Below are 57,671 nucleotides of genomic sequence, written 5' to 3' on the forward strand. Positions count from 1 at the left end.
TGTTCCGCATTCGCCATAGCCATCCATATAATGCCGCCTACTTCTTTTGGTAAATTGTCTTTTAATTGCAAAATATGGCATTCCATAGAGGAAGATACACCGATTGCGCGGACATCTTTGTTTTTAGGAAGATTTGCATTTTTTTCCGTATCTTCATAGCGGTAGCGTTGTAATTCCATAACATCTTTTACGCTGATTTTTTTATCAGGTTTTTGCCATAAGCTGAATACCTTTGTTTTATACGCAATTTTTTTGGATGGGGAGAATTTATATTGACCGCCTCAAATGCGAGCGCGATTATAGTCATCCATAGGTTCCGCATAAGTTTCCGCTATATGGAAAGAGCGGTTTACTTCCTTATAAAAACCTTTTTCTTTTGGCAGATTGATTAAATTTTTTGAGGCGATAACATTTTCTGTATCGGATACATTGATTTCACCAAGAAGAAAACAGTTTGGAATAACTGCATAGCAATTGCTTGGCGCTTTTACCGCCACATATTGATGTCCGGAAAGAATTTCCATATACCAAATATCTTTATCATCGCTGAAGAAGATTATGTTTCCTTCTGCGGCGCCGTGTTCATCTACGATTTTTGCAACACGTTCTACGGTTTCGCGGGCGGTTTTTACATAGGGTAATACAACTGTTGTCAGAGAAGCTTCCGTAAGTCCGGTTTCTACAAGCGGGTCGTGTTTCAGTACGGTTTCGTTAGGAGAGGCAGAGACGGTAGCAGAGATTGCCACTCCATATTCGTTAAAGCCCACTTCATCATAAATCCCTTCTGATTGTTCTGCATCACAAATAGCGGTGTATTTATAACTGATTTTTGGAAGCTTAATTTTAAAACCTGTAGTGTCCTTAAACATTACAGGCGCCGGATTTTCTTTGCGAGGATACACGATAAAGGTTTTGTTATGTGCGCCGCCTAAATCTTCCGTTCTTGCTACGATACGACTTCCATCAACAGTTATGTCTTTACCGGCGATAAAACCGGTACAGGCATAGGAAGGAAGCGCTGCTAAAAAAGTCAACAAAGGTGCTGCCAAAATTGCGGCAAGTCGATTTTTAATATTTTTATTCTCCTTGAATATGTATTTGAAATTATTTTCAATGGTTTTATTATGCTATAGTTTTATCCGTTATTCAAGACAAAACTTAGATAAAGTCCATATGGTTATGTCTAAAAGTAAACCGGAAGATAAGCGAATTAATATAATATTTTGTAATTAACTTCCTGTTATAAAAATCGAGGTATTAACAATAAGGGGCTGCGGATTTAAGCATTCCTATGGTAAACTACCTACCGTTGCGGCTGTGTCGGACTCTTTTTATAATAAATAGAACATTCTGAAATTTTCCGGCAAGAGATAATTACCGAATACGAATTCCCAAAAATTACCACTGCGTGCATCTGTTTTTAACAAGTTTTCCGAATTTTTATCAACACAAGCAACATAAACAATGGTATACTATCAATAAACAGCGACGCACGCGCTCGGTAAATTTTGTTCTGGGAATGTTTATTCACGAAAAAACGAAAGGAGACAGTTATGAAAAAATTGATAAACGCACCTGAAAATATTTTACAAGAAATGGTTGGCGGGCTTGTAAAAGCTCACGGTGATCTTGTTAAAAACATAGCGGATTTACCGGTTATTGTCAGAAAAAACAAAGCCGATAAAGTCTGTCTTGTAAGCGGCGGCGGAAGCGGGCATGAGCCTTCTCATGCAGGTTTTGTCGGAGAAGGTATGCTTGATGCCGCTGTTGCCGGCGAAATCTTTACCTCTCCCAGTGCCGATAAGGTGTATGAAGCGATAAAAGCCGTAGATTCCGGAAAAGGCGTTTTGCTGATAATAAAAAACTACAGCGGAGACGTGATGAACTTTGAAATGGCGGCGGAAATGGCAGAGATGGAAGGCATAAAAGTTGCCAAAGTAATAGTCAATGATGATATCGCGGTGGAAAACAGCACCTACACTGTCGGAAGAAGAGGCATCGCCGGCACCGTGCTCGTGCATAAAATTTTAGGAGCCGCCGCCGAAAAAGGGTATAGCTTGGAAGAATTAGTTGCGCTTGGGAATAAGCTCATACCGAATATAAAAACAATGGGCATGGCGTTAAAACCGGCAACATTACTTTCGACAGGAAAATTAAGCTTTGATATCTCCGATGATGAAGTTGAAATCGGACTCGGCATACACGGAGAGCCCGGAACTCATAAAGAAAAAATAAACACTGCCGATTATTTTGCCGAACTCTTGCTTACAAAAATTTTAGATGAGCATACATTGTCGGCAAATTCCGAAGTTGCCGTTTTGGTAAACGGACTCGGTGATACCACGCTCATCGAGCTCTACATTCTCAATAACAAAATACAGCAAATGCTTGCAGCAAAAAACATTCAGGTTGTTGACACCTTGGTTGGAAACTACATGACCTCTCTTGATATGGGCGGCTTTTCCATAACTCTTTTAAAACTTGATCAAGAAACAAAAGACTTCCTGAAAGCAAAAGCAAACACAATCGCATTCAAAAGATTTTAACAGTAGGAGAATATAACACGGTGAAACCATATGAGATTTTATCTAAGGTCATAGATGTCATTGCTGAAAACAAAGAGTATTTGACGGAGCTTGACAGAGCAATAGGAGATTCCGACCACGGCGTGAATTTAGACAGAGGCTTTCAAAAAATAAAATCCGAATTGACTGCTTACGAAAATATGAATCTTGCCGAAATGGCTAACAAAATAGCGATGACGCTTATCTCGAATGTTGGAGGAGCATCCGGAGCGCTTTACGGAACCGCTTTTATGAAAGCCGGAATGTTTTTAAAAACTCAAACGGAAATAAATGATGTGGTTATAGCCGAAGCGCTCAACCAAATGATAGCCGGTATCAAAAGCAGGGGCAAGGCGGAGCGCGGAGAAAAAACCATGCTCGACACGCTCATACCCGTATACGAGTTTGTAAAAGCCGCTGCGGACAAAGGAGATTCGTTACTAGATACAGCAGATGAAATAGCGGAGATTGCGAAAAAATCTATGGAGGCAACCAAGGATATCAAAGCAACAAAGGGTAGAGCAAGTTATCTTGGAGAAAGAAGCATCGGACATATAGATCCGGGCGCCTATTCTTCGTATCTGATAATTAAAACGATATGTGAAAACATACGATAAAAGGAAACCATGGTAGGAATTGTAGTAGTATCCCACAGTAAAAATTTAGCTGACGAAATAATTACGCTTGCAAGAGAAATGAAACAAAATGATTTTCCTTTATTAAACGGGAGCGGAATTGACGGGGAACATTTTGGCTCCGACCCTATGATAATTAAAGAAACCATCGAAAAAGCGTATTTAGACGGCGGCGTTATTATCTTCGTCGATTTGGGAAGCTCAATTTTAAACACCGAAATGGCTATAGACTTTATAGACGAGGCGGCATTTGATACATCAAAAATTAAAATAGCGGACGCACCTATCGTTGAAGGACTTATCGCCGCCGTTCCCATAAATGACGAAAAAGCTACAGCCGAAGACATTCTAACCGAGATGGAAGATTTCAAAAACTTTTCTAAGGTGAAGTGAGCTGGGCATTAGAATCTGATAATTTTTAGCAGCGAAAGAGCGGCTAAAATTCTGATCACAATTTATAGTATCCACAGGGCATTGCGGACTGCAGTTTATTCCTTGAGTTCAGCTTTGTATTTGTCGCCCTAAACGTACCGCTTCACAAGCCGATGTTTCTTTGTGCTGAATTCCTGTATAGCATTTTTTTAATAACTTAATACGGTTTACTGTATTTTATACAAATCATCAAAAATTTTATTAAAGAAGAGTCTGACCCGACGGTTTGGTTTTGACGTCCGTGTCAAAACCAAACCACGAGTTTTAAAGCTTTGCAAGCGTTTTGCTTTAAAACATCGTTTCTGTTTGGAACCACTGCCATCCGTGGCAGTTCTGTTTTTGCCGTCCTTGGCAAAATTATACCTGTGAGTTTGAAAACTCCGAGTATGCTGTGGTAGTTTTCAAACTCAATTCTGTTTGGAACCACGGGCGTCCGCGCCCGTTCTGAGTTTTGACGTCCGTGCCAAAACCAAACCACGAGTTTTAAAGCTTTGCAATCTGTCTTGCTTTAAAACATCGTTTCTGTTTGGAACTACGGGCATACATGGCAGTTCTGACTGCTATTTTACTTGATAAACTTTTTGCAGCTGTCCTGCGAGTTTAAAAGCTTCAATTTTACAGTTTTGTGTTGATGCTTTTAAACATCGTTGTTGCTTGAAAGTGCAACGGCACGGTATACGCAAAACCCTCTGTTAATCACACGTGTATAAAGTGTGCTTCAAGTTTTGGAAGGAAGATTTTTGCCGCTTTTACCGAAATTTCCGCGTTTAGTTCAAGCGGTTCTTTCACAGTGATGTCAGCCTCGTATGCAAGTGCGGGGATAATGATATGAGCCTTATTGCCAACAGTTTCCAGAACGATAGCGCGAAAAATTTTATCTGGGTTATCTAAAAGGTAGACAAGCGTCCAATGTTTTTTTGAACAGCGTTCGGCAAGAATTGCGTTACGCGTTGCCGCATCGGCAGCTCCTATACGAAGAACAAGATCGTCGGCGGGCATAAGCGGTTTGCCGTCTATAAACCGCAAAAGTTGTTGATGACAGACAAGGTCACCGTACCGGCGCAGGGGGCTGGTAACCTGACTGTATAAAGCAATCCCGAGCGCTGCATGAATGGACGGAATGGTGCCGACATTACGTGGCTTCATTGCACGCCGTTTTTTATATTCGCCGGCAAGTCCCTCGGGAAGTTTTTTCGGTAGCTCGGGAAACGGCTGGCTGATATACTGAAAGGGAATAGCATTTTTAAAAGCAAAACGGGCAGCCGCTTCTCCGGCGAGGAGCATCATTTCCCGCACCATATCCATTGATTCGAATTTTTGCGCCTCTTGTATATGCACGGTTTTATCTTTGTCTACCGAGATATACACTTCGGGCATTTCTATACTGACAGCTCCGGCGGCATGCCTTCGTTCGGTGTTTCGCCGAGCTATTTCAAAAAGCGGTTTTAAGGCGGCATCATCTTTTTTCTCCTCCGCTTGCCGGTAAGTCATACGCGTTACTGCAATTTTAGTGCGCTCGATGCCGACGGAAATTATTTCTCCTTCGTTATTAATTCCGATTTTAAACGAGAGGGCACAGGAAAAAGGCGTTAAACCGAGCGCAAAGTATTCGATAGCTTTTTCGCCGAGCATTCGCGAAGCCCCTTCGGGCGCATAGAGTGTGGCACCTCTGCCGCGTGCATCGATATCGCTTTTAGTGTCCGGCTCAATGGTATCCGCAGGATTTGCAACATGAATCCAAAGATATTTGCCGTCAAAGCTGATTGCATCATCAGGATCGGTGCTGCCTTCATTATCAATGGCAAAGGCGGGGATGCCGCTTAAATCGGTGATATTTTCCGCTCTTTTTAAAGGAGGAATGTCAATTTTTGAAGAATACAGCGAATGATCAAAGCGGGCGGGATAAGGATTTTTTTGTGCAGTCCAAAAACCTGTTTTCAGCAAAACCGTATGAGCGGATTCCGGAGTTTCAGCTATTTTTGCCTCTTTCAAATATTTTGATTGTTCTGTTTTTCCGAGTGCAAGAGCTTCAATCTCTTGTAAAAAAGGCGCATAGGTTTCGCAATCAAAGACTGCAATCTCTTTCCCCTGCAAAGCTTTTTTTAATGCAAGTACAAACTGCCTTTTCAATTCTTCCGCCGCATTTTTTTCGTTTTGTTTTTTGGTAAGTGCCTCAAGCTCTTCTTTACTGCGTATTTTCACGGGCTCGTTCGGCGCGGTGCAAACAAACAACGGATTGGAAAGCGTTGCATCCCATACTGCCCATGCGGCGGATGCCGGATACTCACCCCAAACAAGCTCCGCAAACTCAAAAAATGATTCAGACTCGACCTCAAAAAACTCAAGGGCATCTTCAATATTTCCGGAAGGGAGCGGTGCGGAAAGAAGCTCTTTCAAAGAATTTACCGTTCCCGCATGCAAAAGATTCATATCTTTTTCTCGCACTCTTTTAGTTCCGTTTTCGGTTTCGATTTCAAACTTATCAGCCTGCTCATCGATAATCAATGCAGGCCTGTTTTTGTATAAGACAGGATTTCCTTTTTTCATATTTGACTCAACTATTTGTTACTCGAGCGTAACTGTTTGTATAATGTTTTCGCAATAAAGTACCGCAAGGGTGTTCCCGTTAAAAAAGTATACATCCTTATCCGCACAATGATATACAGGCTTTCCGTAAAAAGCTTCAAAACTTGCCCTTGTGTCGCCGGTGCGAACATCTCCCGGCAAACTCACCGGAGATTCCCGCTCCACCGCAATCCCGAATATTTGCTCAACACTATCATAGGTTGAAAGATACACTTGTACATTCAGATTTGCATACACCCATCGCTCTACCGCAAAATTATATATAATAGAAGAAGGTTTTCCCCAATGCTCAAGGAGTTTATCGGTGTTATCTTTCAGCTTAATGTTTCGTAAAACAAACGGCTGTCCTTGTGTTTTCGGATACAGCATCGCCTTCATCTCTTCCCGTATTTTTTCCGCTTTTACCGTCTCTCCAAGCCCGAGCAACATTTGTGCATAATTATAACTGATAAGACGCATATCCGTTTCTTTCGGCATGGAAACTTCCATCTGCTCACGAGAATTTGTACTGCCGCTTTGTGCATTCAGTTTTTGCATAATCGCTAAAGCTTCAGTGTATGAGGTACCGCTATAATATAACATAGTTGCAAAATTTGCCCGTGCGGTAAGGCTGTCGGAATCTTTTTCAAAACCGGCGGCATTCTTCGCTAACCGCAAAGCGAGGGCAGCTTTTTCGGAAGATTCAAACAAAAGTCGTGCATAAGCGCTTTGCATTCCGTATTCGGGCATATCGGCAAGATATGTTTGATACGCATTAACCGCAGCATCATAATACCCTCTACTTCCGGCAACGGCTTTTCGTGTCGTTGTCTTAAATTTCATCTGTGCATTTTTACCGGCTGCTGCCAAATTCTCATACAGAGAACGCAGTGTTTTTGCGTCGTTGCAGGCAAGCGGCAAAAAATGAGCGAGCTCCAAATCTTTTACTGAAAGAGAATTAAGCCAAGCTTTATGGAGGGCAAGAGCTTGCAACCGTTCAAAATAAATATTGTGAGGGAAACGCTTTACCAAACCTTGTATTGTCTGTACCGCATCGGCAGTTCCGATATTTGTTTGCAAAGCAAAAAGAATATCGGAAAGATCTTCGGCTAAGAAAAAAACAGAACTTGTATGTAAAGCGGTCAATCGATCAGGTATATTTTGCTGCTCATAAAAGGAAGAAAAAAACTCTGCATTATATGAATCTGTTTGAATATCTTGCAAACGCTCTAACCACGTAACAAAAAGCGAAGGTGAATATCCCGCAAGTTGCAATAAAGCTTGTGTAAGCCTGTCCGAATATTCCTGCACGGCGGGCGCATGCACGGCATATACCGACGGACGTTCAAAGTGAAATGCAAAACGCGCAAGCGCATCAGCTAAAATAGGTGCAATAAAACGCTCTCTTTCACTATTAAAATTACGTGCAAGGCGAGGTGTGGACATTACCGCCTGAAATAACACTGTGTCCGCATAATCCAACAACCCGGTAGTAAACACAATTGTTCCGTCAGGATACACCGCGCACCGAGCTTGCGGCGCATTAGAAATAATACAACGCATATCGCCTCGATACAACTCGGTTCGTCTAATTAACATGCACATTGTTGTCTGAAGCGCCTCATACCAATCACCGATTGAATCCGCCGGCACCTCATTTTGCAAGGCTTCATCAATCTCCTTTTGATACAACCGCTTATGCGCCTCATCCTTCGGGCTTGCCCCATAAAGCAAAATCATCGCAAAAACCGCAACAAAAAAACATACAAGCTTTTTCTTCATTGTACAAAAATACCACAAAAAAAGAATAAACTCAATCTCGCTTTATTCGTAAACACTTGCACACGCACGCTATTACCGTTTATCTTCTTTATTCATAAAAAGAGTCCGACACAACGGTTTAGTTTTTGACGTCCTTGTCAAAAACTAAACCACGAGTTTTGAAGCTTTGCAAATAGTTTTGCTCTAAAACATCGTTGCTGTTTGGAACCACGGGCGTCCGTGCCCGTTCTGAGTTTTGCCGTCCGTGGCAAAACCAAACCTTGCGAGTTTTAAAGCTTTGCAAATAGTTTTGCTCTAAAACATCGTTGCTGTTTGGAACCACGGGCGTCCGTGCCCGTTCTGAGTTTTGCCGTCCTTGGCAAAACCAAACCTTGCGAGTTTTAAAGCTTTGCAAATAGTTTTGCTTTAAAACATCGTTGCTGCTTGGAATCACGGGCGTCCGTTGCGGTTCTGAGCTTGACAACGGTGGGCAAACTTACCATAGGGCGAAGTTTTGAAAATTTACTGTAACTTCGCCTACGAGTTTTAAAGCTTTAATTTTACAGTTTTATATTGATGCTTTAAAACATCGTTTAGAATTTTGCAACGGTGAGCAATTTACCATCCGTAAAGATTTCGGTTAAAGTGCCGGCACCGTCCGTTTTAAAGCTGTAAAGCGGGGTAAGTGCCGCGGTGATACTTGCATTCTCGTTAAAGATATGTTCGCCGTTTAAAGCTTCGCTTGCAGACTCCAATTTCCAAGAATTAAGTTTGTAACCACTTTTTTTACGTTCAGCTTTATTTCGGCAATTTCTTTTACATTTCTGTTTGTTTTTACGGTAAGAATAACCGTGTCAGGCTCGCGTGAGGAATTACAACTTGTACAAATGGCAAGCAGCAAAAACACCGTCATGGCGATAACCGCCGCTTTTTTCATCATTGTTTTCATTAGTATTCCCCCGCCTTCGGTTTTGAGTTTCGCTCGATTAGTACGGTGTTACCTTGCCGCCAAAGTTACACGGCTCCTCCGTTACCAAGCTTACTTTTGCTTTAGGAACCCTTACTTCCTTACAGGTATAATTGTAAACTTTACCTTCAGAATTCGATTCGCTGTCTTCGGCATTATTGGATGAGTCCATATACATTTCATTGCCAAAAGCATCTTCTCCAATCGCTTCAATGCTTTTAGGCAAAGTAATAATCGCATTTGTGCAGCCGAAAAATGCTCTGATTGCGATTGTCTTTAGCTCGGTGCACTTTGAAAGGTTTATATCCGGTATGCTTTCACAGTAAGCAAAAACCTCTTCTCCCATTTCAGCAAGGTTTGCCGGCAATGCAAGCATACCTATCCCGTTGCAATCGGAAAAAGCTCCGTCCCCGATTTTTTCGAGCTTACCGCAGCGTGAAAGGTCAAGGCTTTTTATATTCCGGCAGAGGATAAAAGCGTAATTGTCAATAAGAACGAGCGTCTTTGGCAGTTTAAGCTCCTGTATGCTTTCAGCACCTCTAAAAGCATTTTTCCCGATACCGATAATTTTTTCCTTGCCTATTTTATCCGGAATTACAAGTTTTACCGGAGGTGTGCCCTTATACCCGGTAATAAGCCCCTTCCCGTCTGTCTCAAAATTACCATCGGTCGAACTTTTTTGAGCAAACCCAAAACTTCCTCCAAGCAGCAAAAACACCGTCATGGCAATAACCGCCGCTTTTTTTATCATTGTTTTAATTGTTTTCACCTCTTATTTTACAATTTTTGTTTTAAAAATTTTAGCTTACACACCGTACATGATAACGCAGTATTATGCAGAAAACAAGGACTCTGATGAGGAAATTTTAAAAAATTCTAAGCGGTGCGGTTTTACGCTTTTAAATACTCAAACGTTTTTTCGGCTTCAGACTCGGTAAAGGGGTTTTGCGAAATTATTTTACCGTCTTCCATAAGGAGGAGTTCGTCGGCAACGAGGCTTAAAAACTCAAAGTCATGGCTGATAATAAGGATGAGTTTTTCAGGGCTGCGGATTGAGTTAATAAGCTCAGCGGTTTCTTTCATGTGAAAATAATCCATGCCGGATGTCGGCTCATCAAAGATGAGGATGCGCGCTCCCGAGCTTACGGCGGCTCCAATTGAAACACGCTGTTTTTGTCCTCCCGATAAGCTTAAAGGATGGCGGTCTTTTAATTCCGTAAGGCAGAGCGCAGAAAGAATTTGTTCAATATCAATTGAGCTATCGGTTTTGTTTTTGCCGAGTTCCAGCTCATCGGCGACGCTTTCTGTAAAAAGCTGATAGCCGACATCCTGCATTACAATATACGAAAAGGTGAGCCGCTTTTTGGCTGAAAGTTTTTTAGAGCTGAGCTTTTTAGATTCGGACGTTTTTGAAGTGCAAGTTTTATCGCTAAAAAACACCGCATCTTTATTTCCCTTTGTTAAGCCTGCAAGGCAATGCGCAAAGGTGGTTTTCCCCTGCCCGCTTTTTCCCGCAAGGGCGATAACCTTTCCGAATTCAAGCTTGAGGTTTTCAATTTCAATAGTGTTAATTTTTTCTTTTGGAAATCGGTATCTAAGGTTCTTGATGTAAAGCTCAGTACAAAGCTCTGTGTTTTTGTCATTCAGGTTTTTTTCGCTGCCTTCGTCGCTGCCGTTTTCGAAAGTTTCGGTTTTATGGTTTTTCGGTTTGCAAAAAACATTGGATTCAAAGTTAATAGGACGCAGCAATAATTGTTTTCGCTCATCTTCCGTAAGTGAGGAAAATTCATTTGCGGAAAAAGTTTGCGCAATTTTTCCGTCTTTAATAATGAGAGCTCTATCGATTACGTCTTTTAAAAAGTACAACCGATGCTCGCTGATAATCAATGTTTTTCCCGCCTCTTTTAGCCGCTTTAAAACGGCAGCTATTTTTTCAATATAAGAGACGTCCAAATTGGAAGTTGGCTCATCAAAGAGTAAAATATCGGTATCGGAGGCGAGGGCTGATGCAATTGCTATCATTTGTTTTTCGCCGCCTGAAAGCTGAAAAATACTGCGGTCAAGTAAATGTTTTATACCCAAAAAATTTGAAACCTCTGTGAGCCGCTCGTGCATTTTTTCAAAAGGGGTTCCCATATTCTCAAGAAAAAAAACTATTTCCGAAGTGGTGTCCAAATTAAAAAACTGCGATTTAGGGTTTTGTAAAACTGTTGAAGCTTTTTTTGAAATTTCGTAAATGGGCTTATCCGAAACATTTTCTCCGCATATTTTTATTTCACCTGAAAAACTGCCGGCATGATAATGAGGGATGAGCCCGTTCATAAGCCGCAAGATTGTTGTTTTGCCGCAGCCGCTTATGCCGGTTAAAAGAATGCACTCCCCCCTTTCAACTTGAAGCGAAACATTGTTTATTACCGCAGCGTCTTGCACTCCGTTTTCATACTGAAACGAAACATTTCTAATTTCCACAATTTTTTCTGCCTTATCTTTTTCTACCATAGCCCTACCCTTGTTCCGATTACTAAAACAAAACCCGCAACAATATACATGGAAATAAATACATCCGCACTTGAAAACTTGGCAGACTTGTATCGTACTTTTTCGCAACCCGCATCTACGCCTTTTATATGCGCCGATGCGGCAAGCTCGTCCCCAATTCGGGATGCGGATGCTAAAAGCGGCACCATCACATATTCAAGCATTAAAAGCGGTTTTTGAATAACATGAGAGGCATTCAAGCCGATGCCGCGCATTTTCATTGCATTTTTAATATGGGTGTATTCTTCGCTTAAAGTCGGGAAAAACCGCAGCATCACCGAAATTGTAATAACCAATGATTGCGGCAATTTCAGTTTTTCCAATGCGCTCATCAAAAGCCCTACCGGCGTTGAATCTATTAAATACTTTCCCGCAACAATCGGAAGCATGAATCGGCGAATCATAAAAGTAATCTGAAAAATAACATTCGAAACAAAACCATTGGTTACCGGCAAAAATGAAAGACAAACCAGTATTAAAAAAAACAGCATAAGCTTTATTGCCGATTTTACCTGTCCGTTTGTAAAAAATAAAAACGCCAATAAAAGCATGTTTAATACTTCAACATAAAGCGGAACCATAACGGTTATGGACAGCCCCATGCAAAAAGTTAAAAATAATTTTGTTCGCGGATCAAGTACAATTTTTTTCATTTATGTTCTTCCATTGGGTTGCCTGTATTGCCGGCATTTTTATTACCAAAACCCTTATTGCCGCCGTGTAAAAGGCCCCTAACTGACGGAATGCAGCGGTTAACGCGTTTGCAATAATCTTGATACTCTTCGCCGTACTGCTGTAAAAGCCATTTTTCTTCCGTGTATTTCATTAGAAGAGTAAGATACAAGAAAAAAATCGGCGGCAAGAGCAAAAGATACCAATTGCAAAACAAAAGCAGCACACCCGTGCACACAAATAAAAATGCCGAATAAATAGGATTACGCACAATGCGATACACGCCGTCCGTTACCAATTTGTTCGCAATAATATTTGCATCAATCTTTGAAAAAAATACCGCCGCAATCCAAAGTGCGATTCCAATCCCGATAAAACAAATCCCGGCAATTACGCACGGCACTATAAGCGGTATTTTTCCTCCGGCAATAATCCCTAAACAAGTGAAAAGGCCGCCTGCCGCTGTAATAAGTATAATACTTATTACATAAAGCGGCCCGACACCAAGTAATGGTAAGTGATTTTTTTGCATCTGTTTTATACAAGACCTGCTTTTTGAAAATGCTTTTTTAAAACCTTTGCACCTAAAAGTCCGCCGAGTATCCCGCCAATACATGAGGTAACGTAAAGCATGGGAATAACCCATATCGGAAGACTTGTAAGCTGGATTGCATATTCGGTGCCCATCATTTTTTCGGTTAAGGCATAGTATTGATCTTTTAAAATAAAAATTTGCCAAAAAGGTCCTACGAACCACAACGACATAATGGCGTAACCTGCAATGCTACCCTTAATTGTTTTATACCCTAAAAACTTGCGCACCAACTCCGCAATCGCCGCAACAATGAGTGAGTGTATTGCTACAACAGGCGTATGACCCAACACTGTTGTTAAAACACCGGGCAATGCGGCAAAAATAAAAAGACCAAATGGCTTTTGTATTTTTGCAAGCAAAAACATGCCGAGAATTCCTAAAACTAAACTCGCCGTAAAAGGATAAGCCAAATATGTTACAACTAAAATTCCCAGCGGAGTGCCAACAATAAATAATGCAACAAAATAAATTACTGTAAATATTCCGATATTTACAAAATCCTTTAACACAAGACCTGTTTTTTCAACAGGTTTATTGTTCTGTAAATTTGTTTCTTCCATAAAATAAAGTTCCTCCGATGCTTATGTTAACTATAGTTTACATGAGTGTCAAGAAGAGAGTGTGTGCTTGTATTAAAAAATTCACCTTTTATTTTCTTTAATTGTTTAACGCTCTCTACTTATATCCGACAAGAGCATCAATAATATCGGTGGAGCTGAGGTTCTAAACAAAAATCGATGCATTAAAAGCATAATTTTTTTCAAGTGCGTGTAAAACTCGTAGGTTGATTTTTGACATGGATAGCAAAATCAGCCGGTACGGACGACTGCGATTGTTTACGCAGCTGTAACGGTTTGCCTGCCTTTATCAAAGAATGCAGGGGAAATGAGATGACTTAAAAATCTATTTGAGATTTCAAAAGAATATTACGCTGTCAAACTGCTGCGCTCATTTTGAGCATGTTTTTTTTACTGTGCCGGACTAAAGACAAAACAGACATTTTAGGGTAGAATAATTTTGACTGTATGCGATACGCGGAATAAAGCTAGTATAGCGTTTTGTAATTAACTTCCTGTTATAAAAATTGGAGTATCAACAATAAGAGGCTGCGGATTTAAGCATTACTATGGTAAATTGCTCACCGTTGCGCCGTGTCGGACTCTTTTTTATAAAATTTTTGACGATTCAAATAAGATGTACTAAGAACAGATTAAATTATTAAAAAACGTTATAGTAGTTTGCTCTAACCACAGCATACATGGAGGAAAAATAAGTATGAAAAACAGAACGGTTCCTTTTTTTAAGCCCTCATTTACAACCGAAGAAGAAGAGGCGGTTTGCCGCGTGTTGCGCTCGGGCTGGCTTACAACGGCAAAAGAAGCGCTTGATTTTGAAAAAGAATTCGCGGATTTTGTCGGGGCAAAGCATGCGCTTGCGGTGAATTCAGCGACAAGCGGGCTGCTTCTTTCCATGCATGCGGCGGGTATTACCGCAGGCACAAAAATATTGACCAGCCCTTATACTTTTATATCCACCGCGACAACTGCCTTGCATCTTGGCGGCGGTATTGTGTATGCGGATATTGAACCGGATTCGTATAATATCAGCCCCGAACAAATAGAAGAAAAGCTCAAACGTGACCCGCAGATAAAAGCGATTGTGCCTATTCATATTGCGGGGAATGTGTGTAATATGCGGGAAATAAATCGGCTTGCCAAGCAGTACGGGGTTGCCGTAATAGAAGATGCCGCTCATTCATTTCCTTCAAAGACAGCGCAGGGTTATGCCGGTACCTTAGGCACTCTGGGCGTTTTTTCCTTTTATGCAACCAAGACTATAACTACCGGAGAGGGGGGCATGGTGTGTACAAATGATGATGCACTTGCAAAAAGAATCTCGGTGCTTCGCTCTCACGGTATTAACCGGACAATTTGGGATCGCTATACGGATAGCAAAGCTTCTTGGGTGTATGATGTGAGCGACCTTGGTTGGAAGTGTAATCTTCCCGATATTCTTGCCGCAATTGGCAGAGTGCAGTTGCGGAAAGCGGAAAGTTTTTTCCAAAAGCGAAAAGCTATTGCCGAACAATTCAACAAAGCTTTTTCTCAATATGATTTTTTGCAAACGCCGCCCGACGGGGACGGAAACGCATGGCATTTATATCTTTTGCGCCTTGTGCCTGAAAAAATTTCCGTAACGCGGGAAGCTTTTGCGCAAGCTTTGCAGGAAAAAGGCTTGGGGATTTCGGTTCATTTTATACCTCATTTTGAATTTACCTATATAAAAGAACAGCTCGGCGTGCAGGCAAAAGACTTCCCGCAGGCGGCGGCAAAATACGCAAATACCATAACCTTGCCGTTTTGGCCTGATATGAGCGATGAAGATATTGCCTATGTGATTGATACGGTTATTCAAACAGGAAAGGAATTTGCGCGATAATGTTCCGTTCGATTCTTATACGATTTTTTACTATTGTTTACTCTTTTAGTATTGCTCACTCTTAAGGAAGAAAAATGAAAAAGTTTGTTTCCGATATTCATTTTGAAAACGAGTATTTTTCTCTGCTTATCAGATCTCCTATAGCGGAAGGAGTGTTGCTCGGCATTGATGTGCCGGAATTGCCTGAAAACTGTTTTTTTTATTCGGCGAAAGATGTTCCCGGAATCAATAAAATTGAAGTTTTCGGTTCTTCTATTCCCATATTCGCGGGGCCGGAGCTTAATTATAAAGGAGAGTCGATAGGAATTCTTGTCGGGAATAATCTTAAAACTTTGTACGATGTTTCAAAACAATTTGTTATTCGTGCACAAAGTACGCCAACCGAAGAATTTGAAAAACCGATAGACTTTTTTGATTATCCGAAATTTGCCCATGAAAGCCGTTCATACAATAATGCTGACGGAATCCTGGATTCTGCGGATACAATAATATACTCTTCTACCGTATTTGAACCGCAATATCATTATTTTGCAGAACTGCCGATTGTCAAAGCTTGTCCCGGCAATAAAACACTCTCAGTATATGCAAGTTCTCAGTGGGCTGCTCATGTAAAAAAGTCTGTGAGCGAAGCTCTTAAAATGCCCGAAAAAAATATAGACTTTTTTTCACAAGCCGAAGGAGAAGCTCTGGATGGAAAAATCTGGTTTCCAAGCTTAATGGCGGCTCAAGTTGCAGTTGCCGCGTGGCTATCGGGGAAGCCTGTTAGCTTAGGTCTTTCTTTAAAAGAGTATTATGCATTTGCCCCCAAAACTCCAAAAATAATTATCCAACATAAAACCGCTCTTTCAAAAAACAATGAGATCGAGGCCATGCGCACCTTTATACTGATAGAGGCGGGTGCGTATAGTCCGTTGATAAAAATAATGATTTCACAGATGCTTGCTGCTGCAAATGCCGACTATTTTATTCCCGCCTATACTATAGAAGCCATTGCGGTAAAATCAAACGACGGGATGACTGATATTTTTAACGGCTGGGGCGGTGCGTATGTAAACAATGCGCTGGAAAAACATATCAACGAAATCTGTTCTCAGCTCAATGTGATGCCTGATGAATGGCGACTAAAAAACATGCAACATGCAGCTGTCAAACAATATCAAAATGCCAAAGCGAGTGCCGCTTCTGTTTTTTCCGACCTTCTAAAAACAGTATGTCAAAACTCCGATTTTTATCGAAAATACAATGTGTATAATTTTTTAAATTCTAAACGAGAAAAAAGGGATCCTCATGCTTGGAGAGGAACGGGTATTGCAATAGGGTTTCAATATAACGGAGTACAAGCGATTATCGATGAAGGCTTTACCTATGCAGTAGAAATAACCTTAGATACAAATAGTAAAATATACGTAAAAACCGATACTATTTCCGAAACAATGCAAAAAATTCTTAAAAAAGATATTGCAAAAAAATTGAGTGTTGAAGAAAATACTATTGTTTTTGAAGAAAAAGAAGCCTCTGCCGCTTCATTGATGACCGCTTCTGCGGAAATAATTATTATTCCCGACCTTATCGACAAATGTGTAAAAACAATTCAAGGACAGCGTTTTAGAAAACCTTTACCGATAACCGTACAAAAAAGATACAGAAAACCGCGTCGCGCAAAAACAAAAGACCAGGCGAAAGATGAGTCCTTTCTTTCAAAAACACCTGCAGCCTGTGCAATAGAACTCGAAATGGATCCTGTGTGCCAAGACATACAAGTAAAGGGAGTTTGGCTTGCTTGTATGCCCGGCGCGCTATATTCAAAACGGGCTGCTTTAACGGAAATTCATAAAAATATAATCACAGCGCTTTCAAAAGTGAATTCCGAAATTATTAGAAAAAAGACAGGAGTTATGCAAAACAATTCTATTATAAATGCAAAGGATATTCCGCCAATACATATTTACTTGCTTGAAAGTCAAAGCAAACCGCTTGGGACAAATATGATTGCCGAAGGAATTATTCATGCAGCCTATCTTTCCGCTCTAAGCCAAGTTTTAATAAATACGGAAAATCACTTAATAATCGCTCCGTCGCTTACGTCAAATGCTGACAACAACGAGCCGCTGGAGGAAACGGAAAATGAGAATTAACTTTAAACTAAACGGAACAGAAATTCAAATGGATGCGAATCCGCATGAGCGGCTTTCAGATGTCTTGCGGCGAGAGTTTAATATTCTATCGGTGAAAGAATCATATCCGTACGGAGAAAACGGTTCTTCCACAATTATACTTGACGGAAAAGCCGTTCCCGCTTGCATGGTTCCCATTTTTTTAGCGGCGAACACGGAAATTATTACCCTGGAATACTTTCAAACACAAAATGAATATAAAGAGATTATAAATGCTTTTAAACAAGCCGGTGTTTCTCTTTGCGGATATTGCAACACCGGAAAAATTCTTACCATTTATACCTTACTACAACAAAATGCGTATCCAAGCGAAGAGGAAATAAAAGATGCGCTTTCAGGCATTGTCTGCAGATGCACATGCATGGATGATATTATCTCTGCAGTTAAAAGAATAAAACCGCAACGCAAAAAGAGATGAAAAATATGGACAAAACTTCAACAATCTACCTGCCGCGAACAATGGCGGAACTTCAAAGCATTATTAAAAATATTTCTAACATACACGCAATTGGCGGCGGAACTGAATTTTTACGTAAACAATATCGAAAAAACCTCTATTTCCCTGAAAGAATTGCGGTATTAAAAAACATCCCCGAGTTGAAATCAATTTCTAAAACGGAAAGAACAATTGACTTTGGGGCAGCCGCTTCTCTGCAATCAATTGTTGATTTGGGAGAGAAAAACATTCCGCAAGCGCTTTACGAGGCGCTTATATACTGTGCAAACCCTGCTATCAGAAACTTAGCCACAATTGGCGGCAATATTGCAAAACTGCGGCCACAATCCTCTACGCTCGCAGTTCTTGCATCTTTAGATGCAAAAATTGAAATACGCACGGCTGCCGAAACTCTCTGGCTACCGATTATTCGTTTTGCAGACCCAAAGTTCACCGATTTGCGATCAAAAAATCACATTATTACCAAAATTCGTATTTCATCCGAGCCTTGGGACTATGTATTTTATAAAAGGATTGGTGGAACTGTCATTTCAAAGAACTCCGCATCTTTTATCTTCCTTGTTCGCCTCCAAAAAAATATTATATACGAAATGCGGCTTATTTTTTCAAATAATAAATTTATTAAAAACAAAGAGTTCAACAATCTTTTTATCGGAAGAACGGTTCCTATTTCCGAAAGAGACATCACCGTACTTATTGAAAAATGCACAGAGTTTTTTCCGGAAAATACTTTTCAAAACAATTATTTAAAAAACTGCTTTTTCAACCTCATTGAAGATTGTTTGTATAAATTAATCTAGACTTGCGATACAATATAATAAAAAGAGTCCAACGGTTTGGTTTTGACGTCCATGTCAAAACCAAACTTGCGAGTTTTAAAGCTTTGTAAATTACTTTGCTTTAAAACGTCGCTGCTGCGTGGAACCACCGCCGTCCGTGGCGGTTCTGAGTTTTTGACGTCCATGTCAAAAACTAAACCTGCGAGTTTTAAAGCTTTACAAATAGTCTTGCTTTAAAACGTCGTTTCTGTTTGGAACCACGGGCGTCCGTGCCCGTTCTGATTTTTGCCATCCGTGGCAAAATGAAACCTATGAGTTTGAAAACTCCTATTTATATAGCTGTGGTAGTTTTCAAACTCAATTCTGCTTGGAACCACGGGCATCCGTGCCCGTTCTGAATGTAATGTTTGCTATTCCTGTTTACAGTGGCTGCGAGTTTAAAAGCTTCAATTTTATAATTTTGTATTGATGCTTTTGAACATCGTTTGAATTTGTTCTGATTTTGACAACGGTGAGCAATTTACCACAGTAATAGGCATAGACACGGCTTTTACCTGAAATACTTTTTTACCCTAAGCGAGTTACACACGGTAAGAAGCGCCAAACCAATATCGGCGAAAACTATAAGCCCAAAGCCCCACAATGCCGATTGCTCCCTGCTCTCCTTTGAATGCCTTTTTTACCTGCTGTGCGCACCTGCGAGTTTTAAAAGCACTTTAAAACGGAATAATATAATTGTTACCTACGGCTTAATCTTCATACGCTATCGGAATAACCATTCTATCTTTTGAAAGAATCGTTGCGGGAAAAACTTCTTGTGCATCCTTTAATATCTTTTTTAACTCATAGTCGGTGTAGCGCGGACTATAATGAATAAGCGCCATTTTTTTGACTTCCGCATCTTTGGCAATTTTTGCAGCCTGCGTGCAGGTCATATGCTTTTTTTCGGCAGCATCTTTTTCCATGCCTTTTTCAAACATTCCCTCACAGACAAAAAAATCCGAATGCTTTACCTCTTCTGCAATTGACGGCAAATACTTTGTATCCGTAACAAAACTGAACTTTCTGCCTTTGCGCGCCGCTCCCATTACCTGAGCTGGCGATACTTCTTTGCCATCCGCGGAAAGCACCGTTTCGCCGGATTGCAACTTTGACCATAACGGCCCGCAGGGGACATTCAGTTGCTGTGCCGCCTCGGGATTAAAAATTCCCGGACGCGGGAATTCCTCAAGCGTATATCCTAAACAAGGTTTCGTATGGTCAAGCCAAAATGCGCGCACATGAAAATCTTCCTGCTCGTACACAACACCCGGCTCGGTAATCTCTTTTATAATAATTTCATAATTGATATACATATCCAACACACGGCGGCTTGTTTCAACATACTCCGCAATTTTCGGCGGACCGATAATATACAACGGATCATCCCGGTCTACTTGCGACGACAGCATAAGCAAGCCGGGCAAACCGGTTACATGATCTGCATGAGTGTGGCTGATAAAAATAACATTGATTTTTTTCCACCGAAGATTAAGCCGCCGCAAAGAAACTTGTGTTCCCTCTCCCGCGTCAAACAAAAAAAGGTCGCCCTCGCGACGTAACAACACCGATGTAAGATGCCTATATGGCAAAGGCATCATACCACCGCAACCTAAAATAAAAGCTTCAAGATTCATTCGGCTTTACTATACCTAAAACAAGCATTTTTTTCAAGCCGGAAATCTCTTGGCTTAAAACAAAAGCATGCGAAGAAAAAATTGTACATTCAAAAAACAGTTTCCGATTTTGATTTTACACTTGCCACTTAGCTTTATATAGATACAAATTATTCGGGCGTTCCCCTTCGCACGGTGTTTTTAGTTTTTGGTTAACACCGCGCGGAGGGGCGGCGTACTACGGGCTCCGGCTATCGCCTGCGGCTCTTTTTGCGCTATTTTAGGCGCGCAAAAAGGATCCGGCTTCGCACTTTTGACAAAGTGCTCGCCGCCCTCCGTCCGCCTAACGCAGTTCTCTATCACGCAAACTCTACGGTAATCCGTATATTCGGTTATAGTTAAAACTAAAAAATCTTTCTTTCAAATTTTAACTTTATATTTATCAATCCGATTTTAACGGATACCGTCAACTAAACAGGGATTCAAAGTAGCGCTGTCGGCTTGTGGTTTTATCAGCTATAAAGCGACCGCTTCAAGGTCAAAACCGCGTGGGGCAATAATTTTTGCTTTTATAATGCTGCCGGGTGCAAACGGATTCCCGCTGCGGTCTCGCTGCTCGTCAGTGTAATTGACTACTATCGCGCCGTCAACTTCAGGAGCCTGAAACCATGCGCGTCCAATGGCAACCTTTGAATCGCCATCAATTTCAGCATTTTCTATTATTTCTTCTATTAAGATATCCGTTTCGTAGCCGCAAAAAAACTGTAGAGATTCTTGGGTAATTTCGGTTTGCAAGTCCTGTAATATACGTAAGCGTTTTTCCGCAAGCTTTTTCGGTACTTGTGCGGGTAAATGTTCGGCTTTTGTGCCTTCTTCTTTGGAAAAAACAAAAGCGCCCGACCAAAGACTTTTCAAATTTGTGAGAAAGTCTTCTGTCTGCTCAAAATCAAAGTCGGTTTCGCCGGGGAAGCCGGTTAAAAATGTTGTTCTGAAAACAGTTGTTTTATACGGGCTTTTTGCTTTACGAAAAGCATTTCTGATAGTGTCCGCCAGTTCTAAATACTTTTCTGCGCTTCCTCGTCTATTCATAAGATGCAGAATATTTGCCGAACCCGATTGAAAAGGAAGATCAAAATAAGGCAAAAAGCGACTGTCCTGTGTCATAATTGGCAGGATGTCAAGCGGAAAATTATCCGGGTGAATATATAAAAGTCGCACGCGAAAATCGCCTTCCAGTGCGGAAATTGCCTGCAAAAGCTCTGCTAAGCCCGACTGCTTTTTCGGGAATGTTTGTTCAATGCTTTTTATAGAACCTTGCGGCTTTGTGCCGAAATTATACGCGGTTTTTTTGCTGCCCTGAAAAGCAGCTAAGTCTTGTCCAATCAGATTAAACTCATAACAGCCGGATTTAATAAATTGTTGTATTTCCTGTACACAATCCTCAATCGGTCTGCTGCGCAGGTTTCCGCGAATAAGCGGAATTGCACAAAAACTGCAACGATGATTACAGCCTTCGGTTATTTTAATAAAAACCGAACGAGGGAAATTCAGTATTTCCGGTCGAATTCCGCAAGAAATTCCCTTTTGCTCCGGCACCAGCGCCGGACGATAATCTTTTTTCGTATTAGTAATCATTTGATGCACAATTTTCGGTAGTTGAGATAAATCTCCGTTCCCGAAAAAGGCATCAGCTTCAGGCAACTCTTGTTGAAATTCCTCCGCATAGCGTTCTGCAAGGCAACCGGCAAGGAGGATTTTCGCATTCGGATAGCGGCTGCGCGCGGAAATTACCGCTTCAATTGATTCAAGCTTTGCAGCTTCAATAAAGCCGCATGAATTGACAATGATAATATCAGCTGTTTCAGCGGATTTTGCACGAACCCAGCCTTCTTGTTGTAAAATTCCAATCAGGAGCTCTCCGTCAACCTGATTTTTCGCGCAGCCGTGCTGGTCAAGGAAAAATTGTTTAGTCAATATCCATTACCACAAACTTAAATCTGCCATCATCATCTTTAATCCATTTAAGATCTTTTACGATGACTTCTCCCTGCTTGCTTACTTCTATATCAACCGTTTTTCCGCCTGCAACAATTTGCAGTTTAACTGCATTTCCGTTTGATGCCCAAATTCTGATTCCGTTATTCGCCTGCACTGTGAGCTGTTCATTTTTCTGGTAATATCGTTCTTCACGCCTTGATTTATCCACTTCAAACCTGAAAAGGCAGTATCCGCGGAAAGTTGCATTCATCGTTACAGGATAAGCGTATCCCGCTTCAAATAAAACCTTATATTTTACGCCGGCAGCACTTCCGGTTTGATCGGAAACAGTTAAATCGGTTTGTGCGGTAATGGCAGACTGATCGGTATGGGTTTCAATTGACTTTCCGGTACGTACCTGAATCAGAGCTCCGTTTTTCTCGTTATGAATATCAATATCTTCAACCGAAAATTGCACGTCAGGGTGCACATCCATATTAAAGTCCATCAAGCTGCTTTCTCCCAATTTGATAATTTGTGTTCCGATCGGAGTATCTAAATAAAGATCAGGAGAAGTTTTTTCAACAACAACTTTATATTCCGTCTCGCCTGCGGTAATTAATAAGGTATCTCCGACAAAAACCTGCTTTTCAAATTTTTCCTCTTTTATGGTGTAAACAGCCGGTTCTCTTTTAGTTGCAATAACTTCTGATGTTTTTTCTCTTTCACCTTTTGATTTTGGATGTCCGGAAATTTTTAAAAAGATAAAATAGCCGCATCCGCCGATAATTGCCAGAATAATACATACGATTAAAGCTTTTATAAACGGCTTCGGTATTGAAATTTTTTTCTGAGGTAGTAAAGCTTCCGGCGGTAAAGAAGTTTCCTGTATCTTTACCTGTTTATATCGTGTTACAAACTGGTCTGCATTAAGTCCCAAATATTCGCAGTAATTTCTTAAAAACCCGAGAATATAAGGCTCTCCGGGAAAAACGCTGTACTCATCGGTTTCAAGAGCTTCCAAATAGCGTTTCGCAATATTGGTTTCTCTTGCAGCCTGCTCTAATTCAATTTGTTTTTCTTCTCGAGCTATTTTTAATAACTCACCTATATCTTGCATATAAAACCTCTATTAAAAAAACCTTCATAAAAACCGTATAAATAATCTTCACGTCTAAAAACAACCTACTCAAGAAATAAAAAATCATTTAAAATATTCGCCGTCTGAGGTGCATCGTATAAAAACCGTGTATCGGGGATCCCCGTATTAAGGCGATAATTGCTAAAATCAAACGTGATTTTATTTCCGGAAATCGGCCACGCTTCAACTCTCCGAATAAGTTTTGTGTCGGGGCTTATCATTAATCGTATCGTTCTGAACGTCTCAACAGTTGTTTTTCGATTAAGAGAAAGAATTACTACCATTTCCGAAGAACCTTCCTGCAAAGGAACCGGAGAAGAACCTGTTTCATAAGCGATGGTATATGCGGAACGCATAAGTGAAAGCCCCTGCGGTGTTGCAAGAGACGCACCGCCGCTTGAACTTTTATCCACTGTTTGCGATAAAATAACCCGATATGCGGGCAAATAAATGGTAAGAGTGTCTCCGGTGAAAACAATCGTTTGCTCTGCCGGATTAGAGAATTCTATCTTAAGCCTATTCGGTCTTTTAAAACTTACAAGTCCGCTCATAACCTGTGCTCGGGAAGTTGTTCCAATAGTCATCGTTAAATTTGCGGTATAATCACTGATTGATTTATACCTATCAGAGACAGAAGAAAAGAAAACTCCTGCCGTAGTGATTTCCTGCGAAAACACTCCCAAAAGAGCAAAGATAAAATATAAAGAAAAAATTAAGAAGAATTGCGGCTTTTTCATTCTTTATAGTAAATCAAAAAAAAAGGGAAAAGTCAATGTACTGTTTCTTTCTTTATACTACTTGATAATACAGCCTGGAAAAGAGCAAAATAAAACATACCAGGGTGTTGCGGTTTGAGCGTTACAGTACCATGCTGGAGTTTAACACTTGCGGATCGCTGGCGTACGACAATGTGAAGCGATGGTTTAAACTCGTTGACTTAGTTTTGTCATAAATACAAAAACTTACGTTATGGTGCTGCACAGGCTGCGGCTCTTTTTGCGTTATTTTAAGCGTAAAAAAAGGATCCGGCTTCTCGCTTTTTGAAAAAGCACTCGCTGCCCCCGTATGCCTAAGGCTGTTTGGTTTTTTCGCCGGACGGCAAAATCAGAACTGCCGCTGACGTTAAAACCGGATTTAAGCATCACTATGGTAAGTTTACTCACCGTTGCGTTGTGTCGGACTCTTTTTATAACAGGGAGTTTTTAAATTCAGAGGCTTAGTTTTTTCGCCGGACGTCAAAAACTCAGAACGGGCACGGACGCCCGTGGTTCCAAACAGAAATGAGTTTAAAAACTATCATAGTTATATAAACAGGAGTTTTCAAACTCATAGGTTTCATTTTGCCATGGACGGCAAACAAAACCGTTGTGTCGAACTCTTTTTATAAAATTATGATACACTTCGTATTATTAAAAAGTTTTGCTCTTGCCGTTGCAATGGCTTGTTACAAGCGGTGTTTTTTGGTACAGTGCTTCGGTTCGGTTGTATATCATATTTCACATTGAGCAAAAATTATGAGTACTGTTATAGAAGATTTTAATACGATTGTATCCGCTTTTCAAATTGAGGGGGAGCTGCTTACCGCAAAGCCCTTCGGCAACGGGCATATTAACGATACCATTCTTTCGGAGTTTAAAACCGGCACGGGGATTGTGCACTATATTCATCAAAAAATAAACACGTCTGTTTTCCCGCAGCCGGAGCAGGTAATAGAAAATATTGCGCTTGTTACTGCGTGGATACGGGAAAAGCTGGTGCAGGCAAACGCCGATGATATTGACAGAAAAACATTGACCCTTATTCCGGCAAGGGACGGAAGCCTTTTTTACAAAAGCTCCCGGCAAGGATTTTGGCGCACGTATTCTTTTATCGAAGAAAGTCGCTGCATAGAAAAGATTGAAACTGCGAACCAAGCCTTTGTGCTCGGTGCCGCCGTTGGAAATTTTCAGAATATGCTTGCCGATTATAATAAAAAACCGCTTCATACCACCATCAAAGATTTTCACAATATGCGGTTCAGATATCATCAGCTGGAAACCGCAATACGGCGCGATCCTGCGGGAAGAGCTTCTTCCGTGCAGAAAGAAATCGCATTTTTACTTGCACGTAAAAATGCGATGATGGTTCTTACCAATGCTTTGGAAAAAGGATTGGTGCCCGAACGTATTATCCATAACGATACAAAATTGAATAACCTTCTTTTTGATGCAAAAACCGGAGCGGTGCTTTGCCTTATCGACCTTGATACGGTTATGCCCGGAACTGTGCTTTTTGACACCGGCGATATGATCCGCACCGCCTGCACCACCGCCGAAGAAGATGCGCCCGAAGATACAGTTGCATTTAATACTGAATTTTATGCCGCACTGATCGAAGGCTATGTATCTTCGGCATGCTCTTTTTTAACCGAATACGAAAAAAGCCTTATACCGGTTTCGGGAAAAGTTTTAACTACCATAATGGCGGTGCGTTTTTTAACCGATTATTTGAACGGCGATGTGTATTACAGGATAACCCGCCCGCAGCACAACCTTGACAGAAGCCGCAACCAGATCGCCTTGCTGAAATGTATGGAAAAAATTATTCCCGATTTTTAAACACGCAAACCATACACAAGCCTGCAAAACCGCCGCTCTTTTGATTTATATTGGCAGACACTCTTCCCACTGTGCGAAAAACCCCTCCGCTACTGCAGCGTTCTTTTAATACAAATTATAAACAATTTAAAAAAGAGCTTGGGCGAACCCTTAAATTTTCTACCTTCGGTTCGCCTACGATGTTTTGCCTGTTTACCTAAAGCCACTCAGGCAAAACATCGTGTGCCGCAACGGTGAGCAATTTACCATAGGGCGAAGTTTTGAAAATTTACTGTACCTTCGCCTACGATGTTTTAAAGCTTCAATTTTACAAAATAGTGTTGATGCTTTAAAACATCGTTTGGAATTTCGCAAGGGTGGGCAATTTACCATAGGCAGAGTTACTCGCCAACCGCAGCGGGGCAGGTTTAAATCAAATTGCCGCGTTTGCCGGTTTTGCCCCAGCAAAGCCGGAGCAGTTGTTGTTTACAAAGCCTCTTTTCGGGGGCTTCACTCCAGTCATTCCTCCTCGCCTCAAAGAGGCGGGACAAGTTTTTTCCTGAGTTTTCCCGTACCGAAGTTAAGGGGTATACACCTCAATATACGGTGGGTTATTCTTGTCAGTATTCTTCGTATACTGTGAATCTTCTACCATCTGTTTGATGGTGCTGTTCGGCACTCGCACTGCTTTACAAAGTGACGTTGTATTATCCCTATCTCCGAAAGCTTTCACGTCTATCTTTGTTATGCTTTGAGGCAGCGTAATAACCGCCTGCGTGCAGCCGTAAAAAGCCCCTCTCCCGATGGTTTGCAAGCCCTCAGGCAGCGTAAGTGCCGTTATACCGCTGCAGCCGTAAAAAGCCCCTCTCCCGATGGAGGTAAGTTCAGTACATTTGGAAAAGTCAAGTTCGGTAAGGTTGGTACAATCCGAAAAGGCTCCTTCGAATTTTTCGGAATTGGAGTTCCATGTTCCGGTTTCAATTGTTTTAAGGCTTTTGGGGAAGATAACTTTTTGTATGTTTGTTTTTTCTGTAAATGCGTCCTTGCCAATACCTACAACCGGTTTTCCGTCTATTTTTTTGGGTATTTCCAGTATTGCAGGCAGCTCTCCGTCGTAGCCGGTAATGGTAAGTGCTCCGTTCGTTTCAGTCGTTATAAAATTTTTGAGCGGTGTCGGTGCAGGCGTTGTTCCTTTCGCCTTTGAAACGGCTACGATAATAGTGTTGTCCTTAAATTCATAAGCATCCGGAATTGCCTCTGTTTTGCCTTCAAGCGTCCATTTGTCAAACTCGTAGTTTGGTGTAAAGGAAGTTGGAACTGTAATCTTTGCTTGTACCGTTTCCCAACGCTCTCCCTTGGTAACCATAAGGCTTGTCATCGGTATGGCGGTGATATTTGAATCGCCTTTGACGGTTATGGTAACCGTAGGTGTTGATGGCGTTCCCGCTTCTTTTGATACGACAAAAATAGTTGTGTCCTTTGTAAAGACATATCCATCGGTTATGTACTCCCCGTCTTTTGTGCTTACTCGGTAAGAATCAAGTTCATAACCTTCTGTAAACGTTATTTTAGCCTCGGCCTCCGCTTTTATGTCAGCCCACTTTTTACCCGTTGCCGTCAGTGTAAACGGAACGCCTTTAACATTCGCATCGCCTTGTACCGTTACGGTAATTTTAGACGGCGTAGATGGCGTCAAACCACTGCTTCCGCCGGAGGGAGTAATCGGCTGTTCGTGACAAGCGGTAAGCCCTCCGAGAATACCCAATGCCGCAACTGCCAATACGGCAACCAATAAGGACTTGTGTATCTGCATAAGTCCTTTTTTTACGATTGATGAGTTTTTCATCATGCGCTCCTTCTTGCAATTTCCTTATATTGCAAATAATGTGGTTACAAAAAGCGGTTGCTTTTTGTATGGTAAAAACTCTTTGCCGATGCGTACACCACGACAAAGATATCCAAAGTGTTTTAGCAGACCGGTATAGCGCATCTGCGGTAAAACAAAAAAACCTTGCAAATGCAAAACGAAAAAGCGCATGCATAGGCAAGGTGTTGGATTCAAAAATAAAAAGTATATTGTATAGACTGTAATTCGGTTTTTTAAAATTATATCTAAACTTGTCAGTACAATTTTATTGGGGGGGGGTATAATAGAAGAAACTTGCGCAATTCATAAAGAGCACACTCATGCCGATAGAGAAATCTTGATATACGATTTTTTTTAGAGTTTCTTCGCATATAGTCCAATCTAGTACGGAATCTTTTTAGGTGCAAGGGGCAACTTTATGCTTCGCATTAAGGGCTTGGGCAGCCCTTAGACCTGCCGTTTTATGCTTCGCATTAAGGGGCGCTGCGTCCCCTTAACCCCTGCACCAGAGAGATGTAAATTTCAGAACGGGCACGGACGCCCGTGGTTCCAGGCAGCAGCGATGTTTTAAAGCAGGACAGATTGCAAAGCTTTAAAACTCGCGGGTTAGTTTTTGCCACGGACGGCAAAAACTAACCCATTGTTCAGAGCAAGTTTTCCCTCTTCCTCCTAAGACCTCCATCTCCCTTTCAACACTGCTTAGGGCTCTGCCCTAAGAACCCGTGCGGTGAAACCAATGGTTTGCAGTGATTCTTTAGTGTAGATTGCACGAGTGGTTGGCACGCAATAGTGAATGTGTATTTAGAAGTTTTCAGTTGCTGCTGCGCAGGGCGGTTTAGGCTTATGCTTCGCATGCACCACCGCCGTTCTTTTGATTTATACTCACGGTTCTGTTAATCAATTTTTATAAATTGACTTTTTTTCTGTTTTTTCATATAGTTTAATACATACAATATTAGGAGGTCACCTATGTTAAGTGATAAGTTGTTAAAAGCCTTAAATAATCAGATAAATAAAGAGATTTACTCTTCTTATTTGTATCTTGCAATTGCAGGGCATTTTGAAACCGAAGGGTTAAAAGGGTTCGCGTCGTGGATGAAGATTCAGGCGCAGGAAGAACTCAGTCATGCAATGAAGTTTTATGAGTATATTTATGATCGAGATTCCCAGATGGAATTTTTGCCGATTGAAGCTCCTGCTCCGAAACTTGGAACGCCGCTTGAGGTTTTACAGATTGTTTTGAAACATGAAGAGTCTATTACAAAGTCAATTCATAATGTGTATTCGCTTGCAAGAGAAGAGGGCGATTATGCTTCTGAAAGTTTTTTGATTTGGTTCATTAATGAACAAACCGAAGAAGAGGCTACGCTCCGTGATTATATCGATTCGTTTAAATTTGTTGACGGCAAAACAGGTGTTATGCTGATAGACAGAAAACTCGGAGAACGCACAAAATAAAGAGCAGCCACTAGTGTAGTGTTTTGTAATTAACATCCTGTTATAAAAATCGTAGTGTCAACAATAAGGGGACTGCGGATTCAACTTGCCTATGGTAAATTGCTCACCGTTGCTCAATTCCAAGCGATGTTTTAAAGCATCAACATAAAACTGTAAAATTGAAGCTTTAAAACTCGCAGCATTGATTTAATCAAGAATACTAAAAATCAGTTTTCATAAACTACTAGGTATGGAGGAAAAATGAAAAAGAAATTATTGTTTATGTTAGCACTATTTTGCATTGCTTCTTTTGCTTTTGCAAAGCAGTATGGCATTAATGTGGAGGCGGCTGCCGCATATACCTATCATGAAATTTATTCACAACCAGGGAAAGACGGTTATAATTATGGAGGTAGAATAAAAGGATCAAGAGCATATAATGTTGGCGCCTTGGAGCTTGGTTTAGGATATGATCTGCCTAAAAAATGGGGAATTTACTGGCTCGGTATTTTCGGATTTCCATCAACAGTAGACGGTCCAAAAGGATATATTATAGATTCTCATTTTGGATTCGGATACAATTTTCCTGTTGCAAAGAAATTTACGGTATTTTGCGGTGGAGGATTGGCTGTCGGAGGCTCCAGAATATATTATTCTAACGTATCTATGGCATATACAAACATCGGTATCGGTTTAAAAGCAACCGGACAATATATGTTTACCGATCTGGTTGGATTCTATTTCGGACTTTCGGAAAATCTTCTATTTCCTGTAGTAGCCTCTTCGAGTTTTTCCGGTGATCTGTCGCGCTTTGTACAATCGCTCAATGCGAAGCTCGGGTTACGCTTTCATTTTTAAAACATCATCTTTTGAATAAGACTCTTTTCAAAAGACTCTTATTCATATCGAATCACTTCAAAGCGTTCCAGTATATACGGAGTATCGGAAGGTATTCCCGCTTTTTGTAAAGCAATGCGCACTTGCATAGCGGGAGTATCTACTCCTTCAAGATTAGGCAATAAAAGTCCGCGCTTATATCCTGAGCTGACGATGATGCCGTATTTTTTTACATCAAGCTCTGTAATTGAATTTATTGGTTCCGGTTCTTTTAGAATATCAACCGAGCATTGAATATCAGAAAGCTCTTCCATGCGTACGGGAGAAAATCTCGGATCGCGCAAGGCTGCGGAAACCGCATTATGAATAATTTCTTCAACAATGCTTTTTTGAACAGGCGCAATAGTTCCTATACAACCGCGCAAATCGCCTTCTTTTTTTAAACTTACAAAAGTCCCCGCCCGCCCCGTTTCTATCTTGTGTATGATATCCTCTGGAAGCATATCAGGCTGTAAATAACTTCCTGTTTGCAAATAATGTTTGATACTTTTTAAAGCAAGCGCAATATGAGGTTCCGATTCTGTATGAAACGCATAATCGGAAATAGTTGCGGAGGGAGAATATTCTTGTATCTTAATTTTATCGACTGCATAACCGACTCCGAATGTTCCTTGATACGAAAGTAAATCCGATGTAAACAGATACTGCGTAAGCATGCCGGAAAGAATCAAAAAAGAATTCAGCCCGCACTCTCCTGCTCCATCGGCAAGAGCAGAATCTATTTTTTCAAATTGCGTAAAATTTCCCGATTGAATAATATCGCAAATTTTTTTATCAAACGTGGGCCCTTCTTTTGCAAAGCCGTAAGGACCTTCGGGCAAAAGTCGATGCGAAAGATCGCCACTTGCAATACACACCGCAGACTCGGATTGTGTTTCAATAAGATTCGCCAAAACTGTGCCGAATTCTTTTAAAACCGCTTTTGAAAGAATCCCATAATTGATGTGTACCAGCGAAAAGTCCGTGTACTCTTTTGCAATAAAATAAAGCGGTACAAACGCTCCATGATCAAGCGGCATTTCGGGAGTTTCGATTACAATGTTTTTTTCTTTACATGCGCCGACTAAGGCTTGTACAAATTGCACCGCATTGTTTGCCGAAAATTTAACATCGTCTCTGCCAAAGGATGCAAAGCTGCCGCTGATTATTTGTGCGGTATTTACGCACATCGCACCTCGATATAGTTTTGCATGCGGAGTAATCATAATAATTATTTTAGGCTGTAACGTCCGCACTTCCTGTGCACAGTGCCGCAAAGCTTCCGAGGTTTCTTTTATTTTTTCTTCTTCGCCTCGCCCAATTTCAGGAATAATAATCGGCGGGTGCGGAGTAATATACGCAGCGCGTAATTTTGCTTTTTTTTTCATAACTCCCTCCATGTCGTTATTATACCATAAAAAATTTTTAAACGCAAAACCATTGAATCTTTTTTGCTTAATTCAGATTCAGTACTATGTCAGAAAAATGTATTTGCCGGTGGTTCTACGCAGACAGGTTAGTTTTTGCCATGGACGGCAAAACTCAGCACGGGCACGGACGCTCGTGCTTCCACGCAGAAACGATGTTTTAAAGCAAAAGTATTTGCAAAGCTTTAAAACTCGCGGTTTAGTTTTTGACATGGACGTCAAAAACTAAACCGTTGTGCTTCCATAAAATATTTATTGCTGCAATATGCGAAAGTTTTTTTAAATTATATTTTGCAGCGTATAAGCGGAAAATTTAATTTTCAGGCGTTTTCTCGTTCGATTTTTTTCTAAAATTATAGAGATACCGTTTTATTTTTTGGCTTGCGGTTTTTTCAAATTTTTCTACAGGCTCTACCTTATCAATTCTTGAAATCTTGTTTACATGAGAGTTCACAAAGAATTTTATCTCATTTAAGATTTCAGCCCGCTTGTATGTCATTGCGTTTGAAAAGTCCGCCATTGCATCGCCCATTGCTTCTTGCAAATTCTGTAAGCGTGTATTCTCATCGTCTTTTTTGTCGGCTTCTGCAACTGTTACTTCTTCCATTTTTTTAAGTTCCGCCGCAAGTTTTTCTTCATCAAGCTGCACAAGGGCAACTAAAGAGGAATGCTCCCCTTCAACAACGAGTGCTTCAGAAACAAAGGGATGTTGGTTGAGCACAAATTCAATGTCTTCAGGATAAATATTCTCGCCATTAGCTCCGACAATCATGTTTTTTGATCTGCCTTTTATTGACACATGCCCCTTGCTGTCAATAAAAAAAAGATCTCCGGTTTTAAAATATCCGTCTTCCGTAAACGATTCATCAGTAAGCTCGGGGTCTTTGTAATAGCCTTTCATAACATTCGGGCCTTTTACAACAAGCTCTCCAATTCCCGTTTCGGGATTTACATTGATGAGTTTTACGTCTACCTCAGGTATTACATAGCCTATCCATTCAGGCACGGTTTGTTTTGGTGAAGAGTCGGCGATAAGAGGTGAAGTTTCGGTAAGACCGTATCCGATTGCATAAGGAAATTTAGCGTCTTTCATAAATTGCTCCACTGCGGGATCTGTTTTTGCTCCGCCAATTCCAAAGAATTTAATTCTGCCGCCAAATGTTTTTAAGAGTTTTTTTCCTGCAATGCGGGAGAAAAGTTTTCTTCCAAGCCGCGTTGAAGTTATTTTCTTTTTCAAAGGACTTGCCGTAAATGCCGGCACAACCTGTGTTTTATAAATTTTTTCTATTACCATAGGTACGCTTAGCATCATAGTGGGACGAACCTTTTGTAATGCGGGGATAAGTAAGCGCGGCGTTGGCGGCCCGATTAAATAGAAAATACAGGCACCGTTTAAAAAGAACATCAAAAAACCTATTGTGAATTCATATACATGAGACATCGGAAGGATAGAAAGAGCTACATCATATTCATTAATGCGCTGACAGCTTTGTCCGGCTATCGCGTTAGAAATCAAGTTTTTATGAGTTAGCTCCACAGCCTTTGATCTTCCTGTCGTACCCGACGTATAAATAATGGATGCGGTATCTTCTTCATTACATTCATGAGCAGGAGGAACTTCATCAGAAACTTTTTCTCCTTTTATAAGAGAAAAGTCCCCAATATTAATTATTGTTTGTAAATACGCTTCAGGAATTTTTGATTTTAGTCGCTCATCTACCAACATATGGGTTGTTTCGGAATGAGTAAGGCATGCTTCTGTTTCTCGTGCTGAAAAATCCGGCAATAATGGCACCACAATTGCGCCCATTGTTACAATTGCAAAATACGCGATTCCCCAGTGCGGGCAACTTGTCGCATAAATTGCAACTTGAGTGCCCGCCCGTATTCCTACACTATAAAGAAGCTGTCGCACTTCTTTGACCTTTTCATAAAAATCATTATATGTTAACGGTTCTGCTGATACATAGGAAACGGCTGGTCGATCGCCAAACCGGTTTACACTATTTTCAAGCATTGCGCTGAAGGTATGTTTTCCGAGTTCATTGATTGTTTGCATTCACAGCTCCTTAAATTTATTATTGTTCAACTTTATTGTATGGGACAACAACTTTCTATCCCATAATATACGATATACCGAGAATGTTACAATTAAGTCCGATAGATTGGACACTAAAACATTCGAGAGGTTGCAGAAACTTGTGATTTATTGCACTTCTATTCGCAAAGATGCCTTATTACAGCGTTTTTTTAATAAGTCGATTAATTTTTTCATCTTACTAAAACGTAAAAAGTTTTATAAAAATGAGCTCCGGTTTAGTTTTTAACGTCCATGTCAAAAACTAAAACCTGCGAGTTTTAAAGCTTCCTGTTACAAAAATGAGCTCGACACAACGGTTTCATTTTGCCGTCCGTGGCAAAATGAAACCTATGAGTTTGAAAACTCCTGTTTATAAAAAGAGCCCGACACGGCGCAACGGTGAGCAAACTTACCATAGGGCGAAGTTTTGAAAATTTACTGTAACTTCGCCAACGAATTTTAAAGCTTCAATTTTACAATTTACTGTTGATGCTTTAAAACATCGTTTGGAATTTCGCAAAGGCGGGCAGTTTACAATAGGAATGCCTAAATCCGGTAAGCAATTAGTGTTGACTCATTCTTTAATGTCACGGTAATTACGGAATGGTATACTAAACGTATTATTTCATTTTGCTTACCGCTTTTATAAATTCCTCGAAGATATTCCGTGCATTAGCGTTTGTTGCAGACAACATTTCGGGATGCCATTGTACCGCAACAACAAAAACATCGGCTGTTATTTTTTGGATTGCCTCCACAACCCCATCGAGACTTTTTGCCGCAACGGTAAATCCCTCTGCAATCTTTTTTATACATTGATGATGAAAACTATTTACTCGATAAGGCGTTCCTGCCGTTTTGATAAAAGAATCATCCTCGATCGTAATCGTATGCGTCAATCTACACGGCCCATCATCTTGGTCATGTTTAATTTTTATAAAATTCGCATATGATAAATCCTGATATAAGCTGCCTCCGTTCATTACATTGATAAGCTGTAAACCTCTGCAAACTCCCAGCACCGGCTTCCTGAGAGCAATAGCTTTTTTATACAGAGCTTCGTCAAACACATCCCGTTGCGGAAATGTCTCTCCAAGTTTTAAAAGCGGCTCTTCTCCGTACAGGCTCGGATCAACATCATGCCCGCCGGATAGGATAAGCCCGTCAATAAGCCTAACCATTTCCGCCGCTGCGGCAACGTCCTCGGTAAAGGGTAATATGAGCGGAATACCTCCCGCCCGCAAAACTGAGTTAACATAATCCTGATTTGCATACACCCGCTTATAACCGACAAAGCTATCTCCCTTATTCACCAAAATACTACCCGAAATTCCTATTACCGGCTTTATCAGTTTCATTTTTTCTCCGTTTGTTTTAGTTTCAATAATAATGTTTAGCAAAGTAAGCTTAATCATAAGAGAGGCGGTGCTGTCAAGTACTCCGGCCAGTGTGCACACAAGTAAAGTCAGCACTTCTTAAACTCCGGCTTTTCAGCGGCGACTACGCAGCCTTTTTAGTTTATAAGCTGCATACAGAGCGTTACAATAACACTGCGTCCTGACGTTAGAGGAAAGTAGAACGCTGGAAAAAACTGCCGGTAAAAAATCAATGTTCTGCAAGGTTTAAATACATGCAGAACACCGAAAGAGGTCTTTTCTGAAGGTTTTTAAAAAAAATTGTCGTTTACAGTTTGCTTCCCGATGTTGCTATGCCCGCAACAAATTGCCGTTGGAATAAAATATAAAGGATAATCATACGCAAGCGGTATTTTTTTTACGTAAGGCGAAATGCCCCGTTTTGGGTGTGTCCCTACGTGCGACGTTTTTTTTACAACCATACCTTAAAACGCCGCACTTCGGGTCGGCGTACTACGGGCTCCGCTTACGCTGCGGCTCTTTTTGCGCTATTTTAAGCGCGCAAAAAGGATCCGGCTTCGCATTTTTGAAAAAATGCTCGCCGCCCTCCGTATGCCTCACACGGGTGACTTTTTGACGTCCATGTCAAAAAGTCACCTACGAGTTTTTGTTTAGAACCACGGGCATCCGTGCCCGCGCTGATTGCTGTTTTGCATTAAGTTTTACGCAAAACATCTTGACTGTTGAGTTTTAACGCTTTGCAAACTGCCCGCTTTAAAACTCGTTGGCGAAGTTACAGTAAATTTTCAAAACTTCGCCCCTGCTCAATTCCAAACGATGTTTTGCCTGATATTCCAGCGTAAACAGGCAAAACTCGTTGGCGAAGTTATAGCAAATTTTCAAAACTTCGCCCTATGGTAAGCTACTCACCGTTGCGCCGTGTCGGACTCTTTTTTATAAAAATCAATTATTGAACGGTTCGCATGAAGCTCAAAGCGCTGTGTTTTTGTATCCTTCCTATTTATACATCGCCATGTACGGACCGTGGGCGTCAATTAGTTCATCACAAAGTGCACGGATATCGTCAATGCTGAGTTCCGCCGCCGTATGCGGGTCAAGCATTGCCGCATGATAAATGGCTTCCCGTGTTTTTGTGCGCGCCGCTTCAATGGTTAAAAGCTGCGTGTTAATATTAGTCATATTCATTGCGGCTAGTATCGGCGGTAAGGGGCCGATTCGACAGGGGGTAATTCCCGTACCGTTTACTAAACAGGGAACTTCTACACAAGCCTCATCAGGCAGATTAAAAATAAGCCCGTTGTTTAATACATTCCCGCCAAGTGCATAGGGTTTTGATGTTATAATTGCTTCCATAATGTACGAGGCATATTCATTGCTGCGCTCATGGGAAATTTTTCCGTTTGCCAGAATGTTTTTCTTATCTTCTTCCCAGCCTTTAATTTGCCGAATACAGCGGCGCGGATATTCATCAAGCGGGATGGCAAATTTTTCTATCAATTCAGGATATTTTGACTTTATATAGAAAGGATTGTACTCGGCATTATGTTCACTTGATTCGGTGCAGTAATAACCGAAGTTTTTGATATAATCAAACCGCACCATGTTCTCGTGTTTACCGGCGGCATTTTTCGCCGCTGCCCGTTTTTTTATTTCGGGATATAAGTCTACGCCGTTTTTATCTTTGATGGACAAAAGCCACGCCATGTGGTTAATGCCGGCAATAACTTCTTTTCTGCCTTCAAGTTTGTCCTGCATATCCAATTGTTCAAACAGTTCCCGCGAGCAAACTTGTACGCTATGACAAAGCCCGACTGTTTTTACATCGGTGTAGCGAAGCATATATCCGGTGAGCATTGCCATCGGGTTAGTATAATTTAAAAGCCATGCATCGGGGCATACCTCTTCGATTTCATGCGCAAAAGAATCCATAACCGGTATGGTTCTGAGGGCGCGCATAATTCCGCCTATCCCAAGAGTGTCGGCAATGGTTTGACGCAGTCCGTATTTTTTAGGGATTTCAAAATCAATAATAGTCGAAGGCTCATATCCGCCGACTTGAATAGCATTTATGACAAACGTAGCATCTTTCAAAGCTGCTTTTCTTTGTGCCTCACCTAAATAGCAGGAGATATGCGCTCTGCCTTCGTTAATGTTTTGGTTTAAGGCTGAAAGGATTATCTCTGAATCTTTAAGCCTTTCGGGACTAATGTCATATAATGCAATTTCCGCATCCTGTAAGACGGGCGTACACATACAATCGCCGATTACATTTCGGACAAATACGGTGCTGCCCGCACCGATAAAAACAATCTTTACCATAAAAACTCCTCTCCATCATAAAAATATATCAAATACTGACAGACTTTTCGTTAGATATATGTTAAGATGGTTTTAGCGGGAAAGATAGGTTTTTTGTTTCTTCAATACTTGTCAATTTGTTGAATATCCTTGAAAATCAGGGAAGAGAAATTTCTGCAAAGCGATTCGGGTTTTATAAAGAATTTGACAGTGTAAACAGGAGTGTGCGGATGAAAGAAAAAAGCGGGTTGCAGTTCTACTATTCCGGATATGAAAAATGCGGCAGCGGGCATTTTTTCGGTCCTGCAATACGAGCACATTATCTGGTACACATTGTGATTAGCGGCAAAGGGTCGTATCAAGTAAAAGGTTCCGTCATACCGGTTGAAAAAAATCAAGCGTTCTTAATACGACCGAAAGAGATAAGCTTTTATGCAGCAGATACAAAAGATCCTTGGGAGTATATTTGGTTTTCATTTGACGGAGAAGAATCCGATATATTAATCGATTCTTTTTTTTCCGATGAAAGTAGGTACATTGTTTCGGCGGAGGATCCTATCAGGTTGGAACAGTTCTTGCAAACAGCCTTGCCGTATTTTCAACAGCAAAGCTTATCGCAAATGGAATTACAAGGTTGGTGTTATTTATTTTTTTCCTGCTTTAAAAAACAGCCTACAAAAGCATCGCAAGATTTTAAAGATAACTATTTTTCAAAGGCTCTTAATTATATACGTTACAACTATATGCGTGATATCAATGTAAATCAGATAAGTGCGGAAATAGGGATTGACCGCACCTATTTGTATAAAATAATAAAAGAGTTTACAGGAGTTTCTCCTAAAACCTATATTACCATACTAAGGATTGAAGCGGCAAAAAACATGCTGCAATATTCAAACTACAGTATAACAGATATTGCCGCCCTCTGCGGTTTTCATGACCACTCTTCATTTTGCAAAATATTCCGCCGGCATGAAACGCAAACGCCTTCGGAATACCGGCAAACTTTTATACAATAATACTGTATGAAAGAGTATGCAAACCAATAATATAGCGTTTTGCAATTAAGGTGCTATTGTACTAATCGCGGTATTAACAATAACGGCGTGCGGATTTAAGCATCACTATGGTAAGTTTACTCGCCGTTGCAAAATTCCAAACGATGTTTTAAAGCATCAACACAAAACTATAAAATTGAATCTTTAAAACTCGTAGGCGAAGTTAAAGTAAATTTTCAAAACTTCGCCCTTGCGTCGTGTCGGACTTATTTTTGTAACAGAAAGCTTTAAAACTGGCAGGTTTGGTTTTTGACACGGACGGCAAAACTCAGAACAAATTCAAATGATGTTTAAAAGCATCAATACAAAATTATAAAATTTTTTATGATTTGTATAAAATGTAGTAAGAAAAATAATCGAGTTATCAAAAAAACCGCTACAATAGTATAAAAAACTGTCTGAAACTATGTCCAATACTAAAGATATTACAATATAGACTATCGCCAAAAAGTCGGCACAACTGTTCTTTTAAAGGAGAATTATCGATGATCCAATATGTAGCCTCATTTTTTAAATCTATCAATGCAAATAACCATCCGGGCGATATTGCACATGCGGTTGCCTTAGGACTGTTTTTAGCAATACTGCCAAAGGATAATTTAACATTTGTTTTTCTATTCTTTTTTACATTTTTTATCCGAGTAAACACGGGTGCTTTTTTTATTTCGTTTATTTTACTCGGTTTTCTAACTCCGTTTTTAGATGTTTTAATTAACCGAATAGGTTTTTTTATTGTTCCGCTTCAGTTCCTGCGTCCCTGTTTTATTCTGCTTGAAAATACACCGTTTATAGCTTTGTTTAAACTTTCAAATACGATGGTTGCGGGAGGTATCGTTTTAGGGCTTATTCTTTATGTTCCCTGCTATATGTTGACCCGTTTTCTTGTAGGTAAATATAGAAAACACATGCAGCCTTCTGTTTCCGATATCAAAGGCTCAGGGTTTATCTCAAAAATACCGCTGCTTAAACACTTAGTAAAAATTTCAGAGTTAAAGGAAAAATTCTATGACAAATAATAACGATAACGATATAACCAACACCGATACAGCGGGTGAAGAGCTTCTAAAAAAAGAGTCTGTAGAAAATACCGCAAAGATTCAAGATGTTATTGAAGCCGGTAATCCTGATACTGAAAAAGCTGCCGCAAAAAACATCTCTCCTGAGAAGGCCGCAAAGCTCGCCGCACGCGCAGAAAAAAAAGCAGCAAAAGAAGCTAAAAAACTTGAGAAGGTAAAAAAGATTTTCAAAAAAAAGTATACGGCGCGGGCACTCAAGCGTAAAATTTATAAAAAAATTTATGTTCCCGCGGACAGAGAATTTATTCAGGGTTTTATCGTACAAAGCGTTGATGAGAAAAATAGGACGTACTATGAGTTTGACAAAACCCGTATTAATGAGAAAACGCAGCTTAAACGTATAAACCGGATTGCAAAAGAAATCGGAAGTCAAAAAGGGCGGGTGAATTTTCTTGCGGTGTTTGGCGCCCTTGCCTGCGTGTTTGCCGTACTCTTTTTTATTTATCTTTTTAGAAACTTCATTGCGCGTAAAATTGTGGTAGGCGGTTCAGAGGCTGCCTTCGGTGCAAAGTGCGAAGTAAGTCTTGTGGATTTTGATTTACTGCATACGCGTTTTAGAATACAAGGATACAAGGTTGCAAATAAAAAACAGCCGATGCGAAACCTGTTTGAAATACAAAACATTGATTTTTATTTTAATCTTTTAGAATTAAGCCGCGGCAAATTTGTAGCGGAGAACATGGCGATTGAAGGCTTTACATGGAATACGCCGCGGAAAACTTCGGGAGCGCTTCCGCCGAAAAAACAAAAACCGGTTGACCCGAATAAAAAGCCGAATCCGGTTGTTGCGCTTATAGAAAAAGAAGTTAAAAAAGTAACAGACGAAATTTCTTTTGATAGCGGATTAAAGGCTGTTCAAAACCAAGTTGATCCGCGTAAAATTTTAGAGCGCGAAAAAAATGCTTTTAAGATACCCGCAATAACACAAGAAATAATAGACTCGGTTGATCCGATGGTTACCAAGTGGATTACGACAAAGGACAAGGTAGAAAAGCAGGTCGAAGACACTATTAAAGCGGTTGAAAAATTATCTGCGATAGATGTTACGAAAATTAACGATGTTGCAAAACTCAGGGAACTCATAGAAACTATCCGTAAAGTTGCGGAAACCGGAAAATCCGATTTTGACTTAGTTGAAGGGCTTGCAAAAGATATACAAGCAGATGCAAAAACGGTTGAGCGGCTTGGAAAAAATGCAGGCAATGCAATTAAAAGCGATTTTAATCACGTAAAAGAACTCGCTGCAAAAATAAAATCAATCAATGTTAATACCAGTAAAAAACTGATAAGCGACCTCATCCGCGTTTTTATTATGAATGCACTTGGAAAGTATTATCCCTACTATGTACAAGGTATGGAATATCTGCAAAGTTCCCAGAAAAATCCTAAACAGCAAAAAGAACTCACGTTTGCTGAAAAATCTAAAATGATGGAACGGCTTCCGGGAAAAACTTTTATTTTCGGAAAAAACTCAATGCCCACCGTTGTTATAAAAAACATATCGCTTTCAGGTCATCATCCCGAAAAAGATGTGTTTACAGTTGCGGGCGGCGCAAAAGCTATTACCAATGATGCGGATAAACTCGGACTTCCGTTATCGCTGATGTTAAAAACCACGCACGGAAAAATGCAAGAAACCGCCGACGGCATAATTGATTTGCGCTCATACTCTCCGGAACTTGTTGACGTTGCGGTAAGTTTTGAAGGGCTTGACTTTACTATTCCCTCCCCCGCAACGGCGGTTCCTTCTCTTGACGGAATTTTAAAAACGGGGGCGGAAGTCAATATTTCTAAAAAACAAGATGTTGTTGTTAGCGCAAATATGGGAATCAGAAACAGTGTTTTAAAAGTAGATGATTTTGAGCCGGCCTTTGTTTCAGAAATATACCAAAATGTTTTAGACGGAATAAAAACAATAAATGTTAAAACCACCCTGACAATAAAAGACCGTAAGCTGTTTGATCTTGATGTCGATACCGATGTAGATGAGCAAATTGCGGTTGCCCTACAAAAAGAATTCTTCCGTCAAGTTGAAAAACTGAAGGCAGAGCTTATCAAACAAGGTGAAAAATGGCTTAATGAGCAAAGAGAAATTTATAAAGAAGAAATTGCAAAATTCACACAAACGGCAGACACGGTTAAAAAAATCATAAACGATTTTCGAGATTACAAAAGAATCTTAGCAGAAAAAAGAGCAGAGGCGGAAAAACAAATTAAAGATCTTGGTGCAAGAAAACTAAAAGAAACGATTGATGCTAATGTCAAAGATAATGTGAAGGACAATGTTAAGGATATCTTTAAGGGATTTGGATTCTAAAACACAAACGTCTTCGGGGTGCTGCCCGAGCTTTTATACAAAATATTGAACGGAAGGACAGCAACCTTACAGCATAAAAATTATACCGCATGATTTTATTCTCCCGAGATCTAAGAGGCGGTAAGCCTCTTAATGCGAAGCATAAATCGGCAGGACTAAGACCTGACAAATCCCTTATCACAAGCATCACTATGGTAAATTGCCCACCGTTGCGCCGTGTCGGACTCTTTCTATAATAGAAGCTTTAAAACTGGCAGGTTTGGTTTTTGACACGGATGTCAAAACCAAACCTGCGCTCTTTTTCATACAGGTATCAAAATGCTGCACTCGCTTATTTTTTCACGGCATGAACTCTGTCAGGAAGATGCTATCAATAGAAAAATAAACTTAAAAAGGCTATACTGCAATAACTTTGATTAATGATAGTTTACTTTTATGCTGCAAGGAGATTTTTACACAACCGTTATGGAAAGATTTTTTAAAAATAAAACGTTTGCGATTGTATTAAGTTTGTTTGCGATGCTTTTATGGGGGAGTGCAATTCCCTTAATAAAATCAACATACATAACACTTAATATACAGATGGATGATACAGGAGCAAAAATATTAATAGCCGGTATTCGGTTTTTTCTTGCGGGACTAATCGCATTTTTTTACTTAACAACCTTGAACAAAGAAAAAATAATACTCAAAGACATAAATTTTAAATTTATACTCTTTCTCCCTTTCATACAGATCACTGTCCAATATATTTTTTACTATATCGGTGTTTCAAATACTGCGGGTGTAAAATCCGCAATTCTACAAGCTTCAAACGCTTTTTTTGTGGTTATCATTTCAAGGGTATTAATGAAGGAAGAAAAAATAACGCTTAATAAAGTTTTAGCCTTAGTGATCGGAACCTTAGGAATTGTGATCGTCAATTCTAAGCAAGGCAGCAGTTTTTCGATGACATTACGCGGGGAAGGCGCTGTTTTAATTGCAACTATTGTCAACGCCTTGTGCACCGTACTTGTCAGAAAACACGGAAGAAGTCAAAATCCGTTTTTATTAAACACGGTGCAATTTATACTGGGTTCAATCCCGCTATTGATAATAGGATATGTAATGCATTACAGTCCTCTGATATTTAACGTTAGCGCAATTCTTATGCTAGTATACGGAGGATTTATTTCTGCCACATCTTTTACGATATGGACAATAGTTTTAAGGTATCATAGCTCGGGAGAGTTCGGCATTTATAAATTGTTTGTACCGATTTTCGGCAGTTTACTTTCAATTATTATATTGGGTGAAGAATTTACCCTTCGGCTATTAATCGGAATGGTGTTTGTAATAGTGGGCTCCTACATATTAAATATGAAAAAGAAGCTCGGCAAAACTTGAAAAGACTTTTTCAGACTGTTGTTGGAACCTGAATTGCCAGGTTAGCTGGAAGAGATGCACATAACCCATAAAAACTTCTATCGGTGTTTTGTATCCAAAGGATTTCCGAGGGATGCTGCTTCTGTAATTGGTTAGTGCAGCGTTTTCTAATTAAGTTTCGTTATAAAAATCGGAGTATCAACAATAAGGACTTGCGGATTTAAGCATTCCTATGGCAAACTTCCACAGATGTCAAAAACAGGACAAAGGTAACCGATGTTTAAAAGTATCAATACAAAATTGTAAAATTGGAGCTTTAAAACTCGCAGGCACTCGTTTTTGCATAAATAAAGACCGGTAATCATTCCGCGTGCATCATCAATAAAAGCATGTAATGCGGATTTTTCTTTCCCGCCGAACCAAGGAAACGGGGTTGCGTCCACTTGCAACAGCTCTCCGAAGCAAGCTCTTCTATTGCGCGTTTTATGCACCTTCTTTCGTGTTCGTCTTTTCTTTGGTGAATAAATTCCATGTGATAACAGAATACGGCGCAGAGTCGAATATGACAGCTGCAATTGATATTCTTCAGTTACTATTTCATGAAAATGCAAAAAATTGCTTTTTGACAATGCGGGATCGCTTCGCAGCGCAAGTAATCGCTGCTCAATTTCTTTCGAGGTCTTCTTTGCAGAGGGACGCTGACTGTTGCCATGCAGCATTGCTGCTAAACCCTTTTCTTTGAACGCCTTTTTTAATTGCTGTACGCGTCTTCGTGAAAGGTTTAATCGAAGCGCAGCCTGTTGTACCGTACATCTCCCTTCTAAGCAGTTGGCGATAACATGTCCTCGTGTAATTTGATCAATGCTCATAAATAATTTCATTCCTCCAGTGTAATGTAATAAGTCAATAATTTCACCTCGGTAAAATATAGGGGTGAAATATTTATTGAAAACTTATAGGGGTGAAATTATCACAGATTAAAGACACTGCTAAAAGCGTTTATTGACATTCCCGTTTTTTCTTGTTATTATGCAAGTCTCAAGTCAACTTAATTATAGCTAATATCGTTTTTATATTTTTTGAAGGAGATATTCATGTCAGGACATAGTAAATGGGCAACAATTAAACATGCAAAAGGTGCTGCGGATGCCAAACGCGGGCAAATGTTTACTAAATTTATCAAAGAAATTTCTATTGCCGCACGAATGGGCGGCGGGGATCCTGCGGCAAACCCCCGATTGAGAACGGCAATTCTGAAAGCTCGTGCGGCAAATATGCCAAAAGATAATATTGAAAGAGCGATTAAAAAGGGAACCGGAGAATTGGGCGGTTCAAATTATGAAGAGCTTATCTACGAAGGCTATGCGCCCGGCGGGGTTGCTATTTTGGTAGAAGTATTAACTGATAATAAAAACAGAGCAGCTGCAAATGTGCGTAATCTCTTTTCCAAAAACGGAGGCAACCTTGGTTCCACCGGTTCTGTTGCATATATGTTTAATCGAAAAGGCGTCATTGAATATGATGCGGAAGTAGCTAGCGAAGAAGCCGTTATGGATGCTGCTTTGGAGGCAGGCGCTGAAGATATTCAAAATGAGGGCGGAATTATTACCGTAACAACCGATCCAAATGATTTTGAAACTGTTCTTGAAGCATTACAAACTAAAGGGCTTGAATCCGTTTCTGCTGAAATTTCAATGGTTCCGGACACTTGCATGTCTCTTGATGCGGAAACAACGCGTAAAGTATTAAAAATGATTGACCGTATAGAAGAAGATGATGATGTACAAAACGTTTACAGTAATATTGACGTTCCTGATGATTTTGAAATGGATGAATAAACCTAAAAAGATACCTTTACAGGTATCTTTTTGACTTTTAACTACCCGATATTTTTATGACTGTATTATTGGTTTTTTGTTTACCGCTTATTTTTTTTGCTTCGATTTCAGTGTATGGCGATAAAGGTCCCAAAATTCTTGCTTTTTTGCTTGGAATCCTACTCGCGACGGTTATGCTTTTTATCCGTTCATTTTTCATCGAGAATTTTGATCCTTACGCTGCAAGCCTGTTAAGTCAATGGGGTAGATTCTTTTTTCTGTATTTCTTTTTTCCTTGTCTTATTTGTCTTCCGATCTATTTAGGAATCCATCATTCTTTTGACTCCGAAACATTGATAACAAGTTCTTCGTGTTTATTCGGTGTGTATACGGCTGTGTTTTTTTCGTATTTATATAACAACACTGATTTGCCGGTACTCACGCCGCTTGTGCTTATGATTCTCTCTTTTGCCGCTTCTTTGTATGTTTTTGAAGCAATACTTAGGCTTGTGCTTGAAAGTTTCGGACTCGTTATTATAGAATATCTGATAGCTGTTATTATATTTTTGGTTTTTTGCGGACTTGGTGCTCTTGTTCTATGCTTTTGGTTTTTTATGTATTCACCGTATATATACGGCGGGCTTATGCTGGGGCTTTGTCTTGTCGCACTTTTACTGTATTTTATAACCAACTAAAAGTATAGGCAAAATGCCGCGTTACGCATTTAAACTATTCGCTGCTCAAGGAGAGTGATTATGGGACTGACATATAAAGATTCCGGTGTTGATAAGGATGCCGGCTATCAAGAAGTTGCACTTATCAAAAACATTGTAAAAAAAACGCATTCTCCGCAGGTACTGTCCGGCATAGGCGGTTTTGGGGCGTTGTTTAAACTTGATACCGAAAAATACCCCGATCCCGTGCTTGTTTCGGGAACGGATGGGGTAGGAACTAAACTGTTAATTGCAATCGAAACAAATAATCATTCCACGATTGGGGAAGACTTAGTTGCAATGTGCGTTAACGATGTTCTCTGTCAGGGTGCAAAGCCCCTGTTTTTTTTGGACTATATTGCTTGTGATAAATTGATTCCGGAAAAACTTGCCGAGATTGTTGCCTCAATTGCCGAAGGTTGTTTAAAGGCTGATTGTGCGCTCATTGGCGGAGAAACCGCTGAAATGCCGGGGATGTATGCAAAAAAGCATTACGATGTGGCGGGATTTTGTGTAGGCGTTGTTTCAAAAAATAAAATTATAGACGGCTCAACAATTCAGCCGGGAGATATTCTTTTTGCCTTGCCTTCTTCCGGTTTGCACAGCAACGGATTTTCATTAGTAAGAAAGATAGTCTTTGAAAAGATGGGCTTTAAGGTGAACTCATTTAATGAAGAGCTCGGCACGACGCTCGGCGAGGAACTGTTAAAACCGACCCGCATTTATGTGCACCCGATGCTTGAGCTTATCGAAAAATTTTCGATAAAAGGAGTAAGTCATATTACCGGTGGAGGCTTATACGAAAATGTTCCGCGCATGCTTCCCAAAAACACCGATGCTGTATTGGATATTTCAAAAGTGCCGATTCCGAAGATATTTTCTCTTTTGCAACAATGGGGCGAGGTTGAAACAAGCGAGATGTACAATACTTTCAACATGGGGATCGGTATGGTTTTCGCGGCGCCGCAAGATGAGGCGGAAGCAATTGCGGACTTCCTTCGCTCAAAAAACGAACGCTGCTATCGAATAGGAGAAATTGCTTCCGGCTCGGGAACAATTCGCTTATGAAAAACATTGCGGTGCTTATCTCCGGCGGAGGCACTAATTTACAAAGCTTAATTGACGCCGCGGAAAACAAGCAAATTGCGGGGAAAATTGTTTTGGTAATTTCCAACAAAGAGACTGCGTACGGACTTGAGCGTGCGAAAAAGCACGGAATCCCGGCCGTGTTTTTATCTCCAAAAGGAATTCCGAATACTGCGTATGCTGAAAAACTGCTGGAAGTTTTTGATAAATACGCGGTTGATCTGATTGTTTTGGCTGGTTGGATTAGAAAAATTGAGTCAAAAATTATCAGCCGGTATAAAAATAAAATCATCAATATTCACCCATCGCTCATTCCCTCGTTTTGCGGAAAGGGGTTTTACGGCGAGCATGTCCATAAGGCGGTACTGGACTACGGTGCAAAGGTCAGCGGCGCAACCGTTCACTTTGTTGATGAAGGAATGGACACCGGAGCAATTATCCTGCAAAAAACAGTGGAAGTTATGCAAAACGATACCGCAGAAAGCCTTGCACAGCGGGTTTTGGCAGTCGAACATGAAATACTGGTAAAAGCGGTTGCTCTTTTTTGTGAAGGAAAACTAAACGTTGAGGGAAGAAAAACAAAAATTATTTGAAACAAAAAGGATACTCCCAAAAATAAACACGGGCGTTTTTAGACTTGGATTCCCCCTTGTTTCTTTTTGGCATAATAGTTTTATATAGATTATGGGATTAAACCTGCTTTATTTTTGATACCTGACTTTTTAGATTAAAACAGTTAAATAAGTGAAGGAAAGTCTCTCCTAATCAAACCTATTGTTCGATATTAGTCTATTTATATTTATTTTAAGGAGTTTTAACGTGTACACTTCAAAAGATTCTGACTTTAACTCTGACATTCCAGTCAAAATTTTGGTTTTTGACCTTTTGGCACACCTTGCATGGATACCGATAACGATTATCGCGCTTTATATTGGCGGTATTGCGGACAATGCCTTGGTTACGCAAGGGCTTACCTCTATTTCCTGTATTATAATGTTTATAGTATTGATAGCCGCTCCGATTCTTAAACGAAAATTTTTACTTAAGCAGATTATTAACTATATGCAAGATCATGAAGCCGCAAGCAGAGCTGTTAGTCTATACGAGCGGCTTACTGTGGGGATTCCGTTGGTGACAGCTTTTACTGTTCCGATATTTCTTTCCGCTGAAATAGGGGTTATCAATAATTTGAATATTTTCTTGCCATACTACGCATTAGCTACCGGAAATATTCTTTTGCCGGGAGCGCTTTTTGCTGTCAGCACAATTCGCGTTTTTGAAGAATGGTGTTCATTTGTTCCGCTTGCTCAAGAAAGTAAATTAAGTATGGCTGCCCGCATTGCAATGGTTTCGATAGTTTCATGTTTGGCAGTAAGTTTTGTTGTAACGGCTCCGCTTATTTCCGACGCAGAACAGCTTAGTCTTGGAATTAAGGTGGCAAGAACACTCCCCTTCTTTGTATACGCGATATTTATGTCAAGTTTAAATATAATTGCCATTGTTCGCAGTACGCTGACGGATTTAAAACCTATTCTTACAAAAATAGAAGAAGTGTCTTTAGGTAATTATCGTCTGGAGCCTGAGTCGATAGCAAGTAGGGACGAAGTAGGTATTCTTACTCGTAACTTTAATAATTTTTTAGCATTCAATAAAGTATTTTTAACCGATTTACATGATGCTGTCAGCAAATCTGATACAGTTGCGCAAAAGCTTTCGATCGATATGGATACAACATCAAAAACGGTGGGAAGAATGCTTGGAAACATATCCGATATCGGCTATACAATAAAAACTCAAACAGATGCAATTATGGAAGCAAGAAAAACTCTTGCCAACATTGCAAAAAACATTGAGTCTCTTGATAAAGATATTGAAACGCAAGCGGGCGCAGTAAGTGAATCCTCGTCGGCGGTTGAGGAACTTGTTGCCAATATAAACTCTATCACCGGAATGCTCAGCACAAACATTGAAAACATCGATGAGTTAAATACTGTTGCAGACGCCGGACAGGTTTCGGTGCGTGAGGCGTACAATTTTGTACAGCAAATAACCGAGGAATCCGCAGGGCTTTTGGAGGCCATAACGGTTATTCAAAACATCGCAAGTCAAACAAACCTCTTAGCAATGAATGCTGCAATTGAAGCGGCTCATGCGGGAGAATCGGGAAAAGGTTTTGCCGTTGTTGCGGATGAAATCAGAAAGCTTGCAGAAGAATCGGGCGGCCAAGGTAAAAGCATCACTGCTGTTCTTAAAGGATTACAGCAAAAAATAGACGCTCTTTCCGTATCGGCATCAGCAGTGGAAAAACATTTTGCCCAAATAATGCAGGTTTTAAAAATAGTCAGTGACAGAAGTAATGAAGTTATGCATGCGCTGAATGAACAGTCTGCCGGAAGCACACAGATTTTATCCGCAATAAAAGAAATTACCCAAATTACGCATTCGGTTAAAATGAGTTCCGGTGAAATGTTACAAGGGAATACCGAAGTAACATCGGAGATGCATCGGCTTGCCGACGGAGCAACAATTGTAGAAGGTAATATGAAAAAAATTAATGAGGGAGCAGGTCAAATCAGCAATGTGGTAAAAGATATAATGATATTAAGCGAAGAAAATAAAAGCGCCACATCAGCGGTAATGGTCTACTTGGACACTTTGAAAATATAACTCGTTGAACAGCATCTATATTTGCTGAAAAACAAGGGATATTTGTAAAAAACTTGATTGCATTTAGAGATGCTCAGTGAGTTTTTGTAAGTCATTGTATAACGATAGTTTAAAAAACATCGTAAAAGAATTCGAGATTATTTCGGCAGTCAATTACAGAAATAATATTCCATGGAAATCTTTGGAATACAAAGCACCGATAGAAGTTTTTAAGGATTTTAAGTATCGTTGCCATTATACTAATCGGAGCATTAACCATAGCGGCCTGAGGATTCAGCCTACTATGGTAAATTACTCACCGTTGCTAAATTCCGAACGATGTTTTGCCTGGACTCTCCAGCGTAAACAGGCAAAACTCGTGTAGGGTTTTGTAATTAACTTCCTGTTATAAAAATCGGAGTATCAACAAAGAGGTGCTGCGGATTTACGCATTCCTATGGTAAACTGCTCGCCGCTGCCAAATTTCAAACGATGTTTTAAAGCATCAATATAAAACTGTAAAATTGAAGCTTTAAAACTCGTAGGCGAAGTTACAGTAAATTTTCAAAACTTCGCCCTATGGTAAGTTTACCCACCGTTGCGCCGTGTCGGACTCTTTTTTATGATTTGCAATTAGTTATATGATTTAAAACTCCATTAAATCATACAAAAAAAACATCACAGTAGTTTTTTAGCTGTTGTTTGACATCGGTATTGCAAAGCAGGCCGGCTGTATCTTGCTTATGTATATGCCTTGAAATCAGGCTTGATTAGATTATAAAATCCGTATACCATAATATGTACTATGCTAGCTTTTAGAATTTTATATAGATTCAATGATAAAATTTTAAAACGCCTTATATCAACTTTACTGATAATCTGCCTTGTTCTTTTATCTGTCTTCTTGCTGTCGGCGCGTTTGCGTCAAAAGAAAAATCAAAAGCTGCAAAAAGAGTTTTCTTTTTTATTATATCAGTTAAATGAAATTGAATCGTACAGTTTTCAGGTTTTGGCAAATAAAGCTTTAAATAGAACCTTTGAAGAGTACATCAACTCGGATGAAGTCTATCAGGTGAGTAAATGGAATACCGAATTCAGCACCTTCACCGAAGGTATTATTCAAAAAAATCCCTTTGTACGTGATGTAATTTTTTTTCCTCTTAACGATGTTAAAAAGAAGGCTCTTACCGTGCGGGAGGATTTAAGTTTTAATGAAATACAGATTATGAGAACTCCTTTTGTTCGCGATAAGGCAAAAGATTTAAACGGTAGATTTTTTTGGTATACTGCGGATAATCATTTAGCCGGTTTACGGCTTATCAAAAATTATAGATCAAATCTGCCTATCGGGATTCTTTGCTTTTATGTTAATACCGAATACATACTCAATCTTTCTGAAAAATTAAAATATATGGGTAAAGTTCTTATTTTAGATGTAAATACTCGCGCAATCCTTTTCCCTTCCGACTTAAGTGATGAAAAACCTCTCCCTGCAAAACCATCGGGTTGGTATAAGGGATTTTCATACCATACGGTTTTTTCTGTTTCTGATTCCAAAGAGCAAAACAATGCATTGGCAATTGTAAGCATAGACAGACCGATTATAGGCTTTATTCTTTACTCACATGTTTCTCTTTATTTATTTCTTTTTCTTCTTGGTGTACTCATTTTGCTTTATTATTTGCAAAGAAAACAGCGGCAAGAGAAACTGCAAGCACAAGAGCGGGAATTGTTTTTTGACTGCTTAAAGAATTTTAATCTTTCTAAAAGAGAGTACATAATTCTTGAGCTTATTTGTCAGGGTTCGACGGGTAAGGAAATTGCATACAAACTCAATCTAAAAGAACAAACAATAAAAAACTATACCTCGCGTTTGTATAAAAAACTTGGTGTTACCGGACGTGTAGAAGCTTGCCAGCGTATCAATTCTTTAATCATGGAAGCAAAAAAAACAGTAAAGTACTAAAGTACTTATTGCAAAACAAGAAAAGCCGTCCAAAAATAGAGTATATACATCTATTTTGGAGGTTAAAAGATGAAAAAAAGAATAGTTTTATTCTGTGTTGCATGCGTTGCAGCGATGTCATTATTAAGCTGCGGAAGCGATTCCGGTGGGCAGGAAAAAAAATCTTTAATGGTTTATACTTCCATGAAAGAGTCTATTATCGGAAAGGTTCGAGATGAATTTTCACAAAAATATCCCGATATCAACTTTGACTATTACTCCGCCGGAGCGGGAAAGCTCATGGCAAAAATTGCTGCAGAGCGTCAGTCAGGACGCATTGCCTGCGATGTGCTATGGACAAGTGAAGTGCCTGATTTTATGCAGCTTAAAGCGGAAGGAGTCTTACTTCCGTATGTTTCGCCGGAATCAGGAAAGATTGTCAGTCCGTTAAAAGATCCGGAAGGTTATTTTACCCCTGCACGATTGGGGACATTGGGTATTGCATATAATACCAATAAGATTAAAACACCGCCCGCATCTTGGCAGGACTTATTAAAGCCTGAATACAAGAACGGATTTGCAATGGCAAATCCTGCCCTTTCAGGGACATCGCTGGTTTCGCTTGCAATGCTTATTGAAAATCTTGGTTGGGATTATATTGAGCAGCTAAAAGCAAACGGAGCAAAAATGGGGCAAGGTTCCGGGCAGGTAGTAGACGACACCGCTTCCGGTGATATTTCCGCGTGCATTGCAGTGGACTATATCACTATCGATAAAATTGTAAAAGGCGCAACCCTCGGATTTGCGTATCCCCAAGAAATGTTGGTTGTTCCCAGTCCTATTGCAATAATGAAAGATACACAAAATGAAGATTCGGCAAAAATATTTATTGACTTTCTTTTATCCGATGAAGGACAAAAAATTGTCGCAGATGCGTATACGCTTCCTATTAAAGAAAACATTCCGGTACGTGAAGATTTAGGGCTGCTTCATCCAGAGGCTGCAACACAGCGAGCATTTCCCTTTGATTACCAAAAACTTATTCGAGAAAAAGAAGAGGTGATCAAAAGATTTACCGCGCTTATGAATCAGCGTTAAAAACAGATATACCGTTTCTCTGTTTCGGAAACGGTATATATTTGGTCAGCCGAGCTTCGCGCTAATTTTTTTGCGAACTATCGACTTGATGAGCGATTTGTAAGATATGGGTTTTACCTGTCTTACAAAAGCAAAAAACGGTTTTCGGAATTTTACGAATTCCTTAAATATTTTTATAGGAGTACAAAATGGACGGTATTACGTTTAAAAATGTCTCAAAGAGATTTGATAAAAAGCAGGTACTCAAGGATTTAAGTTTTGTTATTAAAGCAGGTGAATGCTTTACGATTTTAGGTCCTTCGGGATGCGGCAAAACAGTAATTTTGCGGCTTATTGCAGGATTTGAAGTTCCCGATTCAGGGCAAATTATTATAAATGACCAGGTAGTTGCGGATGGCGATAAAGGGTTTTCTCTGCCGCCGGAGGAAAGAAAACTAGGGGTTGTTTTTCAAGACTATGCGGTATGGCCGCATAAAACGGTAAAGCAAAATGTTGCATATCCGCTGGAAATGCAAAAAGTTCCTGCGGATGCACGAAAGCAACGAATACAAAAAGCAATTGATTTGGTAAACCTTACCGGACTCGAAAAAAGATTACCGTATCAGCTTTCCGGCGGACAACAGCAACGAGTAGCTCTTGCGCGCGCCATCGTTGCGGAAAGCTCATTGCTCCTTCTTGATGAGCCGCTTACTAATCTTGACGCAAACTTGCGGGAAGAAATGCGTTTTGAAATAAAAGCTTTACAGAAAAAAATTAACAGTACTATTTTATATGTTACACATGATCAAGAAGTTGCATTGGCAATTTCAGACAGGATTGCGATTATGGACTCATCCGGAAGTTTTTGTCAAATTGACACTCCTGAGCAAGTGTTTGAACATCCGGTAAATGTATTCGGGTTCGGATTTTTGGGGGTTGCAAATTATATTCGCTTTAAACATGCGGGCGATAAAATCCTGTTTTATCATACAAACAAAGAATTCATACCGACGGAAGGATGTTCGGAAGAACTTGCGGCGAATGCAACCGTATTAGCCGCATTTAGACCGATGGATGTAAACCTTGACAGATCCTCCGGATCGGTAAGAGGCACAATTATCAGAAAAAGTTTGCTTGGTCCTATTATTGATTATGCGGTTGAGCTTGAAGGGGTAATTATCCGTGCGCAAATTCAAACCGAAGATGCTATAAAAAATGAATTAATTTTTGAAGAGGGTGAAAAGTGTTTTTGCTCTTTTAATTCAATAGTATGGTTTCCCGATGACGCTGCTGTAAAGGAGGTGGAAGCATGATAAAGGTTAAAAAAATCGGTGTAGCTGAGCTTGCCTTAGTATTTTCAATATTGGTATTAGTGATCATTGTTGCAGTACCCGTATTGCTTATTTTTACTACTGCTTTGTTTAAGGACGGGCAACTGAATATTAAAGGCGTATTGGAAATCCTTCACTCCGCAGATACGTATCAGGCGCTGAAAAATTCCTTAGTAATAGCTATCGGAACAACTATCACATCTACTATTATAGGAGTGTTTTTTGCTTGGCTCATTGCAAGAACAGATCTCCCGTTTAAAAAGCTTATGAAAGCTTTATTTATGGTTCCGTTCATGCTGCCTTCTTTTATTTGTGCGATGGCATGGAAGGTGTTATTATCACCGCGTGCCGGATATCTGAACAAAATGCTGATGGGTGTGTTCAATCTTGAAAAAGCGCCTATCGATATCATGTCTTTGGGAGGAATTATTGCAATTGAGACAATGTATCTTTTCCCCTTTGTTTTTTTACAGGTATCGGGTGCTTTGGAGCGGATGGATCCGACACTGGAAGAGTCGGCAAGAATTTCCGGGGCAGGATTATTTACCATCACTCGAAAAATAACCTTACCTCTTGTGATGCCGAGCATTGTTGCCGGAGCGCTGCTGGTTTGTTTGTATTCTCTTGCGCACTTCGGAGTTCCCGCCATTCTCGGAACTGAAAAAGGTATTTATAACATACCCACAAAAATTTATGAAAGAATCTATGCATCGGCGGGAAGCTTTGAGGCGATCAGAACGGGAACTATTTTATCGATGATACTGGTTATTGCCGCTGCTATCATTTTAAAGGCTCAAAACATGATTCTGAAAAAAGGCAGATTTCAAATTATTGCGGGAAAAAGCATGCGCCCTGTTGTATTAAAATTACGCGGATTAAAAATTCCTTTACTGATAATCAGTATTGTCTATATTCTTATTACCGTTGTTTTACCGACTGTTACTATATTTTTAATCGGAGGATTAAAAACATACGGGCTTCCGTTCAAAGCTGAAAACATGACATGGCTCAATTATATAGAAATATTTAAATGGAAGCTTACCAAAGATGCAATATGGAATAGCTTATATCTTTCTATAAGTGCGGCTTTTGTTACTATGTTGGCGGGTGTAATGATTTCATACGTCATTGTCAAAATGAAGGTGAGGGGAAAATTTATTCTTGAATTCCTGGGCGTGCTGCCATTTTCCTTGCCCGGAACGGTTATCGCGCTTGGCTGTATTCTTGTCTGGTCAGGCAAATTCGGTATAAATATTTATAATACTGCATGGATTATCTTTGTCGCGTATATTGCCCGATACATGGCATTTGCCTTGAAATCAAACTCGGCGGCATTGGAACAGGTTTCGGATTCGCTTGAAGAGGCCTCAAGATCATGCGGAGCAACTCATTGGCAAACATTAAAAAACATAGTTATTCCGCTCATACGTCCCGGAATGATAAGTGCTTTTTTCTTAATCTTTTTGCCCGCATTACGAGAGCTCACAACCTCGGTTCTATTATATGGCCCTACAACCAGAACAATAGGAGTTGCAATTTACGCATTAAACGAAGACGGAGAAACTGTTCGCGCAGCGGCTTTGGCAAGTGTTGCGCTGCTGATTATTTTTATTGGAGAATTTTCAATACGAACACTCCTGTCAAAATTAGAACGTCGGCAATAATAACGGGGAGGAAATATGGCAACATTAAAACTGATTGATGTAACAAAAAAATTCGGTGAAGTAATTGCGGTCAACAAACTGAATCTTGAAGTAAATCACGGAGAGTGTTTTTCATTTTTAGGGCCTTCGGGTTGTGGCAAGACAACTACTTTGCGAATGATTGCAGGTTTTGAAGACCTTGATAAAGGAGAGTTGAGCGTAGACGGTGAAATCTACTCCTCAAGTATTACAAAAAAATATATTCCGCCCGAGCAGCGAAATTTCGGAATGGTGTTTCAAGCGTTTGCGGTTTGGCCGCATATTACCGTATGGGAAAACGTTGCGTTTCCTTTAAAAATCGGAAAATACGCTAAAGAAGAAATCAAAACTCGAGTGCAAGATGCGCTTAAGGTAACCGGACTGGAAAAAGAAGCTGATTTATACCCGGGTAAACTTTCCGGCGGTCAACAGCAGCGAATAGCTCTCGCGCGAGCGGTTGCGATAAATCCGAAGGTGATGCTTTTAGACGAACCGCTTTCAAACTTGGATCCGCATTTACGAGAAGAAATGCGTTTTGAAATTAAAGAATTGCAAAAAAAATTTCAGTTTACAATTATTTATGTAACCCATGACCAAGCGGAAGCAATGGCATTATCCGACAGAATTCTGGTAATGAAAAACGGAGTGGTGCAACAAATAGATACACCGTTAAACATTTACAACAAGCCTAAAAACAGTTTTGTTTTCAGTTTTATCGGCTTATCAAATTTCATTCCGGTAGATATTGAGCAAGGCTCTATTAGCATAAGAAATGCAAAAGAGGCGGGAATAATACATGCTAAACAGATCCCTGAAGACAAGAGTAAATTATATAACCTCGCATGCCGTCCGGGAGAAATTGATTTTATCCCCGACTCTGAAGACGGAATTTCAGGCATCGTTACCCGAAGAACATACCTCGGATCAATTGTTGATTATCTTGTCCGCGTAGGAGATGTTGACATTCGTATTCAAAAACCGAGGCACAAAAGTATCGCACGGGAAAATGAAAAATGTAAAATCAAATTCAACAATGTATTATGGTATGAAAGAGATGCCGAATAATTCGTAACGCCAAAGATTAATACCCGAACAGTATGCAAAAGAATGATTTTGCATACTGTTCGGGTTCAATTGAAGTAAGCTCTGTACTTACGATTAAGAGTTGTGGTATAGCGTTTTGTAATTAACTTCCTGTTATAAAACTCGGAGTATCAACAAAGAGGTGCTGCGGATTTCAGCATCCCTATGGTAAGTTTGCTTGCCGTTGTCAAAATCAGAACCGCCACGGACGGCGGTGGCTCCACGCAGAAGCGACGTTTTAAAGCAAGACAGATTGTAAAGCTTTAAAACTCGTGGTTTAGTTTTTGCCATGGACGGCAAAAACTAAACCGTTGTGTCGGACTCTTTTTTATAAAAATTTTTACGATTTATAGTGTTGTAATGAATTAAAATATCATTGAGATGTCAAAAGAAGGTTATACTCGGCTGTTCTTTATACAGAAATTTTAATCTTACTTGCTCCGTTTTTGAATACTTGATATAATCCATAAATGCTCTATTTACTGTCGCATTTCCATGTATATTTTGGACCTTTGCGTTTATTTCAATCGTTTACCGTGCTGATCGGTATTTCACTGTATCTTGGTTTTTGTTTGACCGCTTTAATATTGCCTAAAATGTACCGCTTTTTGCCGAAAGATCGGGGGCGGGAATTTACGTTGACCCCCGAAGCGGCTGCCGGAAAACCGACAGGCGGCGGGGTTGTTTTTATCAGCGTTTTTGTGTTGATGATTTTTATTTTGATTATTCCTTCCGTTACCCAAATTGTGGTTCTGATTTTAACATGGCTGGCAATGCTTACCGGGTATCTTGATGATAAAGCGGTTTCTTCTTGGGGAGAATATAAAAAAGGAGCGTTGGATTTCTTATTATCGATTGCTACAACTATTGTTTTGTATCATTTTTATTTTCATGATAAGGTTTCCTATTGGGTGCCTTTTATAACCGGGCAGGTTTCGGTTCATCCGGTAGTTTTTTTTATTATTTCTACCATTATAGTATGGACATCAATAAATACTACAAACTGTACCGACGGTGTTGACGGGCTTTCAAGCACGTTGGTGCTCATGGCTCTTTTGTCTCTTGGAGTGGTTTTTTACTTTCTTTTAGGAAATATCAAGGTCTCTGAGTACCTTTTAATTCCGTTTATTCAAGACGGGGCGCAGTGGGCGTTGCTCAGTTTTAGTCTTTCGGGAGTTTTGATGGGT

Annotated in this window: 43 protein-coding genes and 1 pseudogene (2 of these 44 running past the window's edge); 25 read left to right on the forward strand and 19 right to left on the reverse strand. The window is 40.1% G+C overall.

The annotated features are described in order from the left end of the window. Positions 1-1,049, reverse strand: a pseudogene (locus FUT79_RS13870) (C69 family dipeptidase); it reaches 418 nt to the left of the window's first position. Between the two features lie 504 nt (positions 1,050-1,553). Between FUT79_RS13870 and dhaK the strand changes: the two are divergent. The 3 genes from dhaK to dhaM are packed head-to-tail and all read left to right on the forward strand — an operon-like array spanning position 1,554 to position 3,592. Beyond that, positions 1,554-2,546, forward strand: a complete 993-nt coding sequence (gene dhaK, locus FUT79_RS13875) for a dihydroxyacetone kinase subunit DhaK (protein ID WP_002700640.1) — start codon at positions 1,554-1,556, stop codon at positions 2,544-2,546. Between the two features lie 20 nt (positions 2,547-2,566). Further along, complete coding sequence (gene dhaL, locus FUT79_RS13880; protein WP_024752761.1) at positions 2,567-3,181, forward strand: dihydroxyacetone kinase subunit DhaL; 615 nt, start codon at positions 2,567-2,569, stop codon at positions 3,179-3,181. 9 nt (positions 3,182-3,190) lie between these two features. Beyond that, positions 3,191-3,592: a dihydroxyacetone kinase phosphoryl donor subunit DhaM gene (dhaM, locus tag FUT79_RS13885; protein WP_002700644.1), complete on the forward strand. Its 402-nt coding sequence runs from the start codon at positions 3,191-3,193 to the stop codon at positions 3,590-3,592. A 735-nt stretch (positions 3,593-4,327) separates the two neighbouring features. Here dhaM and FUT79_RS13895 read toward each other — a convergent pair. The 8 genes from FUT79_RS13895 to FUT79_RS13930 all read right to left on the reverse strand — a co-directional run bounded on the left by FUT79_RS13895 (position 4,328) and on the right by FUT79_RS13930 (position 13,289). Continuing rightward, positions 4,328-6,178, reverse strand: a complete 1,851-nt coding sequence (locus FUT79_RS13895; RefSeq protein ID WP_148889757.1) for a ribonuclease catalytic domain-containing protein — start codon at positions 6,176-6,178, stop codon at positions 4,328-4,330. A gap of 18 nt (positions 6,179-6,196) precedes the next feature. Beyond that, entirely contained in the window at positions 6,197-7,978 is a 1,782-nt protein-coding gene (locus tag FUT79_RS13900; RefSeq protein ID WP_024752759.1) for a hypothetical protein, read from the reverse strand. Positions 7,979-8,687: 709 nt separating this feature from the next. After that, entirely contained in the window at positions 8,688-8,906 is a 219-nt protein-coding gene (locus FUT79_RS13905) for a hypothetical protein (RefSeq protein ID WP_002700654.1), read from the reverse strand. Between the two features lie 37 nt (positions 8,907-8,943). Beyond that, positions 8,944-9,693 carry a leucine-rich repeat domain-containing protein gene (locus tag FUT79_RS13910; protein WP_148889758.1) on the reverse strand — a complete coding sequence of 250 codons (750 nt, stop codon included), beginning with the start codon at positions 9,691-9,693 and terminating at the stop codon, positions 8,944-8,946. 122 nt (positions 9,694-9,815) lie between these two features. Beyond that, positions 9,816-11,423, reverse strand: a complete 1,608-nt coding sequence (locus FUT79_RS13915; RefSeq protein WP_052335732.1) for an ABC transporter ATP-binding protein — start codon at positions 11,421-11,423, stop codon at positions 9,816-9,818. After that, the gene (locus FUT79_RS13920) at positions 11,417-12,115 is read right to left on the reverse strand and encodes an energy-coupling factor transporter transmembrane component T (RefSeq protein WP_024752755.1); all 699 of its coding nucleotides are present in this window, start codon (positions 12,113-12,115) and stop codon (positions 11,417-11,419) included. The genes FUT79_RS13915 and FUT79_RS13920 overlap by 7 nt, the downstream gene beginning before the upstream one ends. Next, on the reverse strand, positions 12,112-12,666 hold the full coding sequence (locus FUT79_RS13925) for a methyltransferase family protein (RefSeq protein ID WP_002700661.1): 555 nt from the start codon (positions 12,664-12,666) through the stop codon (positions 12,112-12,114). The genes FUT79_RS13920 and FUT79_RS13925 overlap by 4 nt, the downstream gene beginning before the upstream one ends. Before the next feature lie 5 nt (positions 12,667-12,671). After that, positions 12,672-13,289, reverse strand: a complete 618-nt coding sequence (locus FUT79_RS13930; protein ID WP_002700662.1) for an MptD family putative ECF transporter S component — start codon at positions 13,287-13,289, stop codon at positions 12,672-12,674. A gap of 715 nt (positions 13,290-14,004) precedes the next feature. Between FUT79_RS13930 and FUT79_RS13935 the strand changes: the two genes are divergently transcribed. From FUT79_RS13935 to FUT79_RS13950, 4 genes are all read left to right on the forward strand, one after another. Beyond that, positions 14,005-15,168, forward strand: coding sequence for a DegT/DnrJ/EryC1/StrS family aminotransferase (locus tag FUT79_RS13935; protein ID WP_002700663.1), 1,164 nt, complete (start codon positions 14,005-14,007; stop codon positions 15,166-15,168). 74 nt (positions 15,169-15,242) lie between these two features. After that, complete coding sequence (locus FUT79_RS13940; protein ID WP_024752752.1) at positions 15,243-17,303, forward strand: molybdopterin cofactor-binding domain-containing protein; 2,061 nt, start codon at positions 15,243-15,245, stop codon at positions 17,301-17,303. Continuing rightward, the gene (locus FUT79_RS13945) at positions 17,293-17,760 is read left to right on the forward strand and encodes a (2Fe-2S)-binding protein (RefSeq protein WP_002700666.1); all 468 of its coding nucleotides are present in this window, start codon (positions 17,293-17,295) and stop codon (positions 17,758-17,760) included. The genes FUT79_RS13940 and FUT79_RS13945 overlap by 11 nt, the downstream gene beginning before the upstream one ends. Before the next feature lie 5 nt (positions 17,761-17,765). Beyond that, positions 17,766-18,599, forward strand: a complete 834-nt coding sequence (locus FUT79_RS13950) for an FAD binding domain-containing protein (protein WP_039915723.1) — start codon at positions 17,766-17,768, stop codon at positions 18,597-18,599. Positions 18,600-19,327: 728 nt separating this feature from the next. Here the strand turns inward: FUT79_RS13950 and FUT79_RS13955 are convergent. From FUT79_RS13955 to FUT79_RS13970, 4 genes are all read right to left on the reverse strand, one after another. Then, entirely contained in the window at positions 19,328-20,254 is a 927-nt protein-coding gene (locus FUT79_RS13955; RefSeq protein ID WP_002697628.1) for a ribonuclease Z, read from the reverse strand. A gap of 495 nt (positions 20,255-20,749) precedes the next feature. Continuing rightward, positions 20,750-22,210: a MiaB/RimO family radical SAM methylthiotransferase gene (locus tag FUT79_RS13960; RefSeq protein WP_039914672.1), complete on the reverse strand. Its 1,461-nt coding sequence runs from the start codon at positions 22,208-22,210 to the stop codon at positions 20,750-20,752. Continuing rightward, positions 22,200-23,330 carry a helix-turn-helix domain-containing protein gene (locus tag FUT79_RS13965; RefSeq protein WP_148889759.1) on the reverse strand — a complete coding sequence of 377 codons (1,131 nt, stop codon included), beginning with the start codon at positions 23,328-23,330 and terminating at the stop codon, positions 22,200-22,202. Before FUT79_RS13965 ends, FUT79_RS13960 begins: the two co-directional genes overlap by 11 nt. A gap of 65 nt (positions 23,331-23,395) precedes the next feature. Further along, positions 23,396-24,088: a LolA family protein gene (locus FUT79_RS13970; RefSeq protein WP_044634984.1), complete on the reverse strand. Its 693-nt coding sequence runs from the start codon at positions 24,086-24,088 to the stop codon at positions 23,396-23,398. Between the two features lie 777 nt (positions 24,089-24,865). On the opposite strand from FUT79_RS13970, the gene FUT79_RS13975 reads away from it, so the two are divergent. Next, positions 24,866-25,948, forward strand: a complete 1,083-nt coding sequence (locus FUT79_RS13975; protein ID WP_044634985.1) for a phosphotransferase enzyme family protein — start codon at positions 24,866-24,868, stop codon at positions 25,946-25,948. Between the two features lie 559 nt (positions 25,949-26,507). Here the strand turns inward: FUT79_RS13975 and FUT79_RS13980 are convergent. Then, the gene (locus tag FUT79_RS13980) at positions 26,508-27,776 is read right to left on the reverse strand and encodes a leucine-rich repeat domain-containing protein (RefSeq protein ID WP_148889760.1); all 1,269 of its coding nucleotides are present in this window, start codon (positions 27,774-27,776) and stop codon (positions 26,508-26,510) included. Between the two features lie 987 nt (positions 27,777-28,763). Between FUT79_RS13980 and FUT79_RS13985 the strand changes: the two genes are divergently transcribed. Then, positions 28,764-29,252, forward strand: a complete 489-nt coding sequence (locus FUT79_RS13985) for a ferritin (RefSeq protein ID WP_024752746.1) — start codon at positions 28,764-28,766, stop codon at positions 29,250-29,252. Between the two features lie 240 nt (positions 29,253-29,492). Beyond that, positions 29,493-30,089, forward strand: a complete 597-nt coding sequence (locus FUT79_RS13990) for a hypothetical protein (protein ID WP_002695769.1) — start codon at positions 29,493-29,495, stop codon at positions 30,087-30,089. A 38-nt stretch (positions 30,090-30,127) separates the two neighbouring features. Here the strand turns inward: FUT79_RS13990 and amrA are convergent, their stop codons facing one another. From amrA to melA, 4 genes are all read right to left on the reverse strand, one after another. Continuing rightward, positions 30,128-31,495, reverse strand: a complete 1,368-nt coding sequence (gene amrA, locus FUT79_RS13995; protein WP_024752745.1) for an AmmeMemoRadiSam system protein A — start codon at positions 31,493-31,495, stop codon at positions 30,128-30,130. A 352-nt stretch (positions 31,496-31,847) separates the two neighbouring features. Beyond that, positions 31,848-33,593: an AMP-binding protein gene (locus tag FUT79_RS14000; protein ID WP_024752744.1), complete on the reverse strand. Its 1,746-nt coding sequence runs from the start codon at positions 33,591-33,593 to the stop codon at positions 31,848-31,850. A 641-nt stretch (positions 33,594-34,234) separates the two neighbouring features. Further along, positions 34,235-35,086: a gamma-glutamyl-gamma-aminobutyrate hydrolase family protein gene (locus tag FUT79_RS14005; RefSeq protein ID WP_238570001.1), complete on the reverse strand. Its 852-nt coding sequence runs from the start codon at positions 35,084-35,086 to the stop codon at positions 34,235-34,237. A gap of 900 nt (positions 35,087-35,986) precedes the next feature. After that, positions 35,987-37,309 (reverse strand): alpha-glucosidase/alpha-galactosidase, encoded by a 1,323-nt coding sequence (gene melA / locus FUT79_RS14010; RefSeq protein WP_024752742.1) that lies wholly within the window; start codon positions 37,307-37,309, stop codon positions 35,987-35,989. A gap of 209 nt (positions 37,310-37,518) precedes the next feature. On the opposite strand from melA, the gene FUT79_RS14015 reads away from it, so the two are divergent. The 4 genes from FUT79_RS14015 (at position 37,519) to FUT79_RS14030 (ending at position 43,125) form a co-directional block, all read left to right on the forward strand. Then, on the forward strand, positions 37,519-38,307 hold the full coding sequence (locus tag FUT79_RS14015; protein WP_244951105.1) for an AraC family transcriptional regulator: 789 nt from the start codon (positions 37,519-37,521) through the stop codon (positions 38,305-38,307). Positions 38,308-38,831: 524 nt separating this feature from the next. Beyond that, entirely contained in the window at positions 38,832-39,362 is a 531-nt protein-coding gene (locus FUT79_RS14020; protein WP_002695801.1) for a TIGR03546 family protein, read from the forward strand. After that, positions 39,352-41,739, forward strand: coding sequence for a TIGR03545 family protein (locus FUT79_RS14025; RefSeq protein ID WP_024752739.1), 2,388 nt, complete (start codon positions 39,352-39,354; stop codon positions 41,737-41,739). Before FUT79_RS14020 ends, FUT79_RS14025 begins: the two co-directional genes overlap by 11 nt. Before the next feature lie 435 nt (positions 41,740-42,174). Then, a complete protein-coding gene (locus FUT79_RS14030; protein ID WP_002695807.1) occupies positions 42,175-43,125 on the forward strand; it encodes a DMT family transporter in 951 nt (316 codons plus the stop codon). Between the two features lie 209 nt (positions 43,126-43,334). Here FUT79_RS14030 and FUT79_RS14035 read toward each other — a convergent pair whose 3' ends face one another. Next, positions 43,335-43,985, reverse strand: a complete 651-nt coding sequence (locus FUT79_RS14035) for a helix-turn-helix domain-containing protein (RefSeq protein ID WP_052335730.1) — start codon at positions 43,983-43,985, stop codon at positions 43,335-43,337. 213 nt (positions 43,986-44,198) lie between these two features. Here FUT79_RS14035 and FUT79_RS14040 point away from each other — a divergent pair, with 213 nt between their 5' ends. From FUT79_RS14040 to FUT79_RS14090, 11 genes are all read left to right on the forward strand, one after another. Then, a complete protein-coding gene (locus FUT79_RS14040; RefSeq protein WP_024752736.1) occupies positions 44,199-44,942 on the forward strand; it encodes a YebC/PmpR family DNA-binding transcriptional regulator in 744 nt (247 codons plus the stop codon). 56 nt (positions 44,943-44,998) lie between these two features. Then, the gene (locus tag FUT79_RS14045) at positions 44,999-45,616 is read left to right on the forward strand and encodes a hypothetical protein (protein ID WP_002698879.1); all 618 of its coding nucleotides are present in this window, start codon (positions 44,999-45,001) and stop codon (positions 45,614-45,616) included. 60 nt (positions 45,617-45,676) lie between these two features. Next, the gene (gene purM, locus FUT79_RS14050) at positions 45,677-46,702 is read left to right on the forward strand and encodes a phosphoribosylformylglycinamidine cyclo-ligase (protein WP_044634499.1); all 1,026 of its coding nucleotides are present in this window, start codon (positions 45,677-45,679) and stop codon (positions 46,700-46,702) included. Continuing rightward, the gene (gene purN, locus FUT79_RS14055; protein WP_002698883.1) at positions 46,699-47,313 is read left to right on the forward strand and encodes a phosphoribosylglycinamide formyltransferase; all 615 of its coding nucleotides are present in this window, start codon (positions 46,699-46,701) and stop codon (positions 47,311-47,313) included. The genes purM and purN overlap by 4 nt, the downstream gene beginning before the upstream one ends. Positions 47,314-47,539: 226 nt before the next feature. Further along, entirely contained in the window at positions 47,540-49,387 is a 1,848-nt protein-coding gene (locus FUT79_RS14060; RefSeq protein WP_024752734.1) for a methyl-accepting chemotaxis protein, read from the forward strand. A gap of 898 nt (positions 49,388-50,285) precedes the next feature. Then, the gene (locus FUT79_RS14065) at positions 50,286-51,332 is read left to right on the forward strand and encodes a response regulator transcription factor (protein WP_024752733.1); all 1,047 of its coding nucleotides are present in this window, start codon (positions 50,286-50,288) and stop codon (positions 51,330-51,332) included. Positions 51,333-51,401: 69 nt separating this feature from the next. Continuing rightward, on the forward strand, positions 51,402-52,409 hold the full coding sequence (locus tag FUT79_RS14070; protein WP_024752732.1) for an ABC transporter substrate-binding protein: 1,008 nt from the start codon (positions 51,402-51,404) through the stop codon (positions 52,407-52,409). A 188-nt stretch (positions 52,410-52,597) separates the two neighbouring features. Continuing rightward, on the forward strand, positions 52,598-53,701 hold the full coding sequence (locus tag FUT79_RS14075) for an ABC transporter ATP-binding protein (RefSeq protein ID WP_002698891.1): 1,104 nt from the start codon (positions 52,598-52,600) through the stop codon (positions 53,699-53,701). Then, on the forward strand, positions 53,698-55,383 hold the full coding sequence (locus FUT79_RS14080) for an ABC transporter permease (RefSeq protein ID WP_024752731.1): 1,686 nt from the start codon (positions 53,698-53,700) through the stop codon (positions 55,381-55,383). Before FUT79_RS14075 ends, FUT79_RS14080 begins: the two co-directional genes overlap by 4 nt. A gap of 15 nt (positions 55,384-55,398) precedes the next feature. Further along, positions 55,399-56,466 carry an ABC transporter ATP-binding protein gene (locus tag FUT79_RS14085; RefSeq protein ID WP_024752730.1) on the forward strand — a complete coding sequence of 356 codons (1,068 nt, stop codon included), beginning with the start codon at positions 55,399-55,401 and terminating at the stop codon, positions 56,464-56,466. A 488-nt stretch (positions 56,467-56,954) separates the two neighbouring features. Further along, positions 56,955-57,671, forward strand: the 5' portion of a protein-coding gene (locus FUT79_RS14090) for an MraY family glycosyltransferase (protein WP_044634500.1). It continues 339 nt past the right edge of the window; the window shows 717 of its 1,056 coding nt (coding positions 1-717); its start codon is at positions 56,955-56,957; its stop codon lies beyond the right edge, outside the window.

Source organism: Treponema phagedenis, from assembly GCF_008153345.1.
Classification (GTDB): Bacteria; Spirochaetota; Spirochaetia; order Treponematales; family Treponemataceae; genus Treponema; species Treponema phagedenis.

Bases quoted from the DNA above. Each gene is read 5' to 3' on its own strand.
- dhaK (WP_002700640.1), top strand. From the start codon at position 1,554: ATGAAAAAATTGATAAACGCACCTGAAAATATTTTACAAGAAATGGTT.
- dhaM (WP_002700644.1), top strand. From the start codon at position 3,191: ATGGTAGGAATTGTAGTAGTATCCCACAGTAAAAATTTAGCTGACGAA.
- FUT79_RS13895 (WP_148889757.1), bottom strand. From the start codon at position 6,178: ATGAAAAAAGGAAATCCTGTCTTATACAAAAACAGGCCTGCATTGATT.
- FUT79_RS13900 (WP_024752759.1), bottom strand. From the start codon at position 7,978: ATGAAGAAAAAGCTTGTATGTTTTTTTGTTGCGGTTTTTGCGATGATT.
- FUT79_RS13905 (WP_002700654.1), bottom strand. From the start codon at position 8,906: ATGAAAACAATGATGAAAAAAGCGGCGGTTATCGCCATGACGGTGTTT.
- FUT79_RS13915 (WP_052335732.1), bottom strand. From the start codon at position 11,423: ATGGTAGAAAAAGATAAGGCAGAAAAAATTGTGGAAATTAGAAATGTT.
- FUT79_RS13920 (WP_024752755.1), bottom strand. From the start codon at position 12,115: ATGAAAAAAATTGTACTTGATCCGCGAACAAAATTATTTTTAACTTTT.
- FUT79_RS13925 (WP_002700661.1), bottom strand. From the start codon at position 12,666: ATGCAAAAAAATCACTTACCATTACTTGGTGTCGGGCCGCTTTATGTA.
- FUT79_RS13930 (WP_002700662.1), bottom strand. From the start codon at position 13,289: ATGGAAGAAACAAATTTACAGAACAATAAACCTGTTGAAAAAACAGGT.
- FUT79_RS13935 (WP_002700663.1), top strand. From the start codon at position 14,005: ATGAAAAACAGAACGGTTCCTTTTTTTAAGCCCTCATTTACAACCGAA.
- FUT79_RS13940 (WP_024752752.1), top strand. From the start codon at position 15,243: ATGAAAAAGTTTGTTTCCGATATTCATTTTGAAAACGAGTATTTTTCT.
- FUT79_RS13945 (WP_002700666.1), top strand. From the start codon at position 17,293: ATGAGAATTAACTTTAAACTAAACGGAACAGAAATTCAAATGGATGCG.
- FUT79_RS13950 (WP_039915723.1), top strand. From the start codon at position 17,766: ATGGACAAAACTTCAACAATCTACCTGCCGCGAACAATGGCGGAACTT.
- FUT79_RS13955 (WP_002697628.1), bottom strand. From the start codon at position 20,254: ATGAATCTTGAAGCTTTTATTTTAGGTTGCGGTGGTATGATGCCTTTG.
- FUT79_RS13965 (WP_148889759.1), bottom strand. From the start codon at position 23,330: ATGCAAGATATAGGTGAGTTATTAAAAATAGCTCGAGAAGAAAAACAA.
- FUT79_RS13970 (WP_044634984.1), bottom strand. From the start codon at position 24,088: ATGAAAAAGCCGCAATTCTTCTTAATTTTTTCTTTATATTTTATCTTT.
- FUT79_RS13975 (WP_044634985.1), top strand. From the start codon at position 24,866: ATGAGTACTGTTATAGAAGATTTTAATACGATTGTATCCGCTTTTCAA.
- FUT79_RS13980 (WP_148889760.1), bottom strand. From the start codon at position 27,776: ATGATGAAAAACTCATCAATCGTAAAAAAAGGACTTATGCAGATACAC.
- FUT79_RS13985 (WP_024752746.1), top strand. From the start codon at position 28,764: ATGTTAAGTGATAAGTTGTTAAAAGCCTTAAATAATCAGATAAATAAA.
- FUT79_RS13990 (WP_002695769.1), top strand. From the start codon at position 29,493: ATGAAAAAGAAATTATTGTTTATGTTAGCACTATTTTGCATTGCTTCT.
- amrA (WP_024752745.1), bottom strand. From the start codon at position 31,495: ATGAAAAAAAAAGCAAAATTACGCGCTGCGTATATTACTCCGCACCCG.
- FUT79_RS14000 (WP_024752744.1), bottom strand. From the start codon at position 33,593: ATGCAAACAATCAATGAACTCGGAAAACATACCTTCAGCGCAATGCTT.
- melA (WP_024752742.1), bottom strand. From the start codon at position 37,309: ATGGTAAAGATTGTTTTTATCGGTGCGGGCAGCACCGTATTTGTCCGA.
- FUT79_RS14015 (WP_244951105.1), top strand. From the start codon at position 37,519: ATGAAAGAAAAAAGCGGGTTGCAGTTCTACTATTCCGGATATGAAAAA.
- FUT79_RS14020 (WP_002695801.1), top strand. From the start codon at position 38,832: ATGATCCAATATGTAGCCTCATTTTTTAAATCTATCAATGCAAATAAC.
- FUT79_RS14025 (WP_024752739.1), top strand. From the start codon at position 39,352: ATGACAAATAATAACGATAACGATATAACCAACACCGATACAGCGGGT.
- FUT79_RS14030 (WP_002695807.1), top strand. From the start codon at position 42,175: ATGCTGCAAGGAGATTTTTACACAACCGTTATGGAAAGATTTTTTAAA.
- FUT79_RS14035 (WP_052335730.1), bottom strand. From the start codon at position 43,985: ATGAAATTATTTATGAGCATTGATCAAATTACACGAGGACATGTTATC.
- FUT79_RS14040 (WP_024752736.1), top strand. From the start codon at position 44,199: ATGTCAGGACATAGTAAATGGGCAACAATTAAACATGCAAAAGGTGCT.
- FUT79_RS14045 (WP_002698879.1), top strand. From the start codon at position 44,999: ATGACTGTATTATTGGTTTTTTGTTTACCGCTTATTTTTTTTGCTTCG.
- purM (WP_044634499.1), top strand. From the start codon at position 45,677: ATGGGACTGACATATAAAGATTCCGGTGTTGATAAGGATGCCGGCTAT.
- purN (WP_002698883.1), top strand. From the start codon at position 46,699: ATGAAAAACATTGCGGTGCTTATCTCCGGCGGAGGCACTAATTTACAA.
- FUT79_RS14070 (WP_024752732.1), top strand. From the start codon at position 51,402: ATGAAAAAAAGAATAGTTTTATTCTGTGTTGCATGCGTTGCAGCGATG.
- FUT79_RS14075 (WP_002698891.1), top strand. From the start codon at position 52,598: ATGGACGGTATTACGTTTAAAAATGTCTCAAAGAGATTTGATAAAAAG.
- FUT79_RS14080 (WP_024752731.1), top strand. From the start codon at position 53,698: ATGATAAAGGTTAAAAAAATCGGTGTAGCTGAGCTTGCCTTAGTATTT.
- FUT79_RS14085 (WP_024752730.1), top strand. From the start codon at position 55,399: ATGGCAACATTAAAACTGATTGATGTAACAAAAAAATTCGGTGAAGTA.